This is a genomic window from Pseudomonas sp. P9_35 (assembly GCF_034008205.1).
In the GTDB taxonomy this organism is placed as follows: Bacteria; Pseudomonadota; Gammaproteobacteria; order Pseudomonadales; family Pseudomonadaceae; genus Aquipseudomonas; species Aquipseudomonas kilonensis.
On record NZ_CP125373.1, the window covers coordinates 2,797,049 to 2,854,719 of the forward strand.

Annotated in this window: 48 protein-coding genes and 1 pseudogene (2 of these 49 running past the window's edge); 24 read left to right on the plus strand and 25 right to left on the minus strand. The window is 60.4% G+C overall.

The annotated features are described in order from the left end of the window. Positions 1-119, plus strand: the end of a protein-coding gene (locus QMK47_RS12375; protein ID WP_320390523.1) for a DSD1 family PLP-dependent enzyme. It extends 1,087 nt beyond the left edge of the window; the window shows 119 of its 1,206 coding nt (coding positions 1,088-1,206); the start codon falls outside the window, past its left edge; it ends in the stop codon at positions 117-119. 44 nt (positions 120-163) lie between these two features. On the opposite strand, the gene QMK47_RS12380 is transcribed toward QMK47_RS12375, so the two are convergent. Further along, a complete protein-coding gene (locus QMK47_RS12380) occupies positions 164-1,384 on the minus strand; it encodes a multidrug effflux MFS transporter (protein WP_253473698.1) in 1,221 nt (406 codons plus the stop codon). Positions 1,385-1,609: 225 nt separating this feature from the next. Here QMK47_RS12380 and QMK47_RS12385 point away from each other — a divergent pair, with 225 nt between their 5' ends. After that, the gene (locus QMK47_RS12385; protein WP_320390283.1) at positions 1,610-2,668 is read left to right on the plus strand and encodes a M28 family peptidase; all 1,059 of its coding nucleotides are present in this window, start codon (positions 1,610-1,612) and stop codon (positions 2,666-2,668) included. Positions 2,669-2,677: 9 nt separating this feature from the next. Here QMK47_RS12385 and QMK47_RS12390 read toward each other — a convergent pair whose 3' ends face one another. Further along, positions 2,678-3,319 carry a LysE family translocator gene (locus QMK47_RS12390; protein ID WP_214509257.1) on the minus strand — a complete coding sequence of 214 codons (642 nt, stop codon included), beginning with the start codon at positions 3,317-3,319 and terminating at the stop codon, positions 2,678-2,680. A gap of 172 nt (positions 3,320-3,491) precedes the next feature. On the opposite strand from QMK47_RS12390, the gene QMK47_RS12395 reads away from it, so the two are divergent. Beyond that, the gene (locus tag QMK47_RS12395) at positions 3,492-3,761 is read left to right on the plus strand and encodes a YceK/YidQ family lipoprotein (protein ID WP_253473702.1); all 270 of its coding nucleotides are present in this window, start codon (positions 3,492-3,494) and stop codon (positions 3,759-3,761) included. A 49-nt stretch (positions 3,762-3,810) separates the two neighbouring features. On the opposite strand, the gene QMK47_RS12400 is transcribed toward QMK47_RS12395, so the two are convergent. Further along, positions 3,811-4,728 (minus strand): EamA family transporter, encoded by a 918-nt coding sequence (locus QMK47_RS12400; RefSeq protein WP_253473704.1) that lies wholly within the window; start codon positions 4,726-4,728, stop codon positions 3,811-3,813. Positions 4,729-4,836: 108 nt separating this feature from the next. Here QMK47_RS12400 and QMK47_RS12405 point away from each other — a divergent pair, with 108 nt between their 5' ends. Then, positions 4,837-5,619 carry a helix-turn-helix transcriptional regulator gene (locus QMK47_RS12405; RefSeq protein WP_320390284.1) on the plus strand — a complete coding sequence of 261 codons (783 nt, stop codon included), beginning with the start codon at positions 4,837-4,839 and terminating at the stop codon, positions 5,617-5,619. A gap of 113 nt (positions 5,620-5,732) precedes the next feature. After that, the gene (locus tag QMK47_RS12410; protein WP_253473708.1) at positions 5,733-6,347 is read left to right on the plus strand and encodes a LysE family translocator; all 615 of its coding nucleotides are present in this window, start codon (positions 5,733-5,735) and stop codon (positions 6,345-6,347) included. Between the two features lie 101 nt (positions 6,348-6,448). Here QMK47_RS12410 and QMK47_RS12415 read toward each other — a convergent pair whose 3' ends face one another. Beyond that, positions 6,449-7,318: an NmrA family NAD(P)-binding protein gene (locus tag QMK47_RS12415; RefSeq protein WP_253473710.1), complete on the minus strand. Its 870-nt coding sequence runs from the start codon at positions 7,316-7,318 to the stop codon at positions 6,449-6,451. 143 nt (positions 7,319-7,461) lie between these two features. On the opposite strand from QMK47_RS12415, the gene QMK47_RS12420 reads away from it, so the two are divergent. The 3 genes from QMK47_RS12420 (at position 7,462) to QMK47_RS12430 (ending at position 14,099) form a co-directional block, all read left to right on the plus strand. Beyond that, positions 7,462-8,337 (plus strand): LysR family transcriptional regulator, encoded by an 876-nt coding sequence (locus tag QMK47_RS12420; RefSeq protein ID WP_320390285.1) that lies wholly within the window; start codon positions 7,462-7,464, stop codon positions 8,335-8,337. Positions 8,338-8,485: 148 nt separating this feature from the next. Then, entirely contained in the window at positions 8,486-9,643 is a 1,158-nt protein-coding gene (locus QMK47_RS12425) for an HD-GYP domain-containing protein (protein ID WP_253473714.1), read from the plus strand. A gap of 55 nt (positions 9,644-9,698) precedes the next feature. Further along, a complete protein-coding gene (locus tag QMK47_RS12430) occupies positions 9,699-14,099 on the plus strand; it encodes a response regulator (RefSeq protein ID WP_258690925.1) in 4,401 nt (1,466 codons plus the stop codon). A 67-nt stretch (positions 14,100-14,166) separates the two neighbouring features. On the opposite strand, the gene QMK47_RS12435 is transcribed toward QMK47_RS12430, so the two are convergent. Beyond that, entirely contained in the window at positions 14,167-14,622 is a 456-nt protein-coding gene (locus QMK47_RS12435; protein ID WP_214509265.1) for a winged helix-turn-helix transcriptional regulator, read from the minus strand. Between the two features lie 311 nt (positions 14,623-14,933). Between QMK47_RS12435 and QMK47_RS12440 the strand changes: the two genes are divergently transcribed. Then, a complete protein-coding gene (locus QMK47_RS12440; RefSeq protein WP_320390286.1) occupies positions 14,934-16,175 on the plus strand; it encodes an MFS transporter in 1,242 nt (413 codons plus the stop codon). Here QMK47_RS12440 and QMK47_RS12445 read toward each other — a convergent pair. Next, the gene (locus tag QMK47_RS12445) at positions 16,100-16,990 is read right to left on the minus strand and encodes a LysR family transcriptional regulator (protein ID WP_024777250.1); all 891 of its coding nucleotides are present in this window, start codon (positions 16,988-16,990) and stop codon (positions 16,100-16,102) included. The genes QMK47_RS12440 and QMK47_RS12445 overlap by 76 nt on opposite strands. A gap of 169 nt (positions 16,991-17,159) precedes the next feature. Here QMK47_RS12445 and QMK47_RS12450 point away from each other — a divergent pair, with 169 nt between their 5' ends. The 5 genes from QMK47_RS12450 (at position 17,160) to QMK47_RS12470 (ending at position 23,919) form a co-directional block, all read left to right on the plus strand. Then, positions 17,160-18,242 carry a 4-oxalomesaconate tautomerase gene (locus QMK47_RS12450; RefSeq protein ID WP_253473720.1) on the plus strand — a complete coding sequence of 361 codons (1,083 nt, stop codon included), beginning with the start codon at positions 17,160-17,162 and terminating at the stop codon, positions 18,240-18,242. Between the two features lie 41 nt (positions 18,243-18,283). Further along, positions 18,284-19,609: a dicarboxylate/amino acid:cation symporter gene (locus tag QMK47_RS12455; protein WP_320390287.1), complete on the plus strand. Its 1,326-nt coding sequence runs from the start codon at positions 18,284-18,286 to the stop codon at positions 19,607-19,609. Between the two features lie 138 nt (positions 19,610-19,747). Further along, positions 19,748-21,052, plus strand: a complete 1,305-nt coding sequence (locus tag QMK47_RS12460) for a citrate:proton symporter (protein ID WP_320390288.1) — start codon at positions 19,748-19,750, stop codon at positions 21,050-21,052. Between the two features lie 93 nt (positions 21,053-21,145). After that, the gene (locus QMK47_RS12465) at positions 21,146-22,399 is read left to right on the plus strand and encodes an OprD family porin (RefSeq protein ID WP_320390289.1); all 1,254 of its coding nucleotides are present in this window, start codon (positions 21,146-21,148) and stop codon (positions 22,397-22,399) included. Between the two features lie 263 nt (positions 22,400-22,662). Continuing rightward, a complete protein-coding gene (locus QMK47_RS12470; RefSeq protein ID WP_320390290.1) occupies positions 22,663-23,919 on the plus strand; it encodes an MFS transporter in 1,257 nt (418 codons plus the stop codon). Positions 23,920-23,971: 52 nt separating this feature from the next. On the opposite strand, the gene QMK47_RS12475 is transcribed toward QMK47_RS12470, so the two are convergent. Both QMK47_RS12475 and QMK47_RS12480 read right to left on the minus strand, forming a co-directional pair. Further along, positions 23,972-24,715 (minus strand): cache domain-containing protein, encoded by a 744-nt coding sequence (locus QMK47_RS12475; protein ID WP_013693025.1) that lies wholly within the window; start codon positions 24,713-24,715, stop codon positions 23,972-23,974. A gap of 107 nt (positions 24,716-24,822) precedes the next feature. Continuing rightward, a complete protein-coding gene (locus QMK47_RS12480; protein ID WP_013693026.1) occupies positions 24,823-25,554 on the minus strand; it encodes a FadR/GntR family transcriptional regulator in 732 nt (243 codons plus the stop codon). Between the two features lie 235 nt (positions 25,555-25,789). Between QMK47_RS12480 and QMK47_RS12485 the strand changes: the two genes are divergently transcribed. The 3 genes from QMK47_RS12485 (at position 25,790) to QMK47_RS12495 (ending at position 29,398) form a co-directional block, all read left to right on the plus strand. After that, on the plus strand, positions 25,790-27,283 hold the full coding sequence (locus QMK47_RS12485; protein WP_320390291.1) for an aldehyde dehydrogenase: 1,494 nt from the start codon (positions 25,790-25,792) through the stop codon (positions 27,281-27,283). Between the two features lie 86 nt (positions 27,284-27,369). After that, the gene (locus QMK47_RS12490) at positions 27,370-28,848 is read left to right on the plus strand and encodes an APC family permease (RefSeq protein WP_320390292.1); all 1,479 of its coding nucleotides are present in this window, start codon (positions 27,370-27,372) and stop codon (positions 28,846-28,848) included. Positions 28,849-28,912: 64 nt separating this feature from the next. After that, positions 28,913-29,398 carry an ester cyclase gene (locus QMK47_RS12495; RefSeq protein WP_032833219.1) on the plus strand — a complete coding sequence of 162 codons (486 nt, stop codon included), beginning with the start codon at positions 28,913-28,915 and terminating at the stop codon, positions 29,396-29,398. 1 nt (position 29,399) lies between these two features. Here the strand turns inward: QMK47_RS12495 and QMK47_RS12500 are convergent, their stop codons facing one another. Genes QMK47_RS12500 through QMK47_RS12510 form a run of 3 tightly spaced genes read right to left on the minus strand, consistent with a single transcriptional unit; the run spans position 29,400 to position 32,222 of the window. Beyond that, positions 29,400-30,728 (minus strand): sensor histidine kinase, encoded by a 1,329-nt coding sequence (locus tag QMK47_RS12500; protein ID WP_320390293.1) that lies wholly within the window; start codon positions 30,726-30,728, stop codon positions 29,400-29,402. Positions 30,729-30,741: 13 nt separating this feature from the next. Further along, complete coding sequence (locus tag QMK47_RS12505; protein ID WP_003200730.1) at positions 30,742-31,428, minus strand: response regulator transcription factor; 687 nt, start codon at positions 31,426-31,428, stop codon at positions 30,742-30,744. Further along, positions 31,428-32,222 carry a MipA/OmpV family protein gene (locus QMK47_RS12510; RefSeq protein ID WP_320390294.1) on the minus strand — a complete coding sequence of 265 codons (795 nt, stop codon included), beginning with the start codon at positions 32,220-32,222 and terminating at the stop codon, positions 31,428-31,430. The genes QMK47_RS12505 and QMK47_RS12510 overlap by 1 nt, the downstream gene beginning before the upstream one ends. Positions 32,223-32,493: 271 nt before the next feature. Between QMK47_RS12510 and QMK47_RS12515 the strand changes: the two genes are divergently transcribed. Continuing rightward, positions 32,494-34,455: a methyl-accepting chemotaxis protein gene (locus tag QMK47_RS12515; protein ID WP_003200736.1), complete on the plus strand. Its 1,962-nt coding sequence runs from the start codon at positions 32,494-32,496 to the stop codon at positions 34,453-34,455. Between the two features lie 114 nt (positions 34,456-34,569). Here the strand turns inward: QMK47_RS12515 and QMK47_RS12520 are convergent, their stop codons facing one another. From QMK47_RS12520 to QMK47_RS12545, 6 genes are all read right to left on the minus strand, one after another. Next, on the minus strand, positions 34,570-35,493 hold the full coding sequence (locus QMK47_RS12520) for a fumarylacetoacetate hydrolase (RefSeq protein WP_214509276.1): 924 nt from the start codon (positions 35,491-35,493) through the stop codon (positions 34,570-34,572). Then, positions 35,493-36,758, minus strand: a complete 1,266-nt coding sequence (locus QMK47_RS12525; protein WP_214509277.1) for an MFS transporter — start codon at positions 36,756-36,758, stop codon at positions 35,493-35,495. The genes QMK47_RS12520 and QMK47_RS12525 overlap by 1 nt, the downstream gene beginning before the upstream one ends. Before the next feature lie 131 nt (positions 36,759-36,889). Then, complete coding sequence (locus QMK47_RS12530; RefSeq protein WP_053179038.1) at positions 36,890-37,939, minus strand: type III polyketide synthase; 1,050 nt, start codon at positions 37,937-37,939, stop codon at positions 36,890-36,892. Between the two features lie 158 nt (positions 37,940-38,097). Beyond that, positions 38,098-38,538, minus strand: coding sequence for a Zn-ribbon domain-containing OB-fold protein (locus QMK47_RS12535; RefSeq protein ID WP_014337947.1), 441 nt, complete (start codon positions 38,536-38,538; stop codon positions 38,098-38,100). Between the two features lie 10 nt (positions 38,539-38,548). After that, a complete protein-coding gene (locus QMK47_RS12540; RefSeq protein ID WP_253473734.1) occupies positions 38,549-39,745 on the minus strand; it encodes a thiolase family protein in 1,197 nt (398 codons plus the stop codon). A 31-nt stretch (positions 39,746-39,776) separates the two neighbouring features. Then, positions 39,777-40,859, minus strand: coding sequence for a hydroxymethylglutaryl-CoA synthase (locus QMK47_RS12545; RefSeq protein ID WP_253473736.1), 1,083 nt, complete (start codon positions 40,857-40,859; stop codon positions 39,777-39,779). 419 nt (positions 40,860-41,278) lie between these two features. Here QMK47_RS12545 and QMK47_RS12550 point away from each other — a divergent pair, with 419 nt between their 5' ends. Further along, the gene (locus QMK47_RS12550) at positions 41,279-41,905 is read left to right on the plus strand and encodes a TetR/AcrR family transcriptional regulator (RefSeq protein WP_018600489.1); all 627 of its coding nucleotides are present in this window, start codon (positions 41,279-41,281) and stop codon (positions 41,903-41,905) included. 19 nt (positions 41,906-41,924) lie between these two features. On the opposite strand, the gene phlG is transcribed toward QMK47_RS12550, so the two are convergent. After that, a complete protein-coding gene (gene phlG, locus QMK47_RS12555; RefSeq protein ID WP_018600491.1) occupies positions 41,925-42,806 on the minus strand; it encodes a 2,4-diacetylphloroglucinol hydrolase in 882 nt (293 codons plus the stop codon). 148 nt (positions 42,807-42,954) lie between these two features. Here phlG and QMK47_RS12560 point away from each other — a divergent pair, with 148 nt between their 5' ends. Beyond that, positions 42,955-43,632 (plus strand): TetR/AcrR family transcriptional regulator, encoded by a 678-nt coding sequence (locus tag QMK47_RS12560; protein ID WP_253473738.1) that lies wholly within the window; start codon positions 42,955-42,957, stop codon positions 43,630-43,632. 91 nt (positions 43,633-43,723) lie between these two features. On the opposite strand, the gene QMK47_RS12565 is transcribed toward QMK47_RS12560, so the two are convergent. The 3 genes from QMK47_RS12565 to QMK47_RS12575 all read right to left on the minus strand — a co-directional run bounded on the left by QMK47_RS12565 (position 43,724) and on the right by QMK47_RS12575 (position 47,096). After that, positions 43,724-43,942: a tautomerase family protein gene (locus QMK47_RS12565; RefSeq protein ID WP_003200762.1), complete on the minus strand. Its 219-nt coding sequence runs from the start codon at positions 43,940-43,942 to the stop codon at positions 43,724-43,726. A 138-nt stretch (positions 43,943-44,080) separates the two neighbouring features. Beyond that, positions 44,081-45,865 (minus strand): IlvD/Edd family dehydratase, encoded by a 1,785-nt coding sequence (locus QMK47_RS12570; RefSeq protein ID WP_320390295.1) that lies wholly within the window; start codon positions 45,863-45,865, stop codon positions 44,081-44,083. Positions 45,866-45,914: 49 nt separating this feature from the next. Then, positions 45,915-47,096, minus strand: a complete 1,182-nt coding sequence (locus QMK47_RS12575) for a fumarylacetoacetate hydrolase family protein (protein WP_320390296.1) — start codon at positions 47,094-47,096, stop codon at positions 45,915-45,917. A 113-nt stretch (positions 47,097-47,209) separates the two neighbouring features. Between QMK47_RS12575 and QMK47_RS12580 the strand changes: the two genes are divergently transcribed. The 4 genes from QMK47_RS12580 (at position 47,210) to QMK47_RS12595 (ending at position 51,466) form a co-directional block, all read left to right on the plus strand. After that, positions 47,210-48,148, plus strand: coding sequence for a LysR family transcriptional regulator (locus tag QMK47_RS12580; RefSeq protein WP_214509284.1), 939 nt, complete (start codon positions 47,210-47,212; stop codon positions 48,146-48,148). Between the two features lie 318 nt (positions 48,149-48,466). Next, the gene (locus QMK47_RS12585; RefSeq protein WP_258690931.1) at positions 48,467-49,849 is read left to right on the plus strand and encodes an MFS transporter; all 1,383 of its coding nucleotides are present in this window, start codon (positions 48,467-48,469) and stop codon (positions 49,847-49,849) included. Continuing rightward, positions 49,846-50,586 carry an SDR family oxidoreductase gene (locus QMK47_RS12590; RefSeq protein WP_253473748.1) on the plus strand — a complete coding sequence of 247 codons (741 nt, stop codon included), beginning with the start codon at positions 49,846-49,848 and terminating at the stop codon, positions 50,584-50,586. The genes QMK47_RS12585 and QMK47_RS12590 overlap by 4 nt, the downstream gene beginning before the upstream one ends. A gap of 31 nt (positions 50,587-50,617) precedes the next feature. Then, positions 50,618-51,466, plus strand: coding sequence for an ureidoglycolate lyase (locus QMK47_RS12595; protein WP_258690932.1), 849 nt, complete (start codon positions 50,618-50,620; stop codon positions 51,464-51,466). Positions 51,467-51,872: 406 nt separating this feature from the next. Here the strand turns inward: QMK47_RS12595 and QMK47_RS12600 are convergent, their stop codons facing one another. From QMK47_RS12600 to QMK47_RS28735, 4 genes and pseudogenes are all read right to left on the minus strand, one after another. After that, positions 51,873-54,968, minus strand: a complete 3,096-nt coding sequence (locus tag QMK47_RS12600) for an efflux RND transporter permease subunit (protein WP_320390297.1) — start codon at positions 54,966-54,968, stop codon at positions 51,873-51,875. 3 nt (positions 54,969-54,971) lie between these two features. Further along, positions 54,972-56,141 carry an efflux RND transporter periplasmic adaptor subunit gene (locus QMK47_RS12605; protein WP_258690934.1) on the minus strand — a complete coding sequence of 390 codons (1,170 nt, stop codon included), beginning with the start codon at positions 56,139-56,141 and terminating at the stop codon, positions 54,972-54,974. Between the two features lie 95 nt (positions 56,142-56,236). Continuing rightward, positions 56,237-56,992: a methyl-accepting chemotaxis protein gene (locus QMK47_RS28730; protein ID WP_408980864.1), complete on the minus strand. Its 756-nt coding sequence runs from the start codon at positions 56,990-56,992 to the stop codon at positions 56,237-56,239. Between the two features lie 102 nt (positions 56,993-57,094). Further along, positions 57,095-57,671: pseudogene (locus QMK47_RS28735) on the minus strand (HAMP domain-containing protein); its annotated part runs 617 nt beyond the window's last position; the annotation flags it as partial.

The window sequence follows — 57,671 nt, forward strand, 5'->3', positions numbered from 1 at the left end:
TGAACGTGGAGGACCAGGTGTTTTTACGGCCGACCCAGACGGAGTCCGTGCTGCTGCAATTTGGTGATTTGCTGGCCGTGCGCGGCGGGAAGATTGTTGAAACCTGGCCCGTGTATTGATCGGAGCCTGAAGGCGAGCTTTTGGCTTGGCCGGGAAAGCGCCCTCAAAGACGACCCCGCAACAGAAACAGCACCAGCGCCACCAGGCAGGCCGTCGTCTGAATCCCACCCAGCGTCGTGACTGGCGCGAAGCTCAAGACCGAAGCCAGCCAGGTGGTCAGCGCAGCCGCACCCATGGAGAGAAAGCCCAGCAGTGCGGAGGCCATCCCGGCTTCCTTGCCGAAAGGCCCCATGGTGATTGCCGTGCCCAGCGGATTGGCCAGGCCCATGCCCCACAGGAACGTGATCATCGAGAGGGCATACCACCCAAGACCAGGCGCGGCTGGACCGACGAGCAGCAGGCCGCCGCCGGCCATGGCGCAGGCAATGCCCACGAGTGTGGCGATTCGGGCGCCATGACGATGCGCCAGGCGCGGAGCCGCCATGCCGGCGGCGAACACGACGAATACCGTCGCGGCGAAATACAGGCCGGTCTGCAACGAGGTCAGGCCGATACCTTGCATCAGGATGGCGGGCGCCGCCGCAAAGGAGGCGAACAGGCCGCTCATCAGCAGGCTCATTGAAAGGGCAGGGAGGATGAAGCGCCTGTCCAGCGCCAATCTGCCATAGGCGAGCACCACACTTTTGGCCGAGTGCGGCGCCCGGCGATCGGCGGGGTGGGTTTCTCCGAGGTTGCGCACGTAGAAAAAGGCCAGTACCACGGCGGCCAGTCCCACCAGGATGAAGATGGCACGCCAGCCGAGCGTGACGGACAGGACGCTGCCGGCCAGCGGCGAAAAACCCGGCGCTGCGGCAGTGGCGATCATCGTCAGCGACAAGGCGCGGGCGAGGGTCTCGCCTTCAAACAGATCCCGTGCGATGGCACGCGACAGCACCGAGGCTGCGCACACGCCCAACGCCTGGACGATGCGTCCGGCGATCAGCGCATCAAGGGTGGTGGCAAGGCCGGCGATGACGGTGCCGACCACGAACACCGAGAGGCCACCGAGCACCAGTTTCTGGCGCCCGTAGCGGTCGGCCAGTGGCCCGACCAACAACTGGCCCAAGGCGAATGTGATGAAGAAGCTGGACAGCGTCAGGCCGAGCTCGCGAGCGGTCACGCCCAGGTCTTCGCCGATATCCGCAAACGCCGGGAGAATGATGTTGGTAGACAGCATGCTGATCGCCGCCAGGCCTGCAAGCAGCGCCACGACTTTGCCGGTCAATGGTTGTGTGGAGGCGTGGGGTTGGGTACTGGCAATCGCCAATGAAGTTTGGGCTTCCATACATCCTCCGGCGTCAAAATGATGATCGTAATATTTTGCTAAATATGATGATCGTCATCTCTGGCGTCAAGCTAAATATCTGGAGGGCGCAGGTGTCGCCCTCAAAGCGGCAGCGTTCCGTTCGGGGCCGGACTGACCAGCGATGCTTGTGCCAATGAACGATTTGAACGGACGGGAAACGGGTGAGGTCTACGCTTTTCAAGCGTTGTGACAGGAACCTATCCGATGCCTTCAATGGACATTCTGCCGCTGCTCCAAGCATTGCTTCTGGCTCGCGGTCCCGGCGGGCAGGAAGACGAAGTCCGGGAAATATGCCTCAGGGAGCTTGCCAGGCACTGCGATGAGGCCTTTGTCGACGAGGCCGGCAACGTCCGGGGTCTGATCAAGGCTACGGAGGGGGCTTCGCAGGCATCGCCCATCAGGGTCATGGCTCACCTTGATGAAATTGCCATGATCGTGAAGAAAGTAAGGCCTGACGGTAACCTTGAAGTCGTCGCGCTAGGCGGTGCCCAGCCCATCTGCTTTGGTGTATGTCCGGTCGACATACTCGGCGATGGCCAATGCCTTCCCGGCGTACTGTCTTACGGTTCCATGCACAACAGTGGCGGTTCTGCCCAAGGGCGGGATGTGCTGTCAGGAGCGGTGAAGTGGAGCGATGTCCATGTGATCACCCGCTGTTCCCAGGAGGAATTGGCCGATGCCGGTGTCCGGCCCGGCGTACGCGTGGTACTCAGTCGTCACTGGCGTCAGCCGTTCCAGGTGAAAGACACAGTCGCTGCTCACTTCCTGGATGACCGGGCGCCATTGGCGGCAGTGATCACCACGGCGCAGCAGTTGAAAAACCAAAGGCATGCGCTCAAGCAAGACGTCTGGTTCGTCTGCACGACACTTGAGGAAGAGTCCAACGCCGGTGCGCTCTATGCCGCTGCCCGCGTGCCAGGCGACACCACGATCGCGGTCGAGGTGGGCCCGGTGCTGGAGGAATACGGGACGGTTTTATCGGCAGACCCGATCATCAATACCGGGGATCAGAAGGGCTATTACACCCGCTCTGTCGTGGACGCCCTGATCCAGGCCGCACAGCGCTCGGGATATGACCCGCAAGTAGCGCTCCTGGTTGATTTTGCCTCCGACGCGAGCGCCATCCTGAGTGCTGGCCTGGCCGCTCGGGTGGGGTGCATCGCCATTCCAACGGAAAATACCCATGGGTTTGAAATGGTGCTCCATGAGGGGATCGTTGCGTGTGCGGCGACACTCACTCAATACCTGGTACGGGGTACGTGAAAGTACTTCCTAAACGGCCGGCCGACGCATCGCCAGAATGGCCGCACCGAAGCCGATGAACGTCGAGCCGACGAGCCTGCTGATCCACACGGAAAATTCGGGCCGTTTCAGCACGCCTTTGGCCTGGGCCGCAATGGCGGCATACAGGCTCAAGGAAACCAGCGACAAGCCGGCGAATATCGACGTAAGAATCAGGAATTGCGGCAGCAGTGCGGCGCTCTGGTCGATGAACTGCGGGAACAGGGCGGTGAAGAACATCGTCGCCTTGGGGTTGGTGATGGCTGTCAGGAAGGCCGACTTGTACAGCTTTGAACGCGATGGCTTGCTGGTTTTGCCATCGGTTTGTACATCCTGCGCGAGGATCGGGCTTTTTTTGAACAGCTGCCTGGCGCCCAGGTAGAACAGATAACCCGCCCCGAGGACTTTCACGGCGTTGAACAGCCATTCGGAGCTGGCGAGCAACGCACCCAGCCCGAGCATGGCGGCGGCCGACAAGCAGAACAGCCCGCTGGCGTTGCCCACCGACGACCACACCGCGTAACGCGGCCCGTAGGCCAGGCTGTTATTGATCGCCATCAAGGTGGCAGGTCCAGGACTGGCGATGGCGATGGCCGCGACCAGGGTAAAGGCGAGAATTGAGTGCAGTTCCATTGATCACATTCGCGACTGATTGAGAGGATGTGCATCCTACAGGAGAACCTGGGGTTGTCTGAATACAGCCGCCACAACGTTTCTATCGGTGCAGCCGCGCTAGCCTTGAGCACTGAGCCGCTGAGGCGGCTTTAATGCTACAGTCCGGCCTTTCCTGGGGGAGGGGCGCGTCATGCGGATCGTAGTAATGGCTTTTACGATGGCGCTGCTGGGCGGATGCGCCACGGCCAACGAAACCTTTGGCATGGGACAGCTCTGCGGCCTCCATCCTTACTGCGGTGCGGCGACCGATATCGAGATCATCAAGGCCTCGACGAATGACAACGACGTGTATTCACGCGCGCTGGCACCGTTTGCAGTCGTCGACCTTCCTTTCAGCATCGTCGCCGATACGCTGATCCTGCCTTATACGATTTTTCATATGAGGCCTGCCGAGGAATAGTGGAATTGCCTCGACGGCTTGAATCCCGGGCCCAAGGCGGCCGGCCGCATTAATCGCCTGCTTTCTGCCGTTTCATCCTCGTCCAATCAACACGTGCGATGGCGCAAAGCAGGACCTGTAATTGTCCTGAGCCCAGGGCAATCGCCAGTAGAATCAGCAAGATCAGCCCCCAATCAGAGGGGCTTGGGTATTGGCCGAGGATCGCCATTGAACTGAAGATGCCAAACACCGGGATCAACAGTGACAACGGCGCTACGCGTGACAGTGGGTATTCACGCAATAGCAGGTTCCATCCCCAGTAACTGAAATGCGTCGCGGCGTAGACCTGGAACGCGAGCGAAAGCAACGTCGTTGCATTGAGCTGCGAAGGGAGTGCGTTGAAGGGCGCTGAGCCATGCAATAGCCACGTCAACAGCAAGAGCGGGATGGGTGCAAACAAGCTGGCCCACACCACGAAAGCGAAGACCTCACGCACCTTTGATACCTTGATGATCACGTTGCCGATGCTCCACGCCATTGCGCTGCCAATGACGAGTGCGAAACCGGCCTTCGACGAGTCGCCAGGGCTGCACAGTACGATCCCTCCCAACCCTATGGCTGCAAGCAAGCTGCCAATCCTTTGAGGTTGCCCCAGGCGTTCGCCAAAGAAAAGTACACCCCAGCCCAGAGTGAAGAATGCACTGCACTGGATCAGCAGCGACGCTGTACCGGGTGGTACCCCCATGGCAATTCCCTGGTTGATCAGTGCCCACATGGCCACGCCAAAGATCAGCCCGTAGGCGGCCAGCCATCGGAAGGCAACGCGCGGACGCTCTACGAAAAATACCCAAGGCAAGGCGGCCAGCGCGAAACGCAATGCAGTCAACAGCAGCGGATCAATGCCGGCTAGTCCGAGTTTTGTCACGGGGAAATTCAAACCCCAGACGGCCGTCACCAGAATGGCGAGTAGAAGATGCTTCTTTTGCATTGTCAGTCTTTCCCCTGCGCAGAACGGAAGTGTTCGTGCGTGAAGAATATGCAAGCAATCGAACTGGCCTGCTTTCAGTCACAGGCCAATATTCATTAGAATCAGGCCATGCGAGAAGCCACCCTACATACCTACCAGAACACTCCGCGCGATGCTGTCGTGACCGAACGTGGCTACGCAGACGCAACGCTGTTCCCAATGCATCACCATCCACGTGGTCAGTTCGCTTATGCCGCAAGCGGGGTCATCACCGTGTTTACCGATGTCGGCAACTGGGTTGTTCCGCCCCAACGCGGTATCTGGGTTCCGGCGCAACTCGCCCACTCCATGCAGATGCGTGGCCCCGTTACCCTGCACAACACCTATATCCGCAAACAAGCGGCCCAGCGGCTGGGGTTGCCGGGGCAGTGTCAGGTATTGGACGTGTCGCCGTTGTTGCGGCAATTGCTGGTCCAAGCAATCGATGTCCCCGCGCGATATGCCATCCAGGGACGTTATGGGCATTTGATGGGGCTGCTGCTCCATGAGATCGCCAGCATGCCCGCGCTTTCGCTCAATGCACCATTGCCGACAGAACCACGCCTTGCGATGGTCTGTCGCGAGTTTCTGACCCAGCCTTCGCTGGAGGTTGGTATCGACGAAATGGCCCGCCGTGCGGGGATGAGTCGCCGGACGTTTACCCGCCATTTTCGATTGCACACCGGAATCAGTTATCTCCAATGGCGACAGCAAGCCTGCCTGCTCGAAGCGATCGTTCGTCTGGGGAAAGGTCAGCCGGTCACACAGGTCGCCATGGCGTTGGGTTATAGCAGTTCAAGTGCGTTCACAACGGTTTTCAAACAGCTGCTGGGGGAAGTACCCAGTCGCTACTTCCCGGTGCGACAGGCTTAGGGCTCCAACGCTTTCAATCTCCCGAGTGTGTAAAAAGCCCCGAATCTGGAGGTGTTGTGTAAAACTCTTGTTTTGGTGACGATCACCGCCTACAGATCTCGCGAGGGACGCACATGATCGACGGTTCTGCTGTCTTGACAGTTTTTTTGGTCTACCTGGCTGGTGTCGTGATTCCTGGACCGAATTTCGTCGCGGTGGTCCATAAGGCGGTGGCTGCTACGCGCTCTGAAGCGTTGGCCTTGGTGGCGGGAATCGTGCTGGTCAACCTGTTCTGGTCCACCTGTGCGATTGCAGGTCTCGGGATCGTATTTGCTACGCTCCCTTGGGCTGCGCTGGTTGTAAAGGTTCTGGGTGCAGCCTACCTGATGTGGTTCGGCTTCCGACTGCTGATCAACGCGGGGAGAAGTGCGCCTGGCCCGCTGAATGATGCCGTCGCCGGTAGTTGCCGCCAGTCCTTTATTCAGGGGCTGGTCACCAACATTGGCAACCCCAAGTCCATGGCTTTCTATGCCGCTGTTTTTTCAGCCGCGGCTCCCGCCTACGTCTCGCCAGGCACGTTTTTGTCGATGCTGGCAGTTGTCGTGGTGGTTTCAATGGCTTGGTATGGAATGGTCGCAATTGCGCTTTCACAGCCGAGGATTGCTTGCGCCTATCAAGGTAGGAAAAAAGCAATTGATCGACTGTGTGGTGGTTTGATTTTGTCTCTGGGGGTTCGCCAGCTGGTTTAGCGAGTAGCCGTTGCTGGGGCAAGCCTTCGTCGTTACGCGCCAGGTCGGTCTTGCGCTGACCGACCTGGCGCTGGACGAGGTGCCTGTACTGCCCCAGCGGTTCAAACCCCGGCGATGGCCTCGCGAACGAAGTCTTCGTAGGTGCGCAACGGACGCCCCAGGATCGCCTGCAGCCGTTCCACGGTTCCTTCAGCGGCCTGCATGCCAAACGTCTGGATACCGGACATCATCAGGCGCATGTCATAAGCCAGCCAGGCGGGACCGTACGTGGCCAATTGCGCTTCGAAGGCGGCCACATCGTCACCGCCGTAGGCGATCTCGCGACCCAGGGCGGAACTCCAGATCTTCGCCGCGGCGGCACCGGTCAGTGCTTGTGGGCCGACCAGCTCCAGCGTTACACGGTCCAGGGCCGAAGGTGCCCTGTCGCGTCGCAGCAACTCGGCAGCGGCGATATCGGCGATGTCGCGCGCATCGATCATCGAGACGCCCGCCGAGCCGATCGGCATCGGGTACACCGAGTAGTTCTGAATTGTCTGCTGGACCATCAGTTCGTTTTGCATGAAGTACGCCGGGCGCAGGATGGTCGCCGGGATGTCGAGGCTTTCGATCATGCGCTCGACCGTGTGCTTGCCGGTGAAGTGCGGAACGTGGGTGAACTTGTCAGCGTGAATCACCGACAGATAGACGATGCGCTCGATGCCGGCCTCGCGAGCGAGGTTCAAGGTGATGAGGGCTTGTGTCACCTCGTCGGGCGTCACGGCGTTGAGCAGGAACAGCGTACGCACCGACACCAGCGCCTCGCGCAGCGATGGGACATCGGTGAGGTCTGCAACGACTTCGGTGACGCCCGCCGGGAATGTTCCCTTGCCAGGCTGGCGCACGAGGGCCTTGACGTCGGCGCCTGCGTCGGCGAGGCGCTGGATGATGAGTGAACCGATGGTGCCCGTGGCGCCGGTAACGAGAATGCTCATGTTGAATCTCCTGCAAAAGGGTGGGTAGCCGGAAAAGTCCGCTACGGCCTTGTCGGCCCGTTGCGATGTTCAAACGATATTCCGTTGCAGAAACAAAACGAAGACGCCAGGATGTAGACACTCCGTTTCAAAAGTGGAACAGCATGAACCTGAACGCGCTGATCGATTTCACCCTCGTCGCAACGAACGAGGGGTTGGGCAAGGCAAGCCGTGCGAGCGGAATATCCAAGGCAACCTTGTCGCGCCGCATTGCCGACCTTGAGGAGCAATTGGGCGTCAGGCTGATCGAGCGCAGTGCGCGAGGTCTGAAACTCACCGAGGCTGGAGAGCTGCTGCTGAGCAGGGCCGAAGGGCCGTTGGCCGAGGTGGCGGAAGCCATGGCGGCGGCGAAGGAGGGCGTATCGACGCCTCGCGGACGCTTGCGTGTCGCTGCCCCGGTCCTGTTTTCGCAGCTTGCGATGGGCGGCATCGGCGCAGCGTTTTGTGCGGCTTATCCTGACGTCACGATCGAGGTCATTTCGGAGGATCGCGTGGTCGACCTCGTCGAGGAACAATTTGATGTCGCCATCCGGATCAACCCCAGCCCGGACAGCAGCTTGGTCGGCCGCTGCTTCGCCAAGGACCGCCTGGTGGTGGTGGCCGCGCCAGGATTACCTCGGCCTGCACCCGGCGCCATTCGGTCAGTTCCCGGTATTGTGATGTCCAGTTTCGAGCCCACCCATTGGACACTCGATGGCGGTCACCTGATTCTGGAACCGATCCCCAGGCTGCGCTTCTCTTCGTTCTTGATGGTCCGCGATGCAGCCATCGCCGGTGGAGGGGCTGCCCTGATTCCACAGTCCATCGCATGGAACCAGTTGGCCAGTGGCGAGTTGGTCCAGTGGGGCACGGTATCGGGGAAAGAGGCCGAACTCTGGGTCTTGCACACGTCCAGGCGTCTTGCTGCGCCGAAGGTGCGCGCATTTGTCGATTTCATGTGCGCCAGGTACCCGGACATGTCGTTGGTACTGAAGGGATAGACGTTCTTTGCAAAAGGCAGGGAGGTGCGCGTTGAGCCGGTGAAGGGGGCGGCAGCTTCGCGGAAGTACCGCTAAGCTCACCTCCATTGAGGGGACAAAAAAAGTCCCCCTAGGGATGCCAACATCTCTGGCAAGGGAGCCGCTAGCCATGAGTGCCGAACAGAGCCACTATCCCCAGGCCACCATTCTGGTGGTCGACGACACGCCTGATAATTTGCTGTTGATGACGGATCTGCTCAAGGATCGCTATCGGGTCAAGGCTGCGAACAGCGGTGAGAAAGCCCTGCGAGTGCTGCAGGGCGACACGCTACCGGACCTGATCCTGCTTGATGTAATGATGCCTGGGTTGTCCGGTCACGAGGTGGCGGACCAGCTCAAGCACAATCCGCGCACCTGCCACATTCCGATCATCTTCCTCACCGCCCTGGCGGCGATCGAGGATGAAATTCATGGCTTGGAGCTGGGAGCGGTCGACTACATCACCAAGCCGATCAGTCCACCGTTGGTTCTGGCGCGAGTGGATACCCAGCTCAAGCTCAAGGCGGCGGCAGACTTCCTGCGCGACCAGAACGATTACCTGGAGAAAGAGGTGCAGCGGCGTACCCGTGAGGTCATGGCCATCCAGGACGTGACCATCCAGGCCATGGCCTCACTGGCAGAGACTCGCGATAACGAGACCGGCAACCATATCCGGCGGACCCAGCACTACGTGAAGGTCCTGGCCGAGCGGCTGCGCGACCATCCTCGTTTCAGGCATTTCCTCAACGACGAAACGATCCGCCTGTTGTTCAAGTCGGCGCCGTTGCACGACATCGGCAAGATCGGCATTCCTGATCATATCCTCCTCAAGCCGGGGCGCTTCACCCCAGAGGAGTTCGAGATCATGAAGACCCATACCACGCTGGGGCGCGATGCCATCCAGCGTGCCGAAGACCAACTGGGTGTTGCGGTGGACTTCCTCAGCCTGGCCAAGGAGATCGCCTACAGCCACCAGGAGAAATGGGACGGCAGTGGATACCCACAGGCGTTGGCGGGTGACGACATTCCCATCAGCGCCCGGTTGATGGCGGTAGCGGATGTCTATGACGCCCTGATCAGTCGACGGGTGTACAAACAAGGAATGCCCCACGAGGAGGCTGTCGCGATCATCCGTCAGGGGCGAGGCTCGCATTTCGATCCAGACATTTGTGATGCCTTCCTGGCTCATGTCGAACAGTTCCAGGCCATTGCCGAGCGTTTCGCCGACAGCGATCAGGACATGGCCAAGCAGGCGGCCGCCCTGGAGCGTATCGCCCAGAAACCTTGAGCGAACGACTGCGAGCCGTCTTTCTAATTTCTTATCGTGGTCATTGGGGCATGTCATGTTCAGATTACGCACGTTGCTCGAGCGTCTCCCGCTTCGCCACAAGCTGATCCTCGGCTTTGCCACGCTCCTGCTTCTGGTGCTGGTACTCGGTGTGCAGAGTTTGCGTACCCAGGAGTCGCTGAAACGGGACATGCAGAATCTCTATCGTCAGGAACTGGTGGGCATGGAGCACCTGCACGAGGCGCGGGTGCAGTTGCCGCATCTGGTACAGACGTTACAGCGCGCCGTGGGTACGAACAGCGCGGATATCCGCATTGAATCACTGAAACAGTTACGTGACATTCAAAGCCGTCTACAGCAGGCGCTCGCCCAAGCCAAACCGACCCTCAGGCGGCCGGAAAATCTCGCACGTCTCGCCGAGCTTGATGTGCTGCTGCAACAGCTGCAGCGTGATAGCGAACAGGCCTTTCAGTTGATTGATCAGGGTCGTCAGGGCCAGGCACTACTGCTGCTCAACAGCAGTGAGTTCCAGCAGCTCGACCAGCAGGCGGACGCCTTGTTGTACGCAGTCGCTCAGATCAAGGAAGCCTCGATACGCGACACCTCCAAGGACATTGCCGACTTTGCCGAGCGCAGCACCACGTTGACCTACATCCTGCTGCTCGGCGGATTATCGCTGGCGCTACTGCTTTGCTGGCTGGTCAGCCAGTCGATCCGCAACCCGATCAATCGAGTGCGAGCCGCCGTGGACCAGTTGGCTGCGGGAAAGCTCGACCAACCGATTCCGCACACTGACTTGAATAACGAGACCGGTGACCTGGCCCGGGCCATCGCTAAATTGCAGATCGAATCTCAACAATTGGAGCGCCAGCGGTCGGTCAAGGCGCAAATCGCCCAGTTGCAGATCGATCTGCAGCAGGCAGGGGCGCCCGGCGAACTGGCGAAGGTGTTCCTGCAGCATATGGCGAACCTGCTCGGCATTTGCCAGGGCGTTCTCTATAGCGCCCACCCGGACGCCACCAGACTGGTGCTGATGGGCGGCTATGCCACCGATTCCGAGCGACCACCGCAGGCGCAAGTCATGTTCGGCGATGGCCTGTTGGGCCAGTGTGCGGTCGATCGCCAAGCCCGCCAGATGCCGGCGCTGCCGGAGCAATATTGGCGCCTGCACTCGCAGCTTGGCGAGATTCCGGCCACTTGCCTGCTGCTGCAACCGATCCTGCGTGGCGAGCGGCTGCTGGGCGTGCTTGAACTTGCCGGATTAGAAGCCTTGGATGATGACCAGTCATTGCTGCTCCAGGAAGCCACCCCTCGCTTGGCTGCGGCGATGGCGATCCTGGAGCGTAACCAGGCTGTCCAGGCATTGCTGGAGGAGACCCGTCGTCAAGCCGATGAAATGGCCGGGCAAACGCTGCTGTTGGAGCGTCAGGCTCAGGAGCTCGAAGCCCAGCAATCGGCACTGCGTGCCACCGAGGCCTGGTATCGCGGGATCATCGAGGCGGCACCGGACGGCATGCTGGTGGTGGGCGCTGACGGACGCATCCTGCGGACCAACCAGCAATTGGATCGGTTGTTCGGCTACAGCGCCGGCGAGTTGGTGGGCGAGGCTATCGAGCGTCTGGTGCCGGTCGCGAGTCGCGGTCGCCACGTCGAGCTGCGCAATGGCTTCATAGCCCATGGTGATACTCGGCAGATGGGTGCCGGCCTGGACGACCTGCAGGGGGTGCGCAAGGACGGCAGTCTGTTTTCGGTGGAGATCGGCCTGTCGCGCCTGCCGAGCCTGGAAGGCCGTGGGGTATGCGTGTGCGCCTCGGTGCGCGACGTCAGCGAGCGTCGCCAATTGCAGGCAGCGCTCAAAGTCAGCGAAGCGCAACTGCGCGCGGTGCTCGACAGCAGCCCGGTGGCCATGCTGATCAGGGACATCGAAGGCCGTCCAACCTACTGCAACCCGCAGTTTGAACACCTGTTCGGCGTCGATATTGTTCAACTCGAAGGGATCGATCCGAGGCACTTCTGGGTGGATCAGCAGGCACACCAGCGCTTCATCGAGGCGGCGGAGCAGGGCGCGGTGATTAACTTCGAGGCTACTTTCCAGCGCAGTGAGGGGGAGCGCTTCGATGTGCTGGTTTCGGCGGTGACGCTGGAGCAGCGCGAGCGAGTGATTCGCGCCAACTGGTACTTCGACATTACCGATCGCAAGGCCGCCGAGGCCGAGGTGCACCTGGCGCGGGAGATCGCCGAGGAAGCGACCCGGGCCAAGAGCGACTTCTTGGCCACCATGAGCCACGAGATCCGCACCCCGATGAACGCCATCATTGGCATGAGCCACCTGGCCCTGCGCACCGAGCTGGACCATCGGCAGCGCAATTACATCGAGAAGGTACACCGCTCTGCGGAAAATCTGCTGGGGATCATCAACGACATCCTGGATTTCTCCAAGATCGAGGCCGGCAGGATGCACCTCGAGTACATTCCTTTCCACTTGGAAGACGTGCTCGACGGCTTCGTCAGCATGATTGGCCTGAAGGTCGAGGACAAAGGCCTGGAACTGCTGTTCAGCAGCCCGGCGGGGCTGCCGACGGCGTTGATCGGCGATCCGTTGCGCCTGGGCCAGGTGCTGATCAACCTGGGCAACAATGCAGCAAAGTTCACGGAGCAGGGCGAGGTCGTGGTTGGCGTGGAGCGACTGGGTGGCGGCGAGGAGCAGGCACAGTTGCATTTCTGGGTGCGCGACAGCGGCATCGGCATGAGCCCCGAGCAATGCAGTCGACTGTTCCAACCCTTTAGCCAGGCCGATAGCTCCACCACTCGCAAGTACGGTGGCACCGGTCTGGGCCTGGCCATCTCCAAGCACTTGGTGGAACTGATGGGCGGACGTATCTGGGTGGAGAGCGAACTCGGTCAGGGCTCTATCTTCCATTTCGAGGTGAGCCTCGGCGTGCAGCGCGACGCTCAGCCGCGGCGAATGTTTACTGCCGATGAGCTGCTCGGCATTCGCGTGCTGGTGGTCGACGACAACGCCAGCGCGCGCGAGATTCTCTCCAGCATGGCGCGCAGCTTTGGTGTGGAGGTGGACGTGGCGCAGAGTGGGCGCGAGGCGTTGGGGATGCTGGTGGAGGCGGAACGCAAGACACTGTCCTATGACCTGGTGTTGATGGACTGGCGCATGCCTGGCATGGACGGTGTGGAGACGGTGCGGCAGATGCACGCTGCCAATCTGGCGCAAACCCCATCAGTCATCATGGTCACCGCGTTCGGGCGCGAAGAGGCACGTGAGGTGGCCAGCCGGCACGGTATCCAGTTGCCGGTGGTGCTGACCAAACCGGTGACGCCGTCCACACTGCTTGAGGCTATCGGCACGGTGCTCGGCAAGCCCCCCCACGCCGATACCCGGGCCGGCGAACGATCTGGACAGAGTGCCAGTGCCGTGGCTAGGCTGCATGGCGCCCGGCTGCTGCTTGTCGAGGATAATGAGCTGAACCGCGAGCTGGCCTGCGAGCTGCTGGAGAGCGCTGGCATCGAGCTGTGTGTGGCCGTTAATGGCGAAGAGGCACTCGACCTGTTGGCGCGCGATGATGATTTCGACGGCGTACTGATGGACTGTCAGATGCCGGTCATGGATGGCTATACCGCAACCCGCAAGATTCGCGAGCAGTCGCGTTGGGCTGGGTTGCCGGTGATCGCCATGACGGCCGACGCCATGGCGGGAGACCGCGAGCGGGCTTTGGCCTGCGGCATGAACGACCATATCTCCAAACCGCTGAATGTCGAGAGCATGTTCGTCACATTGGCCAAATGGATACATCCTGCGCCCGGTCGTAACGCCCAGGCGCAGGAGATTTCAGCGCTGCCCATACCGGCTGGCGAGCACCTGCCCGCTGAACTTCCGGGTATCGACCAGAGAGCCGGCCTGGCCACTTGCATGGGCAAGGTAGACCTCTATCTGCGCCTGCTGCGCAAGTTCAGCTCCGGTCACCGTGCCTTCAGCACCGAGTTCCTGGCCGCCCGTGGCGATGATGATCGTTCAGCGTCGACACGCCTGGCCCATACCTTGCGCGGCACTGCGGGCAACATCGGCGCCAGGGACGTCGCGAGCGCTGCCGCCGACTTGGAGCAGGCTTGCCTGACCGGTGCCCAGGAGGAGGTCGTGGCTGACCGGTTGTTGGCGGTGGAGCATTGCCTGAACCAGGTGCTGGAAGGGCTGGCGGGGCTAACGCAGCCGCAACGATCCACAGAGTCGGTGCAGATGTCGCATTCTGACGCCGAGTTACAGGTGCGGTTGGCCCAAGTCAGGGATCTATTGGCCGAGAGTGACACGCAAGTGCTGACAGTCCTGTACCAGTTACCGGGACTGGCATCAGATCCCAGGGTGGCCGAACAGTTGCGTCGGGTCGTTCAGCACGCCGAGCGCTTCGATTTCGACCAGGCCCTGGAGTTGCTGGAGAACTTGACCTGATTCAGTCAAAGGGCCGCGAGGCGATGACGTCAGAATCGTTCAGGCATGAGGCGATCCTGCTGTCGCTTTACGCTTCGCCGGCAACAAGTCTCAATTTGTGGCAGTCGAACGGTCCAAGTTTTTCGCCACTTGCCGAGCGAACATCCATCGGCATGAGGGCCTGCCCGGACGTGTTGTCCAACAGCACGGAACGCGTTTCTCCCGGCTCGAACAGGAAGCGTTCGCCCCACTGTCGCAGGCTGACCACGACCGGGAAGATTTCCCGGCCTTTGTCCGTCAGGACGTACTCCTTGTAGGCGCTTCCATCGGACGCGGGTCGAACGTCGAACACCCCGACCTCGACCAACGCCTTGAGTCGCGAAGCCAGAATGTTCTTGGCCACGCCCAGGCTCTTCTGAAATTCGCTGAAGCGGCGAATGTTGTCGAATGCGTCACGAATGATCATGAGCGACCAGCGATCGCCAATCACATTCAGTGTCCTGGCTACCGGGCATTCGCTGTTTTGCGGTGAAGCGTTTTCCATTTTATTGACCTTCTGAAAAAGGATCGCAAGTCCGGTCGATGTCTGTGGTTGCAAATTGAAACCTGATCGAGCGACAATCCAGTCAGGTTTTTAATTGAAACCAGTTTAGCGCCAAGGAGACGCGCATGACAGCAGATGTCGACTGTTTCACCCAGCAGCCTTCGGGACACCACCCTGGTGGGGGCACGTGCTCCCGCGTAGGAGCTGTCGAGCGAAGCGAGGCTGCGATCTTTCCCCAGGCACATGAATCCCAAGGGAAAGATCAAAAGATCGCAGCCTTCGGCAGCTCCTACAGGGGGGCCACGGGTTCTTTGAATGAACAGCCTTACCCAGGGCTTTCGCCGACGCTCACGTTATTGTTTTCCGTGACCTGCGCACTGGCCGTCGCTAATGTCTACTTCGCCCAGCCCTTGCTCGCCTCGATGGCCGAGAGCCTGGGCGTCGCATCAGGATTGATCGGGGGGGTGGTGACGGCCACCCAGGTGGGTTACGCGCTGGGGTTGTTGTTCATCGTCCCGCTGGGGGACAGGGTCAACCGTAAACGACTGGTTTGCGCGCAATTGGTGTTGTCCGCGCTTGTGCTGGCGGCCGTCGGTGCAGCCCAGCATTGGTTGGCTTTGCTGGGTGCGATGAGCGTGATGGGATTGCTGGCGGTGGTTGTCCAAGTGCTGGTGGCCTATGCCGCCGTGCTGTCCACGCCCTCCCAACGGGGGCAGGCCGTGGGAACCGTCACCAGCGGTGTTGTCCTGGGTATTCTCCTGGCGCGGTTTACCTCTGGAGCGATTGCCGATCTGGCGGGCTGGCGCGGGGTTTATTTCGTTTCCTCGGGATTGATGCTGACCATCGCGGTAGTCTTCTGGGCAGTGGTGCCTGCCGCTGTGTCGTCACCTGACCGGCAGCCTTACCGGGCACTCATCCGGTCGCTGTTCAAGCTGTTCATGACCGAGCCGGTGCTACGGATCAGGGGGCTGCTGGCCTTGCTGATCTTTGCCGCGTTTTCGGTGTTATGGACCGCCATGGTGCTGCCGTTGAGCGCCGCGCCGCTGTCGCTTTCACACACGGCCATCGGCCTGTTTGGTCTGGCCGGCGTTGCCGGGGCCCTGGCAGCCAGAAGGGCCGGCCGGTGGGCCGATCAAGGCTCTGGACAGCGCGTTACCGGATGGTCGCTGGGGCTCCTGACGTTTTCCTGGCTGCCTATCGCGCTTACCGAGACCTCCCTGATCGCACTGGTGTGCGGCGTGGTGTTGCTCGACTTCGCAGTGCAAGCCGTGCATGTCACCAACCAGAACTTGATCTTCGCTGCACGGCCCGACGCGCAAAGTCGCATGGTCGGCGCCTATATGTGCTTCTACTCGGTGGGCAGCGCACTGGGCGCGGTGGCCGCGACTCAAGTCTATGCGCTGTGGGGCTGGACGGCGGTCAGCCTGCTAGGCGCCTTGATCAGCTTCGCCGCGTTGGCGGTGTGGGGGCTCTCGCTTCATTGCGGCCACTGCTCAAGCAGGATCGAGACGAACTTCTCCGCAGCCGGGGAGAGCGATGCGCCCCGGCGGTAGACCAGGCCCAGCGAGCGGTTTACCACCGGCTCGATCAGCGGCACGCTGACCAGCGTTGGATGATCCCCGGCCGGCATCGCCAGGCTGGGCATCGCCGACACGCCGAGGCCAGCCTCGACCAGTCCCAGCGACGTCGACAAGTGCTGCACTTCGTAAAACCACTGTGGGCGCCAGCTCAGGCCCGACAGTGCGTGGTCCAGCAGCATGCGGTTGCCGCTCAGGCGACCGACGCCGATCAGCCGATAATCACTGAGTTCCGACCAGGTAACCGCACTGCGTCCAGCCAGTTCATGATCGCGCCGGCAGGCCAGCACAAAAGGTTCGTTGACCAGGGGCACGAACTCGATGTCCGGATGCTGGCCGCTCATCATGTTGATGCCGAAGTCGGCTTCGCCGCGCAGCACCGCTTCGAGCCCTTCGTTGGCGCTGAGGTCGAGCAGGCGGATGCGGATTTTCGGGTAGCGCTCGTTATAGAGGCGAATCACCGAAGGCAGGAAATAAAAGGCCGCTGTAGGAATGCACGCCAAGGTCACCCGGCCGATCTGCCGCTCCGCCAGCTCGCGGATGTTGAGAATCGAGTCGTCGAAATCATCCAGCAGGCGCCGCGCCTTGGGCAGGAAATCACGCCCGACACTCGTCAGGCTGACCTTGCGGGTCGTGCGATCGAGCAAAGCGGTTCCCAGGCCTTCCTCGAGTTTTTTCATCCGTCGACTCAAGGCTGGTTGCGACAGATGCAGCGCGTCGGCGGCTTCGTGGAAACTGCCGAGTTCGGCGATTTTCACGAAAGATCGTATGTCCTGGAGTTCATATTCCATGTGCTACCTCACCGAGGAAGGGCAGTGCGCGATGGTAATGAGCGTAAAGCAATTCATTTGTGAAACGCAATAATCGCTCTGATCTTTGCATTGGAAACACTTTTCAAACCCTGCCACTCTTGTTTCCAGAGCATCAATTATCCAGATTGATTAACAAGAGTTAGTGAACATGCAGCGAATTCCTTGTGTGCTAATGCGCGGCGGTACGTCCAAAGGCCCGGTATTTCTCGCCTGGGATCTGCCGGTCGCCATCGCTGAACGTGATGAGCTGCTGCTCAACCTGATGGGCTCCGGCCATGAGTTGGAAATCGACGGCATCGGTGGCGGCAGTCCACAAACCAGCAAAGTAGCGATCGTCAGCCCATCGCTGCACCCTGACGCGGATGTCGATTATTTGTTCGTCCAGGTCATGGTTTCCCAGCGTCGGGTCGATACCGCCCCCAACTGCGGCAACATGCTCTGCGCGGTCGGCCCGTTCGCTATCGAGCAGGGACTGGTCAAGCCTTCCGGCAACCTGACCCGGGTGCGTATTCGCAACCTCAATACCGGGACCTTCGTGAATTCCGAAGTGCAAACGCCAGAAGGCAAAGTCCGCTATGAAGGCGACACCGCCATCGATGGCGTGCCCGGTACAGCGGCTCCGGTGCAACTGACCTTTCTCGATGCGGCGGGTAGCAAGACGGGGAAACTCTTTCCTACCGGACAACCCCAGGACCTGATCGACGGCATCCCGGTGACTTGCATCGACATGGCGATGCCGATGCTGATCGTTCAAGCCAGTCAGCTTGGCAAGCGCGGCGATGAAAGCCCTGCCGAACTGGACGCCGATAAAGCCTTCCTGCAGCGCCTGGAGTCGCTGCGCCTGAAAGCCGGCCTGGCCATGGGCTTGGGTGATGTCAGTGACAAGGTCATTCCCAAACCGGTGCTGGTGTCGCCGGCCAAGTCTGGCGGGACGGTCCAGGTGCGTTATTTCATGCCGCACAACTGTCACCGCGCGCTGGCGATCACCGGTTCCATCGGCCTGGCCACCGCATGCGTGACCGAGGGCAGTGTCGTCGCACAGTTGCTTGGCACCGTCAGTGAGCCGCGCTTGCAACAGGTTCGGATTGAGCACCCAAGCGGCGGTATCGATGTCGTACTGTCCTACACCGGTGAGAAGGGTGAGACCATTCGGGCTTCGGTAGTACGTACCGCGCGCCGGCTTTTCTCAGGTTACGTCTACGCCACGGCGTCCCAGCGGCTGGCCGGATAGCCCAGGCAGCCAGGGTCTTTTGCATCAGAACAATTCTAAAAATGGGTGATGCCATGAAAGTTGTTAAATCGCTCTACTTCCAGATCATCTGCGCTGTGCTGCTGGGCGTGGTCGTCGGGCACTTCTGGTCGCAACAGGCAATTGCCTTGAAGCCGCTGGGTGATGCCTTCATCAAGCTGATCAAGATGATGATCGCGCCGGTGGTGTTCTGCACCATTGTCACCGGCATCGCCGGCATGAGCGACAAGCGCTCGCTGGGGCGTTTGTTGAGCAAGACCATGCTGTTGTTCCTGGCGCTGACGGTGATCAGCCTGATCATCGGCCTGGTGTCGGTCTACCTGTTCAAGCCCGGCGCGGGCATGAACATCGATCCGACGCAGTTGAGCACCCAAGGACTGTCGCAGTACACCGAATCCGCCGCGAAACTGAGCGTGGTGGACTTCTTCATGCACATCATTCCCGACACCTTCATCGGCGCTTTCAATAAAGGCGAGGTGCTGCCGGTGCTGTTTATCGCAGTGCTCTGCGGTTTTGCCCTGTCGTCCCTGGGCGAGCGCGGCAAGCCTGTGCTGGAGGTCCTGGAATCAGCTTCGCACATGGTGTTCAAGATTTTCTCCTACCTGATGCGTTTCGCTCCGATCGGCGCTTTCGGGGCCTTGGCCTTCACGGTGGGGCAGTACGGGATCACGTCGCTGGGCTCGCTGGCCAAGCTGATCATGACTTTGTATATCGCCTGCGCCTTCTTCGTCTTCGTGGTGTTGGGCAGTATCTGCCGGGCTCACGGTTTCAGCCTATGGAAGCTGCTGCGTTATCTGCGTGAAGAATTCCTGGTGGTGCTGGGGACGTCCTCGACCGAACCGGTGATGCCGCGGATGTTGGAAAAACTCCAGGCCCTGGGTTGCAAGAAAGGCGTCGTGGGGCTGGTACTGCCGACCGGTTACTCGTTCAACCTCGACGGCACGGCGATCTACCTGTCGCTGGCGGCGGTCTTCATTGCCCAGGCCTGCAACATCGACCTGACGCTGACCCAGGTCATCACCATGCTGGCGATCATGCTGCTGTCGTCAAAGGGTGCCGCGGGTGTGACCGGCAGCGGGTTTGTCGCCCTGGCCTCGACCTTGACGGTCATCCACGACATTCCCCTGGCGGGCCTGGCCCTGTTGATCGGGATCGACCGGTTCATGTCCGAAGCGCGGGCGTTGACCAGCCTGGCGAGCAACGCCGTTGCGACCGTGGTGATTTCCCTTTCGGAGAATGCCTGCGACCGCGAAGTCCTGTTGCGGACCCTGGATGGCAAACCCGCCCTGACGCAGACCCAGGCAACGGACCCTGCCTGGGACGCCACGAAGGTCGCCAAACACATCTAGCCGCTCGCGGCTGACTCGACAGCAGCGCATCAGCTCACTCACTACCTGCGCCAGGCACTTTTGCGTGTTGCCTGGCGGGTTGGGGGGCGTGCGCCTGAATGTCAGCCAAGCTACTCATAACAACAAGAGAACTGACCTATGCTCGCTTTACTTGGCTTGGCCATGGTGGTGGTCTTTACCTTCCTGATAATGACCAAACGGTTGTCACCGATCGTCGCCCTGACGGTGGTGCCCATCGTCTTTGCCGTGCTCGGCGGCTTTGGCGGGACCACCGGGAAGATGATGTTGGACGGCCTGAAAATGGTCGCGCCGTCGGCGGCACTGTTGTTGTTCGCGATCCTTTTTTTCGGCCTGATGATCGACGCTGGTCTGTTCGACCCGTTGATCCGCAAGATCCTCAAGCGGGTTAATGGCGACCCGATGAAGATCGCCGTGGGCACTGCGCTGCTGTCGCTGTTGGTGGCGCTGGACGGTGACGGCACGACGACTTACATGATCACCTGTGCCGCGATGTTGCCGCTGTACAAACGCATCGGCATGAATCCGATGATCCTGGCGACTGTTTCCATGCTCTCCTTGAGCATCATGAGCGGCATGACCCCTTGGGGCGGCCCGGCAACCCGCGCGATCGCAGCATTGGGCCTGGATGCCGGGGAGTATTTCGTGCCGTTGCTGCCGACCATGATCGGTGGGGCCGCATGGGTGGTGTTCACGGCGTTCCTGTTGGGCCGTGCCGAGCGCAAGCGCATCGGCAATGTCCAACTGCAAAGCGGCGGCGGCGACTGTTATATCAACGCGATTATGGAAGACACGCCGCACAAGCGTCCGAAGCTGGCCTACGTCAACCTGTTGCTGGTGGTCGCAGTGATGGTCGCGCTGGTGATGGGGCTCATGCATTCGGCGATCCTGTTCCTGATCGGTTTCGTCCTGGCGCTGATGATCAACTATCCGCAACTGGACATTCAGAAGGAGCGCATTCTCGCCCACTCGGGCAACGCCATGACCGTGGTCCTGCTGGTGTTTGCCGCGGGCATCTTCGCCGGGATTTTCTCCGGGACGAAAATGGTCGATGCGTTGGCACAAACCCTGGTCGACTGGATTCCGCCTTCCTGGGGCCATCTGTTCCCGCTGGTAGTGGCGATTACCAGCATGCCGTTGACCTTCGTATTGTCCAACGATGCCTACTACTTCGGTGTCGTGCCGATCCTGGCCAACGCCGCGGCGGCCTATGGCATTGATCCGGTCGAAATTGCCCGGGCGTCCATTCTCGGCCAGCCGGTGCACCTGATGAGCCCGCTGGTGGCCTCGACCTTGTTGCTGGTGGGCATGGTCGACCGCGACCTGGGCGACTTCCAGAAAGCCACCGTCAAATGGGCGGTGCTCACGTCCCTGGTGATTACCGCGCTGGCCCTGCTGACCGGGGCACTGACGCTGTTTTCCTGATTCACCCGACAACCTTAGCTTCTGGCCTGACACGCCTGCGCAAGCGGGTGTGCGCTGGTTTGCACGCCAAATAACAACAACGAGTAGCTCGACATGACCACTTTGCTTACCCGCGGGGCTTTGTTTCCAATCCTTGGGCTGTTGCCCCTGGCCTCGGCCAGCGCCGAAGGTTTCATCGACGACAGCAAGCTCAAGCTGCAATTGCGCAACGTCTACTTCAACGAAAATTTCCGCGATGAGCACGGGATGAGCGCACGGGCGGCGAGGACCGCCAAGAGTGAACGCACCGAATGGGCCCAGGGCTTCCTGCTGGATTACCAGTCAGGCTTTACGCCGGGCACCATCGGCTTCGGGGTCGATGCCCTGGGCCTGCTCGGGGTCAAGCTCGACTCCGGGCGTGGCCGCAGCGGCACTAGCCTGCTACCGGTGCATGACGACGGTCGCGCCGCCGACGAGTTCGCCAGCGCAGGGATGACCGCCAAGGCCAGGCTGGCCAAGACCACGCTCAAATACGGCACGTTGCTGCCCAAGACCCCGGTGCTGGTCTACAACGATGCGCGGCTGTTGCCCCAGACTTACCAGGGCACCCAGATCAGCAGCACTGACGTCGACAACCTCACCGTCACCGGTGGCTATCTGGAGCGTTTCAAACTGCGCGATTCGAGTGACAGCATGCCTATCGTGCCCGATGGCTACGGCGGCGATAAGTCCGGTGACTTCAGCTATGCCGGTGCCGACTACAAGTTGGGCAAAAACATCCGCCTGAGCTATTTCTATGGCGAGCTGGAGAATTTCTATCGACAGAATTTTGCCGGCATCCAGCATGATCTGCCCTTGGGCGCTGGGGTATTGACCAGCGACCTGCGCTACTTCAACAGCGTCGATTCGGGTTCGGCCTACGGCGGCAAGATCGACAACGACATGCTCAGCGGATCGCTGTCCTACGCCATTGTCGGCCACACACTGAGCGCCGGCTATCAAACCCTCAGCGGCGAGGCGGGCCTGCCTTATGTCAGCGGCGCCACGGTGTACTCCTTCAGCAACGTCGGGATCGGCAAGTTCATCGAGGAAGACGAGAAGACCTGGATGCTCGGGTACGGCTACGACTTCGCTCGCCTCGGTGTGCCCGGCCTGACATTTTCCACCCGCTACCTGAGCGGCAACGACGGCAAGTCCAACACCACGGTCAAAGAGTGGGAGCGTGACGCAGAAATCGCTTACGTGGTGCAGCAGGGTACGTTCAAGGGGCTGGGGGTGAAGCTGCGCAACTACGTCTATCGCTCGGACTTTTCCCGTGGCCGTGACAGCAACCGGGTCTACTTCACCTACGATGTCGCTCTTTGGTAGGGCATGCGGTTCACTTAAGAAAAAGATGGACCTGTGGCGAGGGAGCTTGCTCCCGCTCGGCTGCGAAGCAGTCGTGAACCGGCGGGTGCAGTGTGTCTGTGTTACGCGTTCGGCAGGTTTTGGGGCCGCTTCGCGACCCAGCGGGAGCAAGCTCCCTCGCCACGGTTCTCTCGGTGGCCCCGCGCTCATCACTGTGGCCCGGTTCGATTCTTTGCGACATCATGGCGTCAATTTTCTTTGGGGCAATGCCCGTCGAGGCCGCTATGGATCGCAACCGAGACCGACGTAACAACCTTTCCCTGGATGGCCTGAATTTTTTCCTCGCGGATGTGCGTGATGGACTGGGCCCTTACCTGGCGATCTACCTGCTGGCGGTGCATCGCTGGGACCCGGCCAGCATCGGTGTGGTGATGACGGTGGCGGCGATGGCCGGCCTCGTTGCCCAGGCGCCCGCCGGCGCACTGATCGACCGGGTGCGCAGCAAACGTGCCGTGGTGGCTGTGGCTGCCTTGATGGTGACGCTGGGTTGCCTGGTGCTACCGTTCACGTCTTCCTTCGGCCTGGTGGCGCTGACCCAGGCGCTCGGCGCCGTGGCGGCGTCGGTCTTCGCGCCGGCCATTGCGGCCATCTCCCTGGGCATTACCGGCGCCCGGGCCTTTACGCGGCGCACTGGGCGCAACGAGACATTCAACCACGCGGGCAATGCCTGCGCAGCGCTGCTGGCGGGTGGGTTCGCCTGGCTGTTCGGTCCCATTGCGGTGTTCTACCTGATGGCCGCGATGGCATTGGCCAGCATCGTGGCGGTCAGCTGCGTGTCCGCCGAGGCCATCGACCATGACGTGGCCCGGGGCCTGGAGGCCGGCCAGTCGGTGCAAGGCCCGACGCCCTCGGCGCTGCGCGTGTTGCTGGATAACCGCACGCTGCTGTTGTTCGCCATCTGCTGCGGGCTGTTTCACCTGGCGAACGCGGCGATGCTCCCGCTGGTCAGCCAGAAACTCGCCCAGGCCAATGCCCACCTGGCCACGCCACTGACGTCGGCCTGTATCGTCGCGGCGCAACTGGTCATGGTGCCCATGGCGTGGCTGGTCGGCGTCAAGGCCGATGCCTGGGGACGCAAGCCGTTGTTGCTGGCCGGCTTCCTGATCCTGCCCATTCGAGGTGTGTTGTACGTGCTCTCGGATGATCCCTATTGGTTGGTGGCGGTGCAGTTGCTCGATGGGATCGGTGCCGGGTTGTTTGGCGCGCTGTTTCCCTTGGTGGTCAAGGACCTGACCCAGGGCACCGGGCGTTTCAACGTCAGCCTCGGGGTGCTGTCGACGGTGTTCGGGTTCGGCGCGGCGTTGAGTAACAGCCTGGCCGGTTTTGTGGTGCAAGGGGCTGGCTACAGCGCGGCGTTCCTGACCCTGGCGGCGATTGCTGCGTTGGCATTTGGTCTGTTGCTGGCGATGCCCGAGACTTTCATGCCCAGCCGCGCCCCACAGCCCGGCACGCTTACGGTCGCTGACGGCGGGGTCGCCTGAGCCTGCGTATCACCTATGTGTGAGCGAGCTTGCTCGCGATGGCGACCGGCAATCAGAGCCTGGGTACCGGCCGTTCCACGACACTCCAATAGGACGAGGTGTCGATGAGGCTCAAAACGCGCCCTTGGTCCATGTCCTGGTTCAGCACGCCTCGTATCAAATCACCGGCCAACCAGCTCGCCGTATTAGCTGCCAATACTCGACCTTCGGCATTGAGCAACAGCGCTTCATTGCTGACTCTCATCAGGCTGCGCACGAGCAAGGGTTCCAACGAGTGCAGGGAGATGTCGGCGGCGGCAACGCCAATGAAGCGATCATCGAAAAAAATCGGCACGGAGAAGGCAACGATGTACTGCTCGGTGCCATACAAGTCGACAAAAGGCCCGTCTATGGAGGGCTGGCGAGTCTGCTGCGGACGGGTGTACCAAGGCATGTGCAGGTAATCGTAGAAACGATCGCTGCGGCTATCGAGATTCAGCTGCAAAGGCTGGACTTGTTCGTTCTGGGTCCGGCACCACCACTGCAGGTGCATCTCGCAATCTTCCAGCTCACCAGGGGCGAAAACCACGCCAGCGCCATGAAACTTGAGACTCTCGGAGTCAAGGATCTGTCGGACGCCAGCCAACAATGGCTTGAGGTCGCGTTGATTGGGGCGCCTGGTCTTGCACCGTTGCCGTTCCCAAATGCTCGATACCTGGGCGCCCAGGTCGTTGAGACCCTTGAAGACGTTACCAATGGAAGCGTTGATCAACGTTGCGCATTGGGATAACCCATTTGCTGACATTTCGTTATCCATGGCTCTAACTCATGCCTCGGAAGGGACAGTGCGGTGTTTGCTGGCGACACGGACAGGCTGTCGGGCGGTGTTTGGAGTCAGTTGTTGAGCAAGATCTGTTCCAGTCATCAGGCATCTTGCGCCATCTGCTGCAAGCGTATGGCGGTCAAACGCCGGACGCCGCGAGCAACATGGGCTTCGGCCAGTGCCCCCGCCAGATTGGCATCGTTCGCAATGATGGCCTCCAGAATCGCCCTGTGTTCCCGCTCGATCACTTGGGGATCCGGTTGCTCATCAAATGGCAACCATAACAACTCCCCCAGTTCCGCCTGCAAGCGGGCCTCGCTGTGGGTCAGCCGTACCGACTGCGACGCCACGGCAATTTCGATGTGGAACCTGGCGTCGGCACGTCGGCGCTCCAGACGTTCTTGTGCCTTGGCCAGCGCATCGATGTAGCCACCCAGCCGCGCATGTTGCTCAGGGCCGGCGCGTTGGGCTGCCAAGCGGGCGGCGGCGCCTGAAATGGCTGCGTGCTCGTCGGCCAGGTCACGCAATTCAAGCGTGCTCATTTCACGCAATTGATCGAACAACGCCTGATCGGTGGTTTGTGGGGCGGCGCAGATAAAGCTGCCGCCGTTGCGTCCACGCCGGGTTTCGATGACCCCGCGCTCTCGCAAGGCAGCCAACGCATCGCGCAGGGTGACCGTGGCGACGCCGAGTTGGGTGGCCAGGGTACTTTCGCTGGGGAGCTGTTCACCTTCGACCAGCAACCCCAGGTCAATCATTTCAACCAGGCGGCGGGTGACGGATTCCGTTTTCCCTTCCTGACTGAGGCGTATGAGACTTGATGTAGGGCTCATGGTCGTTTCATTCATTGGCGGCGTCGTCGACGCCTGGACTCAAAAAATTCTATTTCATAGTTCAAAGGCATTTTCAGGGGCCATTGGCGCGGAATTCTAGGGGCGAAAAGGCGTTAAAGTCAAAAAAACCTGGCTTAATTTGGTTTTTCTGGGGTTCTCATGGGCTAAAAGATATGGTTCCATATGTTTAAGCAAGCCGAGATCGCATTCATCCGAACCCAGGAGCACTTCAATCATGAGTCACTTGACCCGAGCAGAATGGGAAGCCAGAGCCAAGGCGCTGGACATCGAGGGCCGTGCCTTTATCGACGGGCGATACAGGCCTGCCAGTTCAGGCGCTACCTTTGAATGCGTGAGTCCTGTGGACGGGCGATTGTTGGGCCTGGTTGCAAGTTGCGATGCCGCGGACGCCGAGCTGGCCGTGACCAGCGCCCGGGCGGCATTCGACTCCGGCGTTTGGTCGCGTCAGGCACCGGCAGTGCGCAAGGCGGTCATGCTGCGTTTTTCCGACCTCTTGCAGTCTCACGCCGAAGAGCTGGCACTGCTGGAAACGCTGGACATGGGCAAACCGATCGCCGACTCGCTGGCGGTCGACCTGCCCGGCGCCATCGATAGCATTCGCTGGTGCGGGGAGGCCATCGACAAGATCTACGATGAGGTGGCCGCGACGGCGGTAGATCAGCTCGGGCTGGTGACGCGGGAGCCGGTCGGGGTGGTCGTTGCCATCGTGCCGTGGAATTTCCCGTTGATGATGGCTTCGTGGAAATTGGGGCCGGCATTGGCGACCGGCAACTCGTTGATTCTCAAGCCTTCAGAGCGTTCGCCGCTGACGGCTATTCGTATCGCACAGATTGCCCTGGAAGCAGGGTTGCCGGTCGGTGTGCTCAATGTGCTGCCAGGCTATGGACACACGGTGGGCAAGGCCCTGGCCTTGCACGGTGACGTTGATGCGCTGGCGTTTACCGGTTCCACCCGAGTGGCCAAGCAACTTCTCGTGTATGCGGGCGAGTCGAACATGAAGCGGGTTTGGCTGGAGGCGGGGGGGAAGAGTCCGAACATTGTCTTCGCAGATGCCCCAGATCTACAGGCAGCCGCCGAAGCGGCAGCGGCCGCCATTGCTTTCAACCAGGGCGAGGTGTGCACCGCCGGTTCACGTTTGCTCGTCCAGGCTTCCATCAAGGCGCACTTCGTGCCGATGGTGGTCGAGGCTTTAAAAGGCTGGAAGCCAGGCCATCCGCTGGATCCCGACACCAATGTCGGTGCGCTGGTGGACGCGCGCCACCTGGAAGGGGTGTTGCAACACATTCGGCAAGGACAGGATCAAGGCGCCCAGTTGTTGCTGGGAGGGCGCGTGGCATTGGAGCAAACCGGCGGCAGCTACGTGGAGCCGACACTGTTCGACAATGTCAGCAACTCGATGACAATTGCCCGGGAAGAGATTTTCGGCCCGGTGCTGTCGGTGATCGAATTCGACGAAGCCGAGGATGCGGTGCGCATCGCCAACGACACGCCTTACGGGCTGGCTGCAGCCGTCTGGACGGCCAACCTGTCGCGCGCCCACACCATGGCCCGCGCACTTCGCGCCGGAAGTGTCTGGGTCAACCTGTATGACGGCGGCGACATGATGGCGCCGTTCGGTGGCTACAAGCAGTCCGGTAATGGCCGCGACAAATCCCTGCATGCCTTCGATAAATACACCGAGATCAAGGCCACCTGGATACAGCTCTGAGGCATTTCTGGTGAACCACGTTACGGGTGGAATGGTTCTGCCTGCTTGACGCTTACTCAACGAATTCCTTTTTGAAGGATGGCGCAATGAACAGCTCAATAAGCTCCACGGCAGCCGTGGACCAGGACGCGGAGCAACTCCGTGCCCTCGGGTACACCTCGAGTTTCGAACGTAGCATGAGCCTGTGGCAGAACTTTGCCCTCGGGTTCACCTACCTATCGCCGGTAGTCGGCGTCTACACATTGTTCGGCCTGTGCCTGGCAACGGGCGGGCCGCCCATGTTCTGGTCCTACCTGCTGGTGGGGTTCGGGCAAATGCTGGTGTGCCTGATTTTTTGCGAAGTGGTGTCCCAATATCCCATCTCCGGCGGTGTCTATCCGTGGGCCCGTCGCCTGGTGGGGAAAAAATGGGCCTGGATGGTCGGCTGGATCTACGCTATCTCCCTGTGCGTGACCATTGCTGCCGTAGCCCTGGGCGCCGGTCCCTACATTGCCAACCTGTTGGGTTTCGAGCCGTCGCCGATCACCAATACCTTGGTCGCGCTGGTCCTGACCGCTACTGCGACGGTGTTGAACCTGAGCGGCACCAAGCTGCTGGCGCGGGTGGCTATGTTCGGCTTTCTGTGTGAGCTGGTCGGGGCGTTGTTGATCGGCGGCTATTTGCTGATTTTTGAGCGTCACCAGTCCTTGAGCGTGTTGTTCGACACGTTCGATATCTCCATCGATGGGGAGTACTGGCCGGCCTTCCTAGCCGCATCACTGGCCGGGATGTTCCTTTACTACGGTTTTGAAGCGTGCGGCGATGTGGCCGAGGAAACGCCCAATCCCAGCCGCCAAGTCCCCAAGGCCATGCGAATGACGATCTGGATCGGCGGTGCCGCGTCGATCTTTGCCGCCCTGGCCTTGATCCTGGCCGTGCCTGATATTGCCGCCGTTGTTTCCGGCCAGGACAAGGACCCCATGGCCACGATATTCGGCGCGGCGTTCGGTCCGGTCATGTCGCGGGTGGTCATGGCGGTGATCACGGTTTCGTTCGTTTCCTGTGTGCTGAGCTTGCAGGCATCCGCCAGCCGCTTGTTGTATGCCTACGCCCGAGACGAGATGCTCATGGGCAGTGGCGTGCTGAAGAAAATCTCCCCGGCCACCCATGTGCCGACCGCCGCCCTGATGGTCTGCGGGGTGCTGCCGGCGATCATCGTGTGTGTCGGTTTCTATCTTCAGAACGCCATCGCGCTGGTGGTGAGTTTTGCCGCCATCGGTATCTACCTGGCATTCCAGATGATCGTCGGGGGTGTGATGTACGCCCGTCTCCGGGGCTGGACACCCAATGGCCAGTTCACCTTGGGACGTTGGGGCTGGCCGGTGAACATCGCTGCGCTCTGCTATGGCTTGTTCGCCATCGTCAATATGTCCTGGCCGCGTATGCCAGACGCGCCGTGGTATGTGAACTACGGCATCATGTTGGTTGGCGCCATCGTGATCTTCGTCGGCCTCGTCTACATGGTCCTGTTTCGCCCCTACGAGAAAGGTACCGCCCCGGCTTCCGATGCCTGGAAAAAAACCTAAGCGACATGACGGCCTGCCGCCGGGCGCGGCAGGCAAATCCTCTGATGAGAAAAGGGTGAACGCTATGACGTCTCGAATCCATTCGATGCTGTTTGGGTTGCTCCTGATTCTGGCCAGCCATGGGGTTCTGGCAGCCAGTCAAAACGATACCCTGGGTGTGATCCATGACTATATGAAAGCTTGGAACGCTCGCGATGCGGAGGCTGCGGCGAAGTACTTCACCGAGGACGGCGAGTTCCTCGACGCCTCGGTGGGGACACCGCAGGTCGGCCGGGAAAATGCCAAGACCCAGGTGATCGAAGTGTTCATGCACGCAGTGCCGGATCTGCAATGGACGATGCTGGGCGAGCCGATCGTCAACGGTGAAAGCATTGCCTTCGAATGGGAATTCAAGGGACACAATACCGGGCCTTGGAGCACCGAGACGCCGGCCACCCAGCGCCCCCTCAGCTTCAAGGGGGTGAGTTTCATCCGGCTCAAGGAGGGCAAGATTATCACGCAGCACGACTACTATGACGCCCTGGGTTTCAACAAGCAGCTCGGCTGGTAGATCAATGTTCCCGCCGCGAGAGCTGTAGCAACAAACCAGGCTCGGCTCTCCTGGCTGAGAGCGTCCAGCCGTGGGCTTGGGCGATTTCCTGGCAGATCGTCAAGCCCAGGCCGGCGCCATGGTCGCGGCGATGGGCCCCGCGCCAGAAGCGAATGAACAGGTGTGGCAGTTGCTCCCGCTCCACCCCGGGGCCCCAGTCTCGTACGCTCAGGTGATCCGCGCCGATGTCCACTCGAACCTCTGTGCCCCGAGGGGCGTGTTGGATGGCGTTTTCCAGCAGGTTCTTCAACAAGGTGAAGAGGGCGCTGCGATCCGCCTGCCATGGGTCAGCAGAGGCAGCGTTCTGCGCCAGCACCAAGCGTACCTCGGCGGCTTCGGCCATGCGCTGCAAATAGTCGCTGGCTTCCCTCGCGACATCGGCCGGTTCGACTTCGGCAAACAGGTAGTTCTGGGCCTCACTGGCTTCGGTGAGGAGCAGCAGTTGCTGGACTTGACGGGTCATGTGGGCGACATCGTTGAGCAGCGCGTTGCGATCGTGGCTGTCCTCCATCAATTCGATTTGTGCGCGTATCAGCGCCAGCGGTGTCTTGAGTTCGTGCGCCGCGGTCGCCAGAAACTCCTGCTGGGTCCGGTAGCCATTTTCCAGGCGCTGGAGGACCCGATTGAAACTGTCCACCAGTGGCACGACTTCGGACGGTACGCTGGTGACCTGCAAGCGTGAATGCAGGGAACGAGGCGAAATGGCCGCGGCCGACTCGGACACCTCGCGCAAGGGTCTGAGCGTATAGCCCAGGGTGATATAGGCACAGGCGGCAAAGACGAAGAGCAGCACCAGGCTGAACAGGACGATACCGGCGCCCATGAATGGCAACGCGAATGCACCATGGAAGAGGTCCATCAGCCGTTCGCTGACGGCAAGTTGCAGGAACCAGGTCTTGCCGTCGTGTTCGACCGGCGCGGTGGCGCCATACATCAGGATGCCCTGGCGCTCGAACTTGAACTGTTCGTGCTCTGAAGGACGCACCGCGGTGCTTGCAGGCCAGAAGGTTGCTTCGGTGGACGTCAGGACCACGTTTGCCGAGGCGTCCAGCACGCGGTATCCGATGTCTTGCGGCATGCTTTCATAGGTCCAGATTCGATCGGCCTCGCTGCGATCGAATCCGACCGGGCGGCCGGCAGGATCGAACTGGAGTTTCTCCGCCAGCTCCTGGGTGCGTTCGGCCATGTTCATGACCAGCAGGATGTCGCTCTGGGAGGTGACCAGGGCCAGCGCCGTCAATACGATCAGCAGGATGCTCAGCGCCACGCCAGCAATATAGGCCAGCAGCACTTTGAATCTGAGGCTACTCAGCCACGTCGACCTGGCGCAGCGCATAACCAAGACCTCGCAAGTTGACAATGCGTTGGCGGGAACCGATGGCAAGCAGCTTGCGGCGGATACGGTGAAGGGCCACGTCCAGGGCGTTCGGCGTGACCGCCTCGCTCAAGCCCCAGCCTGCTGCCTCTATCGTCTGACGGCGGACGATCTCCCCAGGTTTGCGCAACAGCAGCAACATGATCTGCATTTCCGCTGGCGCCAGGGCAATGCTTTCATTGGCACACCACATGCTGCCGGTGTCGGGTTGCAGGCTCAGGTCGCCATGGCTGGGCGCCAGTGGGCGACAGTCCACGGGGCGTCGCAGCAACGCTCGCACGCGCGCGACCATTTCATCCATGGCAAAGGGCTTGGGCAGATAGTCATCCGCGCCGGCATCGAGCCCCTGTACCCGATCATGCAGGGCATCCCGCGCCGTGAGCACCAGGCACGGGATGCCTAGCCCGGCGCTGCGCAGACGCTTCAACAGGACGAGCCCGTCGCCGTCCGGCAACCCGCGATCGAGGATCAGCGCCTGGTAGGGCACACGCTGGATGGCCGACCACGCGCCATCCATGCGGTTGATCACATCGACGGCGATCCCCGCATTCGCCAGGCCCGTGCAGACCAGATGCGCCAATCGTTCGTGGTCCTCGACCAGCAAAATGCGGCTCATCAGAAGCGGTACAGGTAGCCGAACAGCGCGCTGTTTTCGGTAGAGCTGTCTACCAGCGGGCTGTCCTTGATCTCACTGGCGAGGCTCGTCGCTTTGATATCGAGGAACAGGGCGTGGTGTTTATCGAACATGTAGTTTCCCCGGACGCTAAATTCGGTATTGAGGGCAGACTTGCCATCATAGGCCGCACGATCGATGCGGGCCTCACTGTCGCGCACGCCAAAATAATAATCGACGTATTTTTTGTCCTGCCACATCGCCGTGACTTGGGGTGTGAGCGTGATGTGTTCGCCGACCCGCCAGGTCCGCTCCAGGCCCACGTTGAAGCGTTGCCCCCTGCTGTTGCCCGACACGTCCGACAGCCACTCGGCGCGCACGTCCACCAGACCGGTGTGCCACTCCACTTTGGCCCCCGCCCAGAAGCTGCTTTTGCGGTCGCTCATGCCATCGAAGACCCGCGCGTCGTCAGCGTCGTAGCCACTGAAGTCGTACTGGCCCATGAGGCTGAAATCGATTTGCTGGGTGTCGCCGATCTCGAGTTGTGACAGTTTGACCTCGGCGTTTGGGCCGAACACCCGTAGGTATTCGTTCTCGAAGTAGATCAGCGGTATCGCCTTGTTGTCACGATCGATGCCGGTATAGGGCTGCCGGCTGCTTAATGCGCCGACCCCCAGTCCCCAGGACGAAGACGGTTCGGCGTTATCAGACTCGGCCGCCTGTGCGGCCATTGCTGAAATGGCCACGGCGAGCAGGAACACACTCGGGATTGTCGAAACGGCTAAGCGCAAAGGCATTGAGTTCTCCAACAGGACAGGATGAATGCACGCTCATCGTCGAGAACTTTCTCTTACCGAATACTTACCGTTATTTGTCGAATGCTTGATCTTGATCAAGGCAAAGACAAATTCCAGCCCCCCGGGCGGATATAAGTGCCAAGCAATGCAATATCGGGCGTGATGGCCATTTGGTATTGCGTTAAGATCGTTCAGGATCAGCGTGTATAACAGCGGTTTTACAATAAGTTCACGCATCACTAATTCAGTATGAAATGAGGCTTGAACGGAAATGCTCAGGAATGCACCGCTGCGTCTGAAACTTTTATTGATACTGCTACTTCCCTTATTGGGGTTTCTCACCTTGGCCGGGGTCTTTGTAGTGGATAACTACAAGACACTACGCGATATGAACACCACTGTGACTGCCAGCGCCACGGCGCAGAAGTTGAGTCAGCTGATTACCGTATTGCAGCGCGAGCGCGGAGCCAGTGGGGTCTTCCTGGGCAGTGGCGGCAAGTCCATGGGTGAACGGATGTCCCAGGCGCGCCAGGATGCCAATACCTCGGTCGAGGTGGTGCGCCGGTTGTCTGCGTCGGGAAGCACGCAATTGGACAATGTCCTGCGGGCATTGGACGCGTTGCCGACCATTCGCGGGCAAGTTGATAAGTTGAGTATTAGCAGCACCGAGTCGGGTGTTCGTTATACCGAGATCATTCAAACGCTCATGGGTTACACCCACTCTCTGGAAGCAACGATCAACAACGCCACCATTGTCCATGCGCTCGGTGCCCTTAATCAGTTTATCGAGATGAAAGAGCGGGCCGGACGTGAACGGGTGGTACTCGGTCTGGTGTTCAGCCAGGACCATTTCGATGAGACGTTATTGTCACGCTTTAGCCGCAATCTCGGCGAGTTCTCCGCTTATTCCGACGGGTTCCGTCGCAAGGCCCAGCCAGGATTACTTCAACAATTGACTGATCAAATGCTGAAACCCGCTGCGGTTGCAGTCGACAAGTTGCAACGCCTGGCATTCGAGGTGCCATTGGGGCAGCCGCTGGGCATCAAGCCCGAGGCCTGGTTTGAACTCTCCACTCAACGCATCGACATGATGAGCCAGGTGGAACAAGCCCTGGGTGAAAGCGTCAGTCGCCTGGCGACACATGAGCGCGATGAAGCAAACCGTGCATTGTGGCTGACCATTGGCGCGGTCGTCGTGGCATTGCTTGCGGTGACGGTGCTGTCGTATGTGATCATCCGCATGATCGATTCGGCGGTGCGCGATGTGAACCGCGTCCTGAATGACTTGGCCCAGCGTGATCTCACTGCCAGGGCCACCTATGACGGCCGGGATGAGTTCGGCCAGATCTCGCGAAACCTCAACCGCATGGCGCAAGAGATCAGCGGGGTCGTGCAGGAAATCGGCAATGCCACGGCGCAAGTGGCAACCGCGGCGCAAGAGTCTTCCACGGTGACGGTCCAGACCAGTGAGAGTGTCGAGCAGCAGCGCCAAGGCACTGAGCTGGTGGCCACCGCGATCAATCAGATGAGCGCCACGGTGCGCGAGGTGGCGCAAAGTACCAACGACGCTGCGCACATGTCGCAACAGGTCAATATCAGTACGGCTCAAGGTCGGGTGGAGATCGAAAGTACCATCGGCTTGATTCGCCAATTGTCCGCGCAAGCCGAAGAGACCGCGGGGATCATTGGTGATCTCAAGCTGGAAAGCGACGCCATTTCCTCGGTGCTCGACGTGATTCGCGGCATTGCCGAACAGACCAATCTGCTTGCGCTCAATGCGGCCATCGAAGCGGCGCGAGCTGGTGACCATGGTCGCGGGTTTGCAGTGGTCGCGTCCGAGGTGCGCACCCTGGCGCAAAAGACCCAAGAGTCCACGGGCAACATTCAACAGATGATCAGCAACCTGCAGGCCGGCTCCGATCGTGCGGCCCTGTCCATGCAGCAGACCTTGGGCAAGGCCCAGGATGGCGCGAGCAAAGTCGAGCGAGCGGGCGAGTTGTTGGTGGAGATCGCCGAAGGCGTGGCGACGATCAGCGACCGCAACATTCAGATCGCCTCCGCTGCAGAAGAGCAGAGCGCGGTGTCCGAGGATATCAATCGCAATGTGAACGAGATCAATGATCTGGTAATCCAGGTGAGCGCCGGTGCCGAGCAGACGGCAATCACCAGCCAGGAACTCGCGCGCCTGGCCGAGTACCAGCAACAGTTGGTCAGTCGTTTCAAGGTGGCTTAGGTTGCCGCGGTATTTGTGACGGTGTGGTAGAACAGTGTCGTCGTGATGATGCTTCAGCCAACGTAGCCCGGGCCTTTAACGAAAAGGCCCGGATTTGTTCCATACGTTTCGGGATCAGAATTTTTTCGGCACGGGCAGGGGCCGGTCGATACAGTCATGGTCAGCAGCGCGTCGCGCCGGCAAGGGCACCAGCGAAACCAATTCCTCTTCGACGATCTGATTGCTCATGGCCAACTCCAGCTCGGGGCAGTCAATGCTGAGCCAGTCACCGTGCTGGAGCGGCACATTCGCGGTGCGATGGCTCAAGCTGTGAAACACGTAATGAACCAGCCCAGGCTCGAGAAACTGCTCATGTTTCTCCAGGAACTCTTCTGAGTATCGGCGCAAACTCTGCCAGCGATGCAAACTCATCCGGTGGTGACTTGCCGTCAAGGGTTGGCCGTCGCGTTCTATCTGGACATTGATGGCCAAGTCAGCCTGCAATTCCCCCACGATCAATGCCGGGGCAATCGCACAGGTACGCAAGTGCGCATGCGTTGAAGAAATGGCGTCACGACTGTGCAATACATGATCGTGAATATCGTTGCCCAGGGTAAAACCAATGAAGCGCAGCGCGCCAAACGGGTCGACCCAATAGAGGCAGACAATGCACGGCTCGCTACTGATGCTTTGCGAATGATAAGGCACCTGCAAAGGGTCGCCGTCGGTCTTGAGCAGTCGGCCGTTACCTTTGTAATACCAGGCTTGTTCTGTCTTGGCGGTACAGAGCGTGATTTCGCTGATCTGGACCAATAAGTTGTTATCGGGCTTGAGCGGCGGTCGGTATTTCACCGCCGCAGGCGTAAGCGGGTAGGGCGTGGACGGCAGGTCCTTGAGATAGGACTCCCAGTCCATATTTCGATCCGCGCAATGGGCCAGGGCTTCATACAGATTTCCCTGGGGTGGACGCACCTCTCGGCTTTGCCCGGACTTGAAGTCAAAGACGCCAAGGCCTCCTCGCGGCACTGGAGAGTCCAGCAACATTACATAGTGGGTCATCACTTATCCTCCAGGGTCAAGCGTGCGGATAGGGGGGTGTAGTCCTTGAGTCCATTGAACGCCGGGTTTGCCTCTTTGAGCCGTAAGGACAGCAAGCCCCCCGTGATACTTCCGGCCAGTGCCAGGAACAGAATCGCGGTAAGTCCCCACGTCATGGCGATGTAGCCGGCGACGACAGGCGCGACGCCCCCTCCAAGAATCTCTCCGCAGCCCACCACCAGGCCCGTCGCGGTGGCCAATAAACTGGGCGGTACTGATTCGCTGGTCAGTGGACCGACCGTCATGCAGATCAGGCTGAAGTTGATAAAGGACAAGAAAAATAATTGAAGGAACAGTAGCCAGGGCAACGGTGGGCTAATGATCAATAAACCCACCAACAGCGCGCTGATCATGAAGCAGATGGAGACCACGGGCTTGCGACCCAGTTGGTCGGACAAACCGGGAATGACCAGTTGGCCAAAAAAACCACCCAGGCCAATTGCGGAAATGATCATGGCCATGGAGAAATTGCTCAGGTGCAGAATGTCTGTCAGGTAGCTGGGGAGCAGGGCACACAGAACGAACTGGCACGTCAGTATGCAGAGCATCAAGGCAATATTGAGCCGCACATTCCCGCTGGACAGGGCCGTCCTCCACTGACTTTTGGAGGTGCCTGCAATCGACACCGCGCTGGGCGCCTGGGTCGGTTGGTAGGTTCTATAGAGGTACCAGGCCACTAACAGGCCGGGTAACGAAATGATGGCGAACACGGCGCGCCAGGATCCGAATATTTCCAGCAAGACGCCCGCCAGCAGCGGCCCGAGGCACAGGCCGATGATGGGGAACAAGGCCTGTTGAATCCCTAGATTGAGTCCGCGCCGGGAAGGCTGCGAGACTTCATCGGTGACAATGATACTGACTGGAGTGAAGGCACCTTCACAGACACCCATCAAGGCGCGCAAGAGTACCAGTCCCACCAGGCTGGTGATCAATGCAGACGCACCGGCCAGGAGCGATAGCAGGGTGATCGACAGCACCAGCAACTTCTTGGGGCCCAGTACCCTGATGGCGGCGCCCATGAACAGGGCAGAGCCTCCCCATGCAAATGCCAGGATGGCCGACAACATGCTCAAGTCCTGATAGTCCAGGGCCAAGTCACGCATGATCACCGGGAACAGCGGCATGATAATGAACCTGTCCAGTCCTACCAGCCCGAAGCTCAGCGACAGAAGCGTAATCATGCGTCTTTCATAGCCGCCCCAAGGTCGAGCGACCAGATATTTCATCTCCATGTTCCTTTCCCTTCTTTCCCTAGCGCTTTCGAAGCCCTCTCGAGCGAGGTGAACGCCTGCGATCCATACGCCAGCAACCAGGGGCAGGTGTGCCCCTGGCTGGGTGCCGGTGTTTTATCGGTCTGTCAGGCGACCCACTTGCCCACGGCCATTTCAGCGGTGAAACCGGGGCCGAAGGCCGCCAGCATGCCCGTCGCGCCATCGACAAGCCCGCTGTCGAACTGGCGCTTGAGCACATCGAAGACCACCACGCTGGCGATGTTCCCGGCTTCGCTCAAACTGTCGCGAGACTGCGCGACCCGACCGGGATGCAGGTCCAGTTGTAGGACCAGTTCATCAAGAATTTTCCGTCCGCCGGTATGGAAGATGAAAAAGTCATTTTGAGCGCAATGTTGATTGAAGGTCTCGTAGTTCAATTCCTCCATCATCGGTGCGACATCTTTAATGGAGTTCATGACGGCCTTGTCCAAGGTAAAGTGAAAGCCACTGTCCTTAACGTCGTATTTGATGTAGTGCTCGCTATCAGGCAGGAAGTAAGACCCGGTCTTGGCGATCTTGAAACCAGGCGCCTTGTCATCGGCGCGCATGACGCAGGCCGACACGGCATCGCCGAACAACGCCGCCGATATGAACGCGTGCAACTTGGTGTCCTGGGGTTGATAGCAGAGCGACGAGAACTCCAGGGAGACGATGAGGACATGGTTGTCCGGCGCCCGGCTGGCAAAATCATTGGCTCGGTTGATCGCCGCAGCGCCTGCCACGCAGCCCAATTGAGCGATGGGCAGTTGTACGGTCGACGTTCGCAGGCCCAGGTCATTGATCAAGTGGGCTGTCAGCGAGGGCATCATGAAACCGGTGCACGATGTCACAGCGACCATGCGAATGTCGTCGGTGGTCAGCCCGGCATTCTCAATGGCTTGGCGCGCCGCGATGGACGACATGCGGCGGGCTTCGCGCTCATAAACGATGCTGCGGTGGGTGAAGCCGGTGTGCACCGCCAGTTCATCGATAGGCAGGACCAAATGCCGTTCGTTCACCTGTGTGTTTTGAATCATTCGTTTGGCAAGTGCCATTCGTGGATGATCATCATGCAACTGCTCTAGATGCTCGATCATTTGTTGCTGGGTGATCTTGTATTGCGGAAACAACAGACTGGGTTTGCAAAGAGTAGACATGACAAGTCCTCGGCTAGAAGCCAATAAAGTTAGAAGCACATTTAAGGCAATGACTGCAAAGCAGGACTCTGAAAAACAGAATCAAAGCAGCGGGCTGAAGAGCCAAAAAACTTGACTGTTGTTATCGAAAGAGCGGGGTGTTGCGGACGCCTTGTTGGTTATTTCACCAATACAAACTTATAGGCATATTGCCAGGCCAAGTTGCTCTCCCGGACATGTTTGCGAATAACCATGCGCACAGGCGCACCGCTGACGACTTGCCGGGGATCAATGACATCAACGATTTCCGAGGCAATCACCAGGCCATCGTCCAGGCGCACCATCGCCATGAAGCGGGGCACGGTTTCGCCATAGCCCATGGCCGCCAGTATCGGATTCTCCGCATGAGCGCTGACTTGGATCGTGCCGGTGCGTGCGCAGCGATACGGTTCCACATTCAACGAATTGCACGCGCCGCAGACGGTGCGCCGAGGGAAGAAAATTTCTTCGCAATCCTGGCAACGGCTGCCTTCGAGACGGTATTTGCCGCCATGCTCGCGCCATTCGCGCAACATGCTGGCGGTGGTCATGCGGTGAATCTGTTCAGGGTAAAGGGACATGGTCGGCTCCTTAATCGTTGGAAAGCACAATGACGCTGTTGTGCGCGGCGTAACCGCCCAGGTTTTGCGAGACGCCAATACGGGCGCCTTTGACTTGGTTGTTGGACTCGCCGCGAAGCTGTCGGAACAATTCAGTAATGTGCAAAATCCCATCGCAACCGGAGGCGTGGCCGCGTCCGATGTTGCCGCCGTCAGTGTTCAGGGGAAGTTGCCCGTCAAGGGCTATGCCGCCTTCCAATACGAAGTCGCCTGCCTGGCCTGGACCACATACGCCCATGGACTCCATTTGAATCAACCCGGCGCCCAGCAAGTCGTAGACTTGCGCCACATCGATATCCTTTGCAGTGATGCCGGCTTTTTTGTAGGCGATTTCGGCGCAGGCCATCGAGTTGGCGGAAACCGCCATGCCTACATCTTTTGGCAGCCCCGGAAATTGCAGCGTCGGGTTGTGATAGCGCGTGCCGAAATAGTGCGATACGCCGGTGTAGGCGCAGCCACGGATAAATACCGGTTGGGTGGTGTAACGGTGCGCAAGGTGTTCGGCCACCAGGATGGCGCAACCGCTGGCTTCACCCCAGGCCAACATCGAGCCACACGCTTCGCTACTCTTGAGCGCTTCGATGGACGGAATCGGCACGCCATAGCGGGTAGCCGTGGGAGTGTTATGGGCATAGATACGCATCTGCCGCCCAAACGTTGCCAATACATCCGCTTCGCGTCCTGCATAACCGAACTTTTCAAAATACTCGGCGGTCGCCAGGGCGAAGGCGTCTGTGTGTGAGATGCCGAGAAAATAATCGTATTCACATTCAGTGCTGGAGCCAATGTACTCGGCGTAGTTGATGTGGTCGGTCATTTTTTCGAAGCCGCCGCACAGGACGATGTCGTATTCACCTGAGGCGACCATTTGGTGGGCCATCTGGAAAGACACCGAACTGCTGGTGCAGTTGGCAGTACTCATGAACGTGGGGGCAGGGCTGATACCCAGGGCATCGGAAATGGTCGGGCCCAGGCCTCCGTATTCAGAAATGCCTTCACCGTGGTAGCCATAGGCAACTGCCTGGAGTTCGCGGGGATGCATCTTGATGGCGTTGAGCGCTTGGTAGGCGGACTCGACGATCATCTCCTTGAAAGTCTGACGAACTCTGGAACTGCCAGGCTTAGGGGTATAGGCAGCCGAAACGATAGCAACGCGTCGTGCGCTCATAAAAAAGTGCTCCTTGCTGGATGGATTGGAATCAGAGATAGGCCGTCAGGGCATAGTCGGGCCGCAAGTATTTGAACTCGTACTTGATCGACGTCCCGTAATCCACGTAGTACTTATCCTCCAGCAGCGTGCGCAGCGGAACGTTGGTCTTTTGATAGGCTTCGATGGCATCGGTGACGGTCAAGGCAATGGCATCGCTGCCCGCACCAAACCCATAGGAAACCACCAGGATTCTTTCGCCGGGACGCGCTTGATCGAGGACGCTGACCAAGCCCAGCAAAGGGCTCGCTGCGCCAGCGTCGCCGACACTCTGGGCATAGATGCCAGGTTCGATTTGCGCCGTCGTGAATCCCAGGTGCTTGCCGAGAGAGTAGGGGGTCGACACCAGGTTCTGTTGGAAGACGACATAATCGAAATCACCGGCCTGCGCATGGATCTTGGCCATCAATCCCGAGGCAGCACGGCGAGTCTGGTCTTCAAGGCCGATGCTGTTCTTGTCCGAGCCCAGCCCCATTCCCGACCGGATATAGCGGTCCCCTTGAGGCCTGATGTTGTCAGCGACATCCGCCGCGCAAGAAAAACTTGCGTCAAAATGCGCGATCACATTTTCGGTACCCAACAGCAGGGCAGCGGCGCCTGCTCCGGCGTAGGACTCTGTCAAATCACCGGGGGCGGTGTTGCGGTTGATCGTATCGGCGCCCACCGCCAACGCGTTGCCCACCATGCCCGATGCTACCAGGGCGTATGCAATCTGAAGGGCGCTGGTGCCTGATTTGCCGGCAAACTGTACGTCTGCGCAAAAGGCGTCGTAGCCGCAGCCAAGCATTTCCAGGATGATCGCGGCCGAGGCCCGGGAGTCATATGGATTGGTGCAGGTGCCAAGATAAAGCGCTTCAAGGGAACAAGGCGGCGCTTTGTCCAGTGCGCGCTGGGCGGCGAGGACACCCAAGGTAATGACGTCTTCATCAGGCTGCAGCACAGCCCTTTCGAGAACGCCCAGTTGACCCTTTACCAAGCTCAAATCGGTGTTTTTCCACACCTGGATCACGTCGTCCACCTTGAGCCGGCAGACCGGGATGCCCGCGCCATAGCTCACAATTCCTACTTTATTCATGTGTACATCCTCCAGATTCCGTTCTTTCACCTGCTGGCAGAAAGCCGTGACAGGTGCATGAAATATTTAGAAACTATCTATTGGTGCTCGCAAAGTGATAAATGGCGGTCCCATGCCTCATAAATCGGCAGGTCCAAGTGACAGAACCTACCGGTCAACCTATGAACAATAGGCTTGTTTTCGTACAATCATTATGTATGATACGAAACGTACCGTATCGTTAAGGTAGCGTTAAAAATTTATGACTTTCCTTCTCATGTCTCCCTATATAGAGGTAATAAGCGCTCAAGAGACCCCCTGCTAAGCAGAAGCTGAGATCAAATAAACATACAAAACGAAACGATCCGTTTCATTGCTTTTCGAGAGAATCCTATACCCTGAGTCTCTTTTGTCAAGCGCCATATTGGAGATTTTGATTTATGGCCCGTAAACCATCTCGGAGCTCCATTGGCTCATTGAGGAGCCCTCACACGCACAAAGCGATCATCATTTCTGCCATAGAAACCCTCAAGGAGTGCGGTTACTCGGGGCTGAGCATCGAGGCGGTGGCCCGTCGCGCTGGCGCAAGCAAACCGACAATCTACCGGTGGTGGGGTAACAAGGCAGCCTTGATCGCCGAGGTCTACGAGAGTGAAAGCGAGCAGATTCGCAAGGAGCCTGATAAAGGCTCTTTCAAGGAGAACCTCAATTTCTTGCTGCTCAATCTCTGGAAGGTCTGGCGAGAAACAATTTGCGGGGAGGCTTTTCGGTGTGTCATCGCTGAGGCGCAACTCGATCCCTGCACGCTGCCCAAACTGAAAGATGAATTCATGGAGCGACGTAGGGAGTTGCCTCGCAAGCTGGTGGAAAATGCTATTCAGCAGGGCGAGTTGCCCAAGGACACGTCGCGTGAATTGCTCCTGGACATGATCTTTGGGTTTTGCTGGTACCGGCTGTTGACCGAGCAGTTGGAGGTGGAAGCAGATATCAATGAGTTCACGACACTTCTACTGAACGGGGCAATGCGCTCGACTTCGGCGGCGGTTCAAGACGCCGCCGAAGCCTGATTATCGGGAGGGGATGCGCTTATTTCGTACCGCTGAATCGTGCATGAAGGCTCGGCAGGATGCTGGCCAGGTGGTTGAACTCACACAAGTCATGCACCGCAAATTCATAAGCCAGGGTTTCCAGCTCCACTTCTCCCAGGCCGTTTTCTTCCAGTAGCCGAGCGGCTCGCTCGGCGCCTGGAAAACGCTGCATGGCAGGGTGGCTGCCGACCCAGTAACGGCTCGTCAGGTACAAACCCTCCGGACATTCCTTGAACAAGTGCGCCATCAGCGACACCGGCACTTGCGGTTCGTGGGCCAGGCTCATCAAGGCGCTGACGCTGCCGTCTATTTTGGATTCGCGATACAGGTCCGGACAGAAGCCCAGTTCGCAGGGGTCCCTGAAATCAATGTGCAGGTGCATGAGGCGGTCACCGACGTACTCGGAGGCGCAAAAGGTATTGCCGTACAAGCGCTCCTCGAAGCTCAGGGTATCGTCCAGGAGGCGCTCGTGGTGAACGCAGGGGTTCTCCACATGGGCATAAGGAAACCACAGGGTGTAGCGTTCAGCCTCCAGTGGATGCCACATGAACCACCACTTGAGCATTTCAGCGGTGCAGTTGGGGAAAAACTTGCGACTTTGCACGTAGGCCATCGGCCCAGGCAGCAGGGCGTATCCGGCCTCTTCGCTAATGAAATCAGCGGCGAGCATGCGGTTAAGGTCTTCCACGCTGGGCGTCAAGGTGTCAGCCAAGGGCATGGGGCCTTGCTGTATTTTTTCGACGGCGCTGAGCGGCACGCTGATCTTCGAGCGGAAAAAGTCGGCGTAGGGTTTGCCTTGGATGGCCCGCTGATTGGCCAGGAACTGCTTCTGCATTGGCAATGAGAAGTAGGTGAAAGGTGTCATTACGCGCGCTTCCATGACGGTATTTCCTTGGTAGTGCGTGAAAAGCCCGCAGCATCGGCTGCGAAGTCCTCGCGCGGTGTTGTAAAGGGACAATGACGGGACCAAAATAGGTAGGCCGAAATAAAAAGTCAAATTTGAATTAGAACTATAAAGAGATGAGCTCATGGACAATGCCATTGGCAAGCCTTCCCTGCCTCGTGCTTCGCGACTCGATGGGCAGGCAACGCGGCTGCAGATTCTGGAAAAGGCGGGTGAGTTGTTTGCCGAACAAGGGTTGGCCAACACCACCAGCAAGCAGATTTGCGAACGTTCGCAAGCCAACAGTGCGGCGGTGAATTATCACTTCGTAAACAAAGAGGGCCTGTACCGTGCGGTATTGCTCGAAGCCCACGCCCGGTTGGTGCGGATGGAAACTCTGGTTTCGCTTAACGAGCGGCCCGGCTCGCCGCAAGACAAATTACGTGCCCTCATCACCGTGCTGGTCGAGCGCCTGCACGACCATCCGGATGGCTGGGCGCTGAAAGTGCTCACGCGCGAAGTGCTTTCGCCTTCTCCCGAGTTCGAGGTGGTACTCAAGGAACAATCGTTTCCCAAGGCGCACATACTGCGTGGCTTGCTTGGGCAAATCATGAACTTGCCAGCGGATCACCCGACAACCTTGCGCAGCGCCATCAGCGTCTTCGCCCCCTGTCTTTTTCTGCTGATAGCCCACCAGCCGTTAAAGCGGCATGTGCTGCAAGGCTTGAGTCTCGAGCCGCAGGGTTTGATCGACCACATGATGAGCTATGCCCTTGGTGGGCTCCAGGCAGTGGCGGCGACTGCGCACGACGCTGCAAGCTGACGCTCCATGGTTATTGGGGGCTACCGATGGCGACGGGTGCCGTCACAGTAGCCAACGGGGAGCGCGATGCGTCGTTGATGCTCCACAGGCGCTATTGTCCTTTGGCAGGCAGCCCCATCTTCGCCAGCGTCAGCGTTTCATCCGCGCGCCCCCATCCGCCGTCTGCCACCTCTTCGACCAGCACCATGGTGAACGGACGGACTCCCTCGCCGAAGTACTCGACGAACATTTCTGTGGTGCGATGGATGATCTCTTCTTTGCGAGCGTGGTCCAGGATCCCTTCGGGGAATTTGTAGTTGGCAAATGGCATGGATCGACTCCGTGGGTGTGAGAAAGATTCGGCAGGGCGAAGGCCCCTGGCGCGCATCTTTCTCCTTTGCGCCCTTGGAATAAATCCCTCTGGGTTGGCATCAGCATTCAACGTACGTGAACAATCGTCCGTCTGGACTCAGTGCGAATGACGCGGCTCACCACTACGAGCAATCACGCGCAGATGCAACGTCGCCGGCTCCAGGCAGCCCCCCGTGGAAAGCTGTCCCACCAGTTGCCGGTACAGTTCCTGCCAAGGTGTTTGTGACGGCGGGATATTCGGTATCCACTCGAGTCGGCGCTGGGCCATCTCGGCGTCGTCGATCAGCAGGTTCACGGTGCGGGTATTGAGGTCCACTTTCAGCCGGTCGTTGGTTTTCAGCAACGCCAGGCCGCCACCCACGGCCGCTTCCGGGGACATGTTGAGGATCGATGGGCTCGCCGAGGTGCCGCTCTGGCGACCGTCGCCGAGGCAGGGCAGGGAGTCGATGCCTTGCTTGATCAGCGCCGCCGGAGGGGCCATGTTCACCACTTCGGCGCTGCCGGGGTAACCCACGGTGCCAACGCCACGGATGACCAGGATGCAGCGCTCGTCGATGTCCAGCGCCGGGTCGTCGATCCGCGCGTGGTAGTCCTCCGGTCCTTCGAACACGATGGCCCGGGCTTCAAAGCTATTCTCGGCGCCGGGTTCGGACAGGTAGGTCTTGCGAAACGCCTCGCCCACCACCGACATCTTCATGATCGCGCTGTCGAAGAAATTGCCGCTGAGCACGATGAAACCAGCGCGGTGCTTGAGCGGGGTGTCGAAGGGATGGATCACGTCGGTGTTGCTGGTCAGGCTGTTGCTGACGATTTCGCCGATGGTCTTGCCGCTGACCGTGGCGCAGTCTTCGTGCAGGCGTCCGGCTTTTTGCAGTTCGTGCATGACCGCTGGTACGCCGCCGGCCCGATGGAACCCTTCACCCAGGTACTTGCCCGCTGGCATGCAATTGACCAGCAGCGGTACGTCTTCGCCAATCCGTTGCCAGTCGTCCAGGCTCAGCTCGACGCCCATGTGCCGGGCGATGGCGATCAGGTGCGGTGGGCAGTTGCTCGAAGCGCCGAGTGCCGAGGCGACGGCGATGGCGTTCTCGAAGGCCTGGCGGGTCATGATCTGTGACGGACGTACGTCTTGCAGCACCAGTTCGCAGATGCGCTTGCCGGTGGCATAAGCCATTTGCCCGCGCTCGCGATAGGGCGCCGGAATGCTCGCGCAACCGGGCAACGACATGCCCAGGGCTTCGGCCAGGGCGTTCATCGACAAGGCGGTGCCCATGGTGTTGCAGTGCCCCACCGACGGCGATGCCGCAGTGGTCATCTCCATGAAGCCTTCGTAGTCGATCTCGCCGGCGGCCATCAGGTTGCGCGCATGCCAGAGCACGGTGCCGGAGCCGATCAGCTCGCCCTTGTGGTGGCCGTCGAGCATCGGCCCGCCGGACAGGACAATGGCTGGCAAGTCGGTGGTCGCCGCGGCCATCAGGCAGGCCGGGGTGGTCTTGTCGCAGCCGGTGGTGAGCACCACGCCGTCCAATGGGTAACCGTGAAGAATTTCCACCAGCCCCAGGTACGCCAGGTTGCGGTCCAGCGCGGCGGTGGGCCGACGCGACTGTTCGGCGATCGGGTGCACCGGGAATTCCATGGGGATGCCACCGGCATCACGGATGCCGGCCTTGACCCGTTGTGCCAGTTCCAGGTGATGACGGTTGCAGGGCGTCAGGTCGCTGCCGGTCTGGGCGATGCCGATGATCGGGCGTCCCGATTGCAGCTCTTCGCGGGTCATGCCGTAGTTCATGTAGCGTTCGACATACAGGGCGGTCATGTCCGCGTGGGCAGGGTCATTGAACCATTGCTCGCTGCGCAGGCGGCGTTTTGGCGTGTCACTCATGATTCATTTCTCTCTTGTAATTGGATGAATCGTTCACGGTCGCGGCGTTTTAGCGCTCCAGCAGCCCGCGGGCGGCAAGGTTACGCAGCAAGGCGCTGACGCCAAAGGTCCAGGGGGCGGCGTCGCAGCTGTGGGTCACCTGGTTATGCAGGCTTCCGAGCAGCGGGCTGCTGATGCTGACCACGTCCCCGAGTTTGTGGGTGAAACCACTGCCGGCATGATCACGGTCTTCGGTGGGGGCGAACAGGGTACCGAGAAACAGCACAAAACCATCCGGGTATTGGTGATTGGCGTTGAGCGTCTGGCCCGCCAGGTCCTGCGGGTCACGGCTGATCTGGCTCATGGAACTCGAACCGTGCAGGCGATAGCCGTCTTCGCCCTGTACCTTAAGATCGACCACGCAGGCGCGGACGTCATCCAGGCTGAAGTGTTCGTCAAACAGGCGAATGAACGGCCCGATGGCGCAGGAGGCGTTGTTGTCCTTGGCCTTGCTCAGCAACAGTGCGCTGCGGCCTTCGAAATCCCGCAGGTTGACGTCGTTGCCCAGGCTGGCGCCGAGGATCTGGCCCCGGCTGTTCACGGCCAGCACCACTTCGGGCTCCGGGTTGTTCCATTGCGAGCCGGGGTGAATGCCGATGCGGCTGCCGCTGCCCACGGCGGCCAGGACCGGTGCCTTGGTGAAGATTTCCGCATCCGGGCCGATGCCGACCTCCAGGTACTGCGACCACATGCCCTGTTCGATGAGCAGGGCCTTCAGGCGCATGGCTTGCTCGGAGCCCGGCACGATCGTGCGCAGGTTGTCGCCGATCACGCTGTGCACCGTGGCGCGCACGGCTTCGGCCTTCGCCGCGTCGCCGCCGGCCTGTTCCTCAATCACCCGCTCGATCATGCTGGCGGCGAAGGTCACGCCGGCGGCCTTGATCACTTGCAGGTCCAGTGGCGGCAACAGCGACGGCTTGCTCGGGTCGGCATCAGGGCCGGTGTTGGCCAGCAGGGCTTCGACACTGGCGATGAAGGTGCCGGGCGTCTGTCGCACGGCGGCCAGCGGCGATTCGGTTTCCAGCAGATCACTCAATGTCGCAAAACGATCCGAGAGATCGAACACACCGTCGCTGCGCAACGCAATGGGCGAAGGCCCGGCGATTCGGCCTGGCACCCAGGCACGACCAATCAGGGTTCCGGCCACGCCATCGACGGGCAGGGTGTTCTCGGGAGTAAGCAGTAGCGACATGGCAAGTCTTCCTGTTCGTAAAGCCTTCACGCTAGGGTGGCCGCTCGATAAACTCCAATGAGATATATTCAGTATTTGATAACGTCGGGTTATCGCCGGCCTGAGGAATCGCCATGTCAGATCTGTCCTTCTCCAGCTTCTGTGGCTGGCTCAAATTCCGCCACTTGCTGCTGATCGACACGTTGGGGCGCACCCGCAACATGCACCTGGCGGCGCAGCAGATGAACCTCAGCCAGCCGGCGATCAGCAAGATGCTCAAGGAAATCGAAAGCCTGCTCGGCTTTGCCTTGTTCGAGCGATTGCCTCGGAGCATGCCGCCTACGGCTTTGGGCGAACACGTACTGCGGTATGCACAGATTGCCTTGAATGATGCACGCTCGTTCGTCGAACAGATCAGCAGCTTACGCGAGGGGGGCCACGGCTTTCTCAAGGTCGGCGGGATCTTTGCCGCCACTGCGGTGGCTTTGCCCGAGGCGATCCTGCAGATCAAGCAGCGCTGGCCGTTGCTGTCGATTGAAGTGGTGGAGCAGACCAGTAACCACCTGATGGAGATGCTTGAAGAGAAGACGCTCGACCTGGCGGTGGCCCGTTTTACCGATCAAAGCCAGCAGCAGCGCTATGACTTCCAGCCGTTGGCCCCGGAGCCGTTCTGCATCGTGGTCAACCATCGCCATCCGTTGGCCGGCGCGGGCCCGGTCTCCTTGCAGCAACTGGTGGACTTGCCGTGGATTCTCTATCCGGTCGGCACGCCGATTCGCGCACGCATGGAGCTGGCGTTCGCCGAAGCCGGGGTGGGAATGCCGCGCAACACCATCGACACCATTTCCATGCAGACCTTCCTCCAGGTGCTGCAACGCGGGCCCATGATTGGCATGCTGCCCAATGCGATGGTCGATCCGCTGCTCGAAAGCGGTCAGCTCAAGACGCTCGATACCCCGTTGCACCTGGTGCCGCAGGACTACGGCATCCTCACGCGCAAGGATGAACCGTTGGTGGGCGCGGCGCTGGAGTTCGCCGAGATCCTCAAGGACAACGCGCGCATGAGCGGTTGAATGTGCCGCCGCCATCGCGAGCAAGCTCGCTCCCACAAGGGGCTGCGGTTCACCTGAATTCTGCAGTTGCTGAAGATCCAGTGTGGGAGCGAGCTTGCTCGCGATAGCGGTGGGTCAGCTTGCTTCAATCCCCGTGGCGAGGGAGCTTGCTCCCGCAGGGCTACGCAGTAGCCCCTTGGAATCCGATAACAGGTGGTTATCAACTAATCCAAAAATGCCATTGGGAAAGAATCGCTCCCCGACAGTAGAGTCCTCGTTCAATCGCCGGATGATTCGCTCATTCGACGTGACCCAATAAAAATAATCAGGGGTTACCTCATGCAAACCATCTCCGAGCAGTTGCCCGCGCAGGCTCCCGCCTGCGAACTGGATTTCGAAGACCGGACCTACCGCAAGGTCATCTGGCGCATCCTTCCGGTCCTGCTGTTGTGCTACATGGCGGCGTACCTCGATCGAGTGAACATCGGGTTCGCCAAGCTCGACATGCTCAACGAGCTGCAATTCAGCAACACCGTGTATGCCTTGGGCGCCAGTATGTTTTTCTGGGGCTATTTCCTCTTCGAAGTCCCCAGCAACCTGTTGCTGCATCGCTTTGGCGCGCGGTTCTGGATTGCCCGGATCATGCTGACCTGGGCGGTGGTGTCCATGGCCGTGGCCTACACCGTGCCGCTGGCGGGCTTGTTCCACGTCGAATCGAGCACCATGTTCTACGTGCTGCGCTTTCTGTTGGGCATCTGTGAAGCGGGCTTTTTCCCCGGCGTGATCCTGTACCTCAATTACTGGTTCCCGACTCATCGGCAGAGCCGGGTGATGTCCGGGTTCTTGCTGGCGTTGCCGGTCAGCCTGACCCTGGGCGGGATACTTTCCGGTTGGTTGATGAACAGCATGCAAGGGGTGCATGGCCTGTCTGGCTGGCAATGGATGTTGCTGATCGAAGGCATTCCTTCGATCATCATGGCGTTCGTGGTGATCGTCTGCCTGGCCGACAACATCGACAAAGCCAAATGGCTGTCGGTCGCGGAAAAAGCCCTGCTCAAGGCCAATCTGCAAACCGACAACCAGGGCAAGGCCACGCGCTTGAGCGAAGTGTTCTTCAACCCTCGGGTGTGGTTGCTGGTGTTGATCTTGCTGACCTTCAACACTGGCTTCTATGGCCTGGCGTTCTGGATGCCGTCGATCATCAAGAGCACCGGCATCACCAACAGCTTGCACATCGGTTTGCTGACCGCCATTCCCTACTCGGTGGCCATCGTGGCGATGCTGCTCAACGCGCGGCATTCCAACCGCACCGGCGAGCGGCGTCTGCACGCGGCCATTCCAGCCTTCATCGGTGGCGCCGGGCTGATCCTCAGTGCGTTCTTCGCTGACAACCTGGTGTTGTCCGTGCTCTTCCTCAGTGTCTCCGCCTCAGGGATCCTCAGCCTGATGCCGATTTTCTGGACCCTGCCGGGCACCGTGCTGTCGGGCGTCGCCGCCGCAGCCGGCATTGGCATGATCAATGCCATCGGCAACCTGTCGGGCTTCACCGGTTCGATGATTACCGCCGTGGCCGAAACCCTCACGGGCAACATCAACAACGGCACCTATGTACTGGCCTTGTGTCTTTTGGTCAGCGGTGGACTGATCCTGGCCATTCCCGCCTCGATGCTCGGCAGGACACCCAAGCACGCCACTACGGCAGCGCAACTGGAGACCGCATGAACCTACAAAACAAGCGCGTACTGGTGACGGCAGCGGGGCAGGGCATTGGCTTGGCCAGCGCCATTGCCTTCGCCCGCGCCGGTGCCGAGGTGTTCGCCACTGACATCGACATCCAGGCACTGGCGGGGATCGAAGGGATCACCGCCATGCCCCTGGACGTCACGTCGCCCGCTGCCATCAGCGCCGCCTGTGAACGCATTGGTGGGCTCGACGTGTTGTTCAACTGCGCAGGCTTTGTGCACAGCGGCAACATCCTCGACTGCGACGAGGCTGCCTGGGCTCGTTCGATGGACCTCAATGTCACGGCCATGTACCGGATGATCCAGGCGTTCCTGCCGGGCATGTTGGCCCGTGGCGGCGGTTCGATCATCAACATGTCGTCGGTGGCCTCCAGCGTCAAGGGCGTGCCCAATCGCTTCGCCTATGCCACCAGCAAGGCTGCAGTCGTGGGCCTGACCAAGGCCGTCGCCATCGACTTCGTCAGCCAGGGCATCCGCTGCAACGCGATCTGCCCGGGCACTGTGGATTCACCCTCGTTGCGCCAGCGCATCGCTGACCAGGCCGCGCAGCAGGGCGTCGATGAGGCGCAGGTCTACCGGCAATTTCTCGACCGCCAGCCCATGGGCCGCATCGGCCACACTGAAGAGATCGCGCAGTTGGCGTTGTACCTGGGCAGCGATGCGTCCGCCTACACCACGGGTGCCATCCACATCATCGACGGTGGCATGAGCATCTGAATCCCGGTCTTCACTTGAGCAGGAGCACGACATGAAACTATTGCGCTACGGCGAAAAAGGTTCCGAAAAACCCGGGCTGTTGGATGCCGACAATCAGATCCGCGACCTCTCGGCCCATGTGCCGGACATCGCCGGGCAGGTCCTCGGCCCGGACAGCCTGGCAGCGCTCGCCGCCCTCGACCCGCGCAGCCTGCCGATCGTGGCCGGCCAGCCACGGATCGGTGCCTGCGTCGGCCAGGTCGGCAAATTCATCTGCATTGGCCTGAACTACGCCGACCATGCGGCCGAGTCGAACATGGAAGTGCCCAAAGAGCCGATCATCTTCAACAAATGGACCAGTGCCATTTGCGGGCCGAACGACGACGTCCAGATCCCCCGTGGCTCGCTCAAGACCGACTGGGAAGTCGAGCTGGGCGTGGTCATCGGTAAAGGCGGGCGCTACATCGATGAAGCCAATGCCATGGAGCATGTCGCCGGTTACTGTGTCATCAACGATGTGTCCGAGCGTGAGTGGCAACTGGAGCGCGGCGGCACCTGGGACAAGGGCAAGGGCTTTGACACCTTCGGTCCCCTCGGGCCGTGGCTGGTGACGCGGGACGAAGTTGCCGACCCGCATACGCTGGACCTGTGGCTGGAGGTCGACGGACACCGCTATCAGAACGGCAATACCCGAACGCTGATCTTCAGCGTGCCGCAACTGATTGCCTACCTGAGCCGGTGCATGAGCCTGCAACCGGGGGATGTGATCTCCACCGGCACGCCGCCCGGCGTCGGCTTGGGCATCAAGCCCAACCCGGTGTTCCTGCGGCCGGGCCAGACCATGCGCCTGGGAATCCAGGGCTTGGGCGAACAGCGCCAGGTCACGGTGCAGGCGGACTGAGGGCTGGGCTCGCTGCCGCTATCGCGAGCAAGCTCGCTCCCACAGGGGCCTGCGGGGCACCTGAATTGTGTGCCTGTCGAAGATCCACTGTGGGAGCGAGCTTGCTCGCGATAGCGGCGTCACAATCAATGAAGATGTTGAATGTGCTGGCCTCTTCGCGAGCAAGCCCGCTCCCACAGTTTTGATCTGTGATTGCCTGCGGTTTTTCTGGCACAGCACAACCCCTGTGGGAGCGAGCCTGCTCGCGATAGCGGTGGGTCAGTCAGCATCCCTGTTGGATGTGCTGCCGTCATCGCGAGCAAGCTCGCTCCCACAGTTTTGATCTGTGATTGCCTGCGGTTTTTCTGGCACAGCACAACCCCTGTGGGAGCGAGCCTGCTCGCGATAGCGGTAATCCGGCCTAGCCTCACTTGCGGTCAACACGCCTGACACGCTTCATCACCACCACAAAAAACACCGGCACGAACACCACCGCCAGCGTGGCGGTGATCATCCCGCCGATCACTCCGGTACCGATGGCCTGCTGGCTTGCCGAACTGGCGCCCGTGGCAATCGCCAGCGGTACCACCCCAAGGATGAAGGCCAGCGAGGTCATGATGATCGGCCGCAGGCGCAGGCGTGCAGCCTGGAGCGTGGCGTCGATCAGGTCGTGGCCTTCGTCGTACAGGCTCTTGGCGAACTCGATGATCAGGATCGCGTTTTTCGCCGACAGGCCGATGATGGTGATCAGCCCGATCTTGAAGAACACATCGTTAGGCATGCCGCGCAACGACACCGCCAATACCGCGCCGAGTACACCCAGCGGCACCACCAGCAACACCGAAGTCGGGATCGACCAGCTCTCGTACAACGCCGCCAGGCACAGGAACACCACCAGCAGTGACAGGCCCAACAGGATGGGCGCCTGGCTGCCGGACAAGCGTTCCTGCAAGGACAACCCGGTCCATTCCTGGCCCAGGCCCGTCGGCCCCAAGGCCACCAGCCGTTCGATTTCAGCCATGGCTTGCCCGGTGCTGTAGCCCGGTGCCGGTTCACCGGAAATGCTCACCGCCGGATAACCGTTATAGCGGGTCAATTGCGCCGGCCCCTGGGTCCAGCGGGCCTGGACGAAGGCTGACAACGGGACCATTTTTCCATTGTTGTTGCGCACATGAATCTTCAGCAAGTCTTCGACCTGGCTGCGCTGGTCGCCCTCGGCCTGGACCACCACCCGTTGCATGCGCCCCTGGTTGGGGAAGTCGTTGATGTAGGTCGAACCCACTGCCGTGGACAACACACTACCGACGTCGGCAAAGGAAATGCCCAGGGCATTGGCCTGCTTGCGGTCGACCTCCAATTGCACCTGCGGCGCCTCCGCCAGGGCGCTTTCACGCACATTCATCAGCATCGGGCTTTTGTCGGCGGCGGCGAGCAATTCGCTGCGGGCCTGCATCAAGGTGGCATGGCCGAGGCCACCACGGTCCTGCAAACGAAACTCGAAACCGCTGGAAGTGCCCAGGCCGTCCACTGGCGGCGGTAGCACCGAGAACGCCATGGCGTCCTTGATCTGGCTCAGCGCCAGGTTGGCACGGTCGGCAATGGACGCCGCCGAATCATCGGCGCCGCGTTGCGACCAGTCCTTGAGGGTGGTGAAGGCCAGGGCCGCGTTCTGCCCGCTGCCGGAAAAGCTGAAACCGAGAATGATCGTGCTGTCACCGACCCCCGGTTCGCCGGCGTTGTGGGCTTCGATCTGCTCCACCACCTGCACCGTACGATTCTTGCTGGCACCCGGTGGCAACTGGATGTCGGTGATGGTGTAGCCCTGGTCTTCCACCGGCAGGAACGAGGAGGGCAGGCGACTGAACAGCAGGCCCATGCCCACCAGCAACACGCCGTAGATCAGCAGATAACGGCCGCTGCGTTTCAGCGCATAGGCCACCCAACCTTGATAGCGCTCGCCGAATCGCTCGAAACCACGGTTGAACAGGCCGAAGAACCCCGTCTTGGCGTGGTGATCGCCTTTGGCGACCGGTTTGAGCAAGGTCGCACAAAGCGCCGGGGTCAAGGTCAGGGCGAGAAACGCCGAGAACAGGATCGAGGTCGCCATCGACAGCGAGAACTGCTGGTAGATCACCCCCACCGAGCCCTGCATGAACGCCATCGGAATGAACACCGCCACCAGCACCAGGGTGATGCCGATGATCGCCCCGGTGATCTGTCCCATGGCCTTGCGTGTGGCCTCCTTGGGCGACAAGCCTTCCTGGGCCATGATCCGCTCGACGTTCTCCACCACCACGATGGCATCGTCCACCAGGATGCCGATGGCCAGCACCATGCCGAACATCGTCAGCACGTTGATCGAGAACCCCAGCGCGAGCATCGTCGCGAAGGTGCCCATCAGCGCCACCGGCACCACCAATGTCGGGATCAGGGTGTAGCGGATGTTCTGCAGGAACAGGAACATTACCGCGAACACCAGCAACATCGCCTCGCCGAGGGTGTAGATCACCTTGGTGATCGAGACCTTGACGAACGGCGACGTGTCATAGGGAATCTTGTATTCCACGCCGGCCGGGAAGTAGCGCGACAGCTCGTCCATCTTGTTGCGCACCAGGGTCGCGGTGTTCAAGGCATTGGCGCCCGGCGACAGTTGCACGGCCACGGCGGTGGATGGCTTGCCGTTCAGGCGCGTGGAAAACTGGTATTCCTGGCTGCCGATTTCCACCCGTGCCACGTCGGCGATGCGCACCGTCGAGCCATCGGGGTTGGCCTTGAGCACAATGTCGGTGAACTCTTGCGGCGTGTTGAGCTGGCCTTTGACGACGATGGTCGCGGTGATTTCCTGGGTGCTGCGGCTCGGCAAATCGCCCAGGCTGCCGGCCGACACCTGGGCGTTCTGCGCCACGATGGCGGCATTGACGTCGGCCGGGGTCAGGTTGAAACCGACGAGTTTCTGCGGGTCGATCCAGATCCGCATGGCCCGTTCGGCCCCGTACAACTGGGCCTTGCCGACACCGTCCAGGCGCTTGATCTCGTTCATCACGTTGCGCGCCAGGTAGTCGCTGAGGGCCACGTCGTCGAGCTTGCCGTCGCTGGAGGTGAGGGTGATCAGCAGCAGGAAGCCGGCGGAGACTTTGTCCACTTGCAAGCCTTGCTGGGTCACCGCTTGCGGCAGGCGCGACTCCACGGCCTTGAGGCGGTTCTGCACATCGACCTGGGCCAGTTCCGGGTTGGTGCCGGGTTGGAAGGTCGCGGTGATGGTAGCGCTGCCCAGGCTGCTCTGGGATTCGAAATACAGCAGGTTGTCGGCGCCGTTGAGTTCTTCCTCGATCAGGCTGACCACGCTTTCGTCCACGGTTTGCGCCGAAGCACCCGGGTAGACGGTGTAGATCTCGATTTGTGGCGGGGCCACGACCGGGTATTGCGCCACCGGCAGTTGCGGGATGGCCAGGATACCGGCCAACAGGATGAACAGCGCGACGACCCAGGCGAACACCGGGCGGTCGATGAAGAATTGCGGCATGGCTTAGTGTCCTGCCTGTGGCCCGGGAACCTGGGCGAGGGGAAGTGGGGTGTCATCGACCTGGACCTGCTCGCCGGGACGGGCGTGTTGCAAGCCTTCGATGACGATGCGGTCGCCGGGTTTCAAACCGTGCGTGACGACCCAGCGATCGTTTTGCGCGACGCCCAGTTGCACCGGTTGCTGGCTGACTTTCTGCTCGGCGTCCAGCAACAGCACCTGGGCAACCCCGGCGCTGTCGCGCAGGATCGCCCGCTGTGGCACGGTGATGCCTTGGCTGTTGACCGCTTGTTCGAGGCGCACGCGAATGAAACTGCCCGGCAGCAGGTCCAGGTCGGGGTTGGGGAATTCGCTGCGCAGAGTGATCTGGCCGGTGCTCGGGTCGACGCTGAGGTCGGTGAACAGCAATTTGCCGGGCAGCGGATAGGGGCTGCCATCGTCCTGAATCAACGTGGCCTTGGCCTGGCCCTGGCCGACCGCTTGCAAAAGCCCTGCGCGAAAAGCGCGGCGCAGGTCGTTGAGTTCGCGGGTCGATTGCGTGAGGTCGGCGTGGATCGGGTCCAGTTGCTGGATCAATGCCAACGGCGTGCTTTCGTTCTGCCCGACCAGGGCGCCTTCCGTCACCAGGGCGCGACCGATCCGTCCGGAAATCGGTGCGGTTACCGTGGCGTACCCGAGGTTCAGTTTCGCCCGTTCCACCGCGGCCTTGCTGGCAGCGACGTCGGCGGCAGTCTGGCGCACGCTGGCCCGGGCGTTGTCGTAGTCCTGGCCACTGATCGCCTTGTCATCGATCAACTGGGCGTAACGTTGCGCCTGCAAGCGGGCCTGGAACGCATTGGCCTCGGCCTTGCGCAACGCCGCCTGGGCACTGTCCAGGTCGGCCTTGAATGGCGCCGGATCGATGCGAAACAGCACCTCGCCCTGTTTGACGTCGCGGCCTTCACGAAACACCCGCTGCAAGACCACGCCGGCCACCCGCGCCCGGACTTCGGCCACCCGTGGCGCGGCGATCCGGCCACTCAGCTCGTTGCTGATCGACAGGGGGCGGGCCTGGACGGTTTCGACACGCACGCTTGCCAGCGGGGCGGAGGCTTCCGGGGTCGAGGTGCTATCACAGCCACTGAGCAGCAGCGTGCCGACCAACAGGCCCAGTGTGACGACAGGATTCTTGGACATGGTGCTTCCCCACTATTGAGCCGCCCATGGTAGGGGGCCTGACCAACGGCAGGGGTGAAGCTTTGTAGGCGCTCTGTGAAATTGTGTAATCCCCCTTAAACCCGGAAGTGGCCCACCAACTCTTGCTGATGGTTGGCCATGGCATGCAATGAGTGGCTCGTTTGCGATGCTTGTTCCATCTGGCCGGTCAAGGTCTGGCTGATCCCTCGAATGTCACTGACGCGATGGCTGATGTCTTCCACCACAGCGCTTTGCTCCAGGGCCGCGCTGGCGATCTGCTGGTTCATGTGTTCGATCACTTCCACGGCGTCGCTGATGTGTTGCAGTGCCGCCTGGGTCTTTTCGACTTGAACGACGCTGTCCCTGGCCTGCTCGCGGCTCAAATGGGTGCTGTGCACGACCTCCTGGCTCAACTGCTGCAGCGCTTCGATCACCGTGCGTATCTGCTCGACCGAGTTCTGGGTGTTGCTGGCCAAATGGCGAACTTCGTCAGCCACCACCGCGAAGCCGCGCCCCTGTTCACCCGCCCTGGCGGCTTCGATGGCGGCATTCAAGGCCAGCAGGTTGGTTTGCTGGGCAATGGCGCAGATCACGTCCAGCACCTGGCCGATGTGTTGACTGTTGCCGGCCAGCGCCTGCACTTGCTCAAGCGTGGTCTCCAGGCGCCGGTCCAGGCTGTCGATGCTGCTGACCGCGTTGGCGAACAGTTCACGCCCCGATCGGCTTGCGCTTTCGGCGACGGTGGCGGCATCGGCCGCCTGGTGGGAATGGCGCGCCACTTCCTGGGCGCTGGTGCTCATTTCATGCAAGGCCGTTGCCGCCAGTTCGACTTCCCGGTACTGCGTGTGCATGCCCGCGCTGACTTCCCGGGCCACCTGTGCCGACGTGTCGGCGGTGTCGCGGGTGTCCAGGGAGGCTTGCTGGATATCGCGGATGATGGGCTGCAATTTGTCGAGAAAGCGATTGAAGCCCTTCGCCAGTTGGCCCAATTCATCGTGGCGGTCGTTGGGCAGGCGCTGGGTGAGATCGCCGTCGCCCTCGACAATGGCGTCGAGCATGTGCGCCACCCGCAGCAGCGGCCGGGTCACGCCGTAAGCGGTGAGCCAGATGAGCAACAGGCCCAAACCGGCAGCCAGCAAGCCGAGGCTGAGGTTGAACCAGTTGGCCTGGCGATACTTGTCGTCCAACTGCGCCTGCATGTGCAGGGCCGGTGCTTGCACTAGCGTTTCGGGCACGCGTATCTGCAATTGCCAGGGGGTATTGTCGGGGACGGTTTGCACGGCTTGTCGAACGTCGACGGAGGTGCCGTCAACCGTGCCGCTATGGCCGGCAACTTGCCCTGACGGGGAAAGAATGTTGATCTCGCTGTGGCCGGGATACAGGTCGTTGGCAAGGCTGGCGGCGAGTTGCTGGAGGGTATCGAGGCTGATGTCCATGCCCACCACGCCGATGACTTTGCCCTGGTCCAGCAACGGTATGGAGATGCTGCTCATCAAGGTCTTCTGGCCTTCGACCTCGATCGCGTAGGGC

Coding starts and splice junctions, on each gene's coding strand:
- QMK47_RS12580 (WP_214509284.1), top strand. CDS start 47,210: ATGTCAGATCTGTCCTTCTCCAGCTTCTGTGGCTGGCTCAAATTCCGC.
- QMK47_RS12575 (WP_320390296.1), bottom strand. CDS start 47,096: ATGTCGCTACTGCTTACTCCCGAGAACACCCTGCCCGTCGATGGCGTG.
- QMK47_RS12510 (WP_320390294.1), bottom strand. CDS start 32,222: ATGCCTTTGCGCTTAGCCGTTTCGACAATCCCGAGTGTGTTCCTGCTC.
- QMK47_RS12515 (WP_003200736.1), top strand. CDS start 32,494: ATGCTCAGGAATGCACCGCTGCGTCTGAAACTTTTATTGATACTGCTA.
- QMK47_RS12425 (WP_253473714.1), top strand. CDS start 8,486: ATGAGTGCCGAACAGAGCCACTATCCCCAGGCCACCATTCTGGTGGTC.
- QMK47_RS12590 (WP_253473748.1), top strand. CDS start 49,846: ATGAACCTACAAAACAAGCGCGTACTGGTGACGGCAGCGGGGCAGGGC.
- QMK47_RS12585 (WP_258690931.1), top strand. CDS start 48,467: ATGCAAACCATCTCCGAGCAGTTGCCCGCGCAGGCTCCCGCCTGCGAA.
- QMK47_RS12475 (WP_013693025.1), bottom strand. CDS start 24,715: ATGGATAACGAAATGTCAGCAAATGGGTTATCCCAATGCGCAACGTTG.
- QMK47_RS12525 (WP_214509277.1), bottom strand. CDS start 36,758: ATGAAATATCTGGTCGCTCGACCTTGGGGCGGCTATGAAAGACGCATG.
- QMK47_RS12420 (WP_320390285.1), top strand. CDS start 7,462: ATGAACCTGAACGCGCTGATCGATTTCACCCTCGTCGCAACGAACGAG.
- QMK47_RS12400 (WP_253473704.1), bottom strand. CDS start 4,728: ATGCAAAAGAAGCATCTTCTACTCGCCATTCTGGTGACGGCCGTCTGG.
- QMK47_RS12480 (WP_013693026.1), bottom strand. CDS start 25,554: ATGAGCCCTACATCAAGTCTCATACGCCTCAGTCAGGAAGGGAAAACG.
- QMK47_RS12435 (WP_214509265.1), bottom strand. CDS start 14,622: ATGGAAAACGCTTCACCGCAAAACAGCGAATGCCCGGTAGCCAGGACA.
- QMK47_RS12560 (WP_253473738.1), top strand. CDS start 42,955: ATGGACAATGCCATTGGCAAGCCTTCCCTGCCTCGTGCTTCGCGACTC.
- QMK47_RS12505 (WP_003200730.1), bottom strand. CDS start 31,428: ATGAGCCGCATTTTGCTGGTCGAGGACCACGAACGATTGGCGCATCTG.
- QMK47_RS12415 (WP_253473710.1), bottom strand. CDS start 7,318: ATGAGCATTCTCGTTACCGGCGCCACGGGCACCATCGGTTCACTCATC.
- QMK47_RS12445 (WP_024777250.1), bottom strand. CDS start 16,990: ATGGAATATGAACTCCAGGACATACGATCTTTCGTGAAAATCGCCGAA.
- QMK47_RS12550 (WP_018600489.1), top strand. CDS start 41,279: ATGGCCCGTAAACCATCTCGGAGCTCCATTGGCTCATTGAGGAGCCCT.
- QMK47_RS12485 (WP_320390291.1), top strand. CDS start 25,790: ATGAGTCACTTGACCCGAGCAGAATGGGAAGCCAGAGCCAAGGCGCTG.
- QMK47_RS12380 (WP_253473698.1), bottom strand. CDS start 1,384: ATGGAAGCCCAAACTTCATTGGCGATTGCCAGTACCCAACCCCACGCC.
- QMK47_RS12530 (WP_053179038.1), bottom strand. CDS start 37,939: ATGTCTACTCTTTGCAAACCCAGTCTGTTGTTTCCGCAATACAAGATC.
- QMK47_RS12490 (WP_320390292.1), top strand. CDS start 27,370: ATGAACAGCTCAATAAGCTCCACGGCAGCCGTGGACCAGGACGCGGAG.
- QMK47_RS12535 (WP_014337947.1), bottom strand. CDS start 38,538: ATGTCCCTTTACCCTGAACAGATTCACCGCATGACCACCGCCAGCATG.
- QMK47_RS12470 (WP_320390290.1), top strand. CDS start 22,663: ATGGATCGCAACCGAGACCGACGTAACAACCTTTCCCTGGATGGCCTG.
- QMK47_RS28730 (WP_408980864.1), bottom strand. CDS start 56,992: ATGCACACGCAGTACCGGGAAGTCGAACTGGCGGCAACGGCCTTGCAT.
- QMK47_RS12395 (WP_253473702.1), top strand. CDS start 3,492: ATGCGGATCGTAGTAATGGCTTTTACGATGGCGCTGCTGGGCGGATGC.
- phlG (WP_018600491.1), bottom strand. CDS start 42,806: ATGGAAGCGCGCGTAATGACACCTTTCACCTACTTCTCATTGCCAATG.
- QMK47_RS12565 (WP_003200762.1), bottom strand. CDS start 43,942: ATGCCATTTGCCAACTACAAATTCCCCGAAGGGATCCTGGACCACGCT.
- QMK47_RS12390 (WP_214509257.1), bottom strand. CDS start 3,319: ATGGAACTGCACTCAATTCTCGCCTTTACCCTGGTCGCGGCCATCGCC.
- QMK47_RS12410 (WP_253473708.1), top strand. CDS start 5,733: ATGATCGACGGTTCTGCTGTCTTGACAGTTTTTTTGGTCTACCTGGCT.
- QMK47_RS12450 (WP_253473720.1), top strand. CDS start 17,160: ATGCAGCGAATTCCTTGTGTGCTAATGCGCGGCGGTACGTCCAAAGGC.
- QMK47_RS12460 (WP_320390288.1), top strand. CDS start 19,748: ATGCTCGCTTTACTTGGCTTGGCCATGGTGGTGGTCTTTACCTTCCTG.
- QMK47_RS12600 (WP_320390297.1), bottom strand. CDS start 54,968: ATGCCGCAATTCTTCATCGACCGCCCGGTGTTCGCCTGGGTCGTCGCG.
- QMK47_RS12570 (WP_320390295.1), bottom strand. CDS start 45,865: ATGAGTGACACGCCAAAACGCCGCCTGCGCAGCGAGCAATGGTTCAAT.
- QMK47_RS12430 (WP_258690925.1), top strand. CDS start 9,699: ATGTTCAGATTACGCACGTTGCTCGAGCGTCTCCCGCTTCGCCACAAG.
- QMK47_RS12540 (WP_253473734.1), bottom strand. CDS start 39,745: ATGAGCGCACGACGCGTTGCTATCGTTTCGGCTGCCTATACCCCTAAG.
- QMK47_RS12405 (WP_320390284.1), top strand. CDS start 4,837: ATGCGAGAAGCCACCCTACATACCTACCAGAACACTCCGCGCGATGCT.
- QMK47_RS12545 (WP_253473736.1), bottom strand. CDS start 40,859: ATGAATAAAGTAGGAATTGTGAGCTATGGCGCGGGCATCCCGGTCTGC.
- QMK47_RS12465 (WP_320390289.1), top strand. CDS start 21,146: ATGACCACTTTGCTTACCCGCGGGGCTTTGTTTCCAATCCTTGGGCTG.
- QMK47_RS12385 (WP_320390283.1), top strand. CDS start 1,610: ATGCCTTCAATGGACATTCTGCCGCTGCTCCAAGCATTGCTTCTGGCT.
- QMK47_RS12595 (WP_258690932.1), top strand. CDS start 50,618: ATGAAACTATTGCGCTACGGCGAAAAAGGTTCCGAAAAACCCGGGCTG.
- QMK47_RS12520 (WP_214509276.1), bottom strand. CDS start 35,493: ATGACCCACTATGTAATGTTGCTGGACTCTCCAGTGCCGCGAGGAGGC.
- QMK47_RS12605 (WP_258690934.1), bottom strand. CDS start 56,141: ATGTCCAAGAATCCTGTCGTCACACTGGGCCTGTTGGTCGGCACGCTG.
- QMK47_RS12495 (WP_032833219.1), top strand. CDS start 28,913: ATGACGTCTCGAATCCATTCGATGCTGTTTGGGTTGCTCCTGATTCTG.
- QMK47_RS12455 (WP_320390287.1), top strand. CDS start 18,284: ATGGGTGATGCCATGAAAGTTGTTAAATCGCTCTACTTCCAGATCATC.